Raw genomic sequence first — 57,671 nt, forward strand, 5'->3', positions numbered from 1 at the left:
TTATTCACAATAGAAGAAGTACCACCAAATTTGACGAAGAACCAAAAATAGGAATCAATTCGCTTGGAATCACTTTTAGCGGATATAACTTACTGACCTTTACTCCGATGAAGTATGTGGATCCGGAAAGTGTAACTAGCAATGCCGGTAAGTACCCGTTGGTTAAACTATACAATTTTGGATTGAATCTTAATTTTTAATAAGGAACGACTTATGAACAATATATTAAAAGGATTTTGTATCATATTGGGAGCGTTATGGATGTCTTCTTGCTCTGATTTGACTTTCTGGAATGATTTTTTGGATAACCAGCCGGAGAGTTCGGGGGCTACTACGGAAGTCATGTTCTCTTCCAAAGAAAATGCCGATAAAGTGCTGACCAAAGCCTATACAGGGTTGCTTTACGGGATAACTACCACAGGTGAGGCTAGGCTGGGAGGAAATGTGCTTGAGTCTTTAACGGATTTATGCAATAGCTATCGTAACAATGTCGGGGATGGTCCTACTACGTTGTATTATAACGGTCTGTTAAGTCCCACAGAGATTGCAACAAAAGCAGCTTATATGTATGCCGGTCATTCCGATTGGACTACCATCCGCTATGCATGGCTATTCATTGAAAATGCGGATAAAGTGCCCGATTATTCTTCCACTGAAAGAAACAAGCGTGTGGCAGAGGCTCAAGTGCTGATTGCTCTCTCCTATTTCCGGATGATGAGGTATGTCGGCGGTGTACCTTGGCTGGACCATTCGGTTGATGTGAATGAACCGATGAATTTCCCGCGGCAGACTTTTGAAACGACTGTCAATAATATTGTGAATTTGCTAGATGAAGCCATTCCGGTTTTGGATTGGAAACAGACTCCGTTGAATGATGGGCGGATGTCAAGGGCCGGAGCTATGGGACTGAAAGTACAGGTCTTGCTTTGGGCGGCAAGTCCTACATTCAATTCTGATGAGAAGTGGCATCCGGAAGCGGATGAATATACTTGTTACGGTAATTATAATAAAGCCCGTTGGGAAAGAGCTGAGACAGCTGCCCGGCAGTTTTTTACCGAATTGGAAAGTAAACCCGAATACTCCTTGATTCTTCCGGAAGAGGGGGCCGAGGATATGCATCGTGCAAGACGGTTGGCTTATCGTAAGGCATATTATGACCGGGGAGGGACGGAGGTGCTTATTTCCATCCGGAAAGGATATTTGCCAAGTATCCATGATACTTATTATGCCCAACGTTATTATACAAGCCCGACGTTGAACTATGTAGATATGTTCCCGTGGGAGGATGGAACAGAATTCCCCAAAGATTTTGACTGGGCGAATCCGCCTAAACAACCATTTTTCACTGTAGGAGAAAAAGATAAATTGATACCGACCAGGGATCCTCGTTTGTATGAAAACGTTGCTTGTCCGGGAGAAACCTATTTTAATGGAACTACAGCTCCCGTGTATACCAATCATCAAGATTATAAGACGGGACAAGGATTCCTGATAATGAAGTTTAATCTTCAGGAAGCAAGTGATAGGAACGGACGTCCGGTACAGTGGCCTTATTTGCGTTTGCCTGAAATCATGCTTAGTTATGCTGAAATACTTAACGAACTTTACGGACCTACTCTACAGGCGCAGGCACTGGTGAATGAAGTCCGTAAGCGTGTGGGGCTTGGTGCTATTCCTGACAATCTGGATAACAAGCAATTTTTGGAGGCTGTCATAAAAGAAAGAGCGTTGGAATTCGGATTTGAAGAAGTACGCTGGTTTGACTTGGTCCGCAGGGGGCGTAAGGATGATTTTACCAAGCAACTTTACAACTTAAGAAGTGTAGGGAACGACAAGAATCATCCGACAAGTTTTACATTTGAAAAGGTGAAGTTGGATGTACCCCGTTATTGGGTGGATCATTGGGATACAAAATGGTATCTGGCTCCGATTCCTCAAAATGAGATCAATAAGAAATACGGAATGACTCAAAATCCGGGATGGTAATCTGTCACACGTTAATTAATTTAATGAAACAATGAACAAGAAAAAATATATATTCATCGCATCTCTTATCAGCTGTTGCGTACTTGCAAAGGCGCAGCAGGCTACAATAGCAGGAGAACAAGCTTTGCCGGATACTTTGAGTATCGGTTATGGAATGGATATTGACAAGCCGAGTAGCAGTTATTCGGTTGCAGGAGTCAATTCGACGGCTTTTGAAAAATTTTCCGGAATCAATATTACTAAAGCACTGTATGGGAAAATCGCGGGATTGAACGTTTATCAAGGTACAGGGGCGTCACCCGATAATGTCTCTTCACTTTCTTTTCACGGACACACTCCTTTGGTATTGATTGACGGCATTCCCAGAAGCGTCTCAGACATTACCTCGGAGGAGATAGAATCGTGTTACCTGTTGAAAGACGCAGCGGCAGCCGCCCTTTATGGAATGAAGGGAGCGAACGGTGTTTTGCTTATCACTACCAAAAGGGGGAAGAATGCCAGATTGAATGTGAAAGTGGAATACAATTTTGGAGTATCAAACCAGTTCCGTTCTCCGGAGTTTGCTGATTCTTATACGTATGCCAATGCGCTCAATACAGCTTTGGGAAATGACGGGTTGGTTGCTAAATACAATACACAGGAGTTGGAGGCATTTCGTTCAAACGCATATCCTTATCATTATCCTAACGTGAATTGGTGGGATGAAGTGCTGAATAAAACAGGATTTACTCATAATCTGAAGCTTTCTTTCAACGGAGGAAATGACAAGTTCCGCTACTTTACAACGATTGATTATTATCGTGACCGCTCTATGTTGAAGGAAAACTCTGTAGACGATCGTTATGATACAACTCCTACGGATACCCGCTTGAATTTACGTACCAACATTGATGTAAGTATTACTGAAAGTACATTCTTAAAAGCGAATCTGGTAGGAAGCCTCAAAGAAACGAATGGAACTCGTTATGGCCGGAGTGCTATATTTACTCCGGTCTACAATACTCCGTCCGCTGCATTCCCGGTGCAATACGAAGAAGGAATCTACGGTGGAAGTACTATTTACAATGAGAAGAACCCGGTAGCGCTTCTGAAAGATTACGGTCATGTAAGAAGCATGGCAGGAGGACTGTTGGCCGATATGCGTTTACGTCAGGAACTGGATGCGCTGACCGATGGGCTTTCAGCGGAAGTAATGGTTTCTTTCGACAATGTAGGTGCTATGCAGGAAACGAGCAGTAAAGAATATAAATATATGAATTCTTACGCTCGGATGAGCGATGACGGAACATTGATTACTTCTCCGATTGTGTATGGCAAGGATTCGGAAACATTGGGACATAGTGTACCATTTGAACGTTTACTGATGAGAAGCGATTTCCAAGCTAAAATCGCCTATGAACGCCAGTTTGGCAAACATCAGGTATTCGGTTCGCTTATTTATGATATGCAGTCGACTATCCAGCAGAATAGGAATAATACAGAAAAGAACCAATCGTATATCTTTAATGCCGCTTATACCTATGATGACCGATATTCATTGAATGTCGTATTCAACCGCTCCGGTTCCGCATACTTGCCTGATGGGGATAAATTCAGGAACTATCCGGCAGTATCTGCAGCGTGGTTGCTTTCTAATGAGAAGTTTATGAAAGGTAAGACACCGCTCGATATGTTGAAGATTCATGCATCATACGGTTTGTCGGGATGGGACGGTGGTCTTGATCATGAGTTGTGGCGTTATACGTATGGCAGTAACACCGGTTATATTTTCGGTTACAACGCTACGTCGGCAGGGGGTAATAGTGAAGGGAAACTGCCTGTCACGGGACTGACTGCGGAGAGATCTGAGAAAGTTACTGCCGGAATCGATCTGGCTGCTTTTGGAAATCGACTGAACTTTGCTTTGGAAGGTTTTTACGAAGAGCGTTCGGATATTCTTGTGTCGGCTACCAACAGTATATCCGGTATTGTCGGTATCGGTGTGGGTAATTTATGCGAAGGTGTCAATCGGTATAAAGGGTTTGACGTGTCACTCGGTTGGAATGACCGCATAGGGGATTTCGGTTACGGGATCAGTGCTAATGCTTCTTACCTGAATACAGAAATCATCAATAATAATGAAGCTTATCAGGAGTATGATTACTTATACCAAAGAGGTAACCGTATCGGACAGGCATACGGACTTGAAGCGTTGGGCTTTTTCGGCAGCCAGTTGGAAATCAACCAAAGCCCTGTACAGACTTTCTCAACCGTTGCTCCGGGGGACATTAAATATAAAGACCAAAACGGTGATAACCGCATCGATGAGAAGGATGTGGTGAAAATGTTCGGATCTTCCGTCCCCCGTTTCTATTTTGGATTTAGCTTGAACCTCTCGTACAAGGCATTGGAGATAACAGCCGATTTTCAGGGATTGACCGGAAAAACGGTAAACCTGCTCAGCAGCCCGTTATACAAACCGTTAGTGAACAATGGTAATATATCAAAGACATTTTTGGATAGAGAAACTTGCTGGACGCCTGAGAACAAGGAGAGCGCAACAATGCCGAGACTGACGACACTGAACAATGCGAACAACTACAGATCCAGTTCCTTATGGTATCGGGACGGTTCTTTTATCAAACTGCGTAACTTGTTGGTAAGCTATACGTTCCCGAAATCAATGACTCATTTTGCCGATGTCAAGGTGTTTGTGCAAGGAAACAATCTTTTCTCATTAGATAATATAGATTTTGCCGATCCTGAACAATTAGGTATCAGCTATCCGTCTGTAAGAAGCTATTGGGCAGGTGTTAAACTTAATTTCTAATAAATAAAAACAAGCATTATGAGATTTAAATATGTTATAACAGCCTTTTTATCTTCCATGTTATTGGGATCATGCAATTATCTTGATTTCGATGAAACGAATGGTTTGAAAACAAAGGAGGATATGTATAAGTATTTTAATACGACCAAAGGGATGTTGACACACGTGTATTCTTATATTCCGCAAGATTTTGGCACGATTGGGAGCGCCATGCGCGATTGTGCTAGCGACGATGCTGAATTTGGGGCTATAGGAGCTACTGTACAGAACTTTAACAATGGTAACTGGTCGCCTATCAAGACTACCGATACCGCATGGAATTTGTATAATGGAGTACGGGCTGCAAACGCTTTTATCAAAGATATTGCTGAAGTGGATTTTTCTCGCTATGAATATGATGGCACCTATGAGAACAATATGAAGCAATTGAAATACTTCCCTTATGAGGCTAAAGTATTGCGCGCGTTTTATTTCTTTGAGCTGGCACGCCGTTATGGTGATATTGCCATGCCGTTGGAGGTGTTGTCTACCGAAGAGGCGAATAGTATCGGAAAGACACCGTTCAACGAGGTTATCCGATTTATTGTAGAGACGTGCGACGAGGCGGCTGCCGGTGACAATCTGCCTGTGTCGTACGCCAACGAGCCGGGAGCGGAAGTGGGCCGTGTCACCAAAGGTTTTGCTATGGCGCTAAAGTCGAAGGCATTGCTTTATGCAGCCAGCAAGCTTCACAATCCGTCTATGGACGTGGAGTTGTGGAAGACATCCGCCAAAGCTGCTTTTGATTTGATAAAGACCGGAATCTATTCGTTGGATAATAGAGAAACCGCCAATAATCTGTCATCCAAGGAAGCGGTACTGATGAGAGCCAATGGAGACAACTCTAATTTTGAATTGTATAATTTCCCGATACGATTTACTTTAGGCAAACGTCCGGCTGCCAATATCAGCTATTCCACTTTCCCTTCGCAGAACTTAGTTGACGCGTTTGAAACAGTCAACGGATATCCGGTGACTTTGGGAGCTAATGGATGGGTATGCGAGGATCCGGCATTCGACCCGCTGAAACCGTATGAAAACAGAGACCCTCGTTTTTATCGTGCTGTATTGGCCAACGGTATGGAGTTCAAGGGGAGTACGATTGAAACATTTGTCGGTGGTTCAGATGATGTCCCGGTGTCGCAAGGCGGATCGCCCACAGGATACTTCCTACGTAAGTATATCCAACCCACCACCAGCTTCACTCCCGGACAGGAGGTGAAGACCAAACATCACTGGGTGATATACAGATATGCTGAGACATTACTGACTTATGCAGAATCAATGGTTTGCGCATTTAAAGACCCGAAGTATACTGGTAAAGAGTTTGATAATAAGTCGGCAGAATGGGCTTTGAATGAAGTTAGAGTAAATGCCGGAATGCCGCCTGTGAACATTTCCGACCCGAACGAGTTCATGAGAGCGTTACAAAATGAATGGCGTGTTGAGTTTGCTTTTGAAGATCATCGTTTCTGGGATGTCAGAAGATGGAAAATCGGTTATGATACCCAGCGGCTGCTTTATGGGGTAAGAATTGTGAATGAGTCCGGTAATTTGCGTTTTTATAGAAACCTGTATGAGAATCGGACGTGGAAAGGGTGTATGAATCTTTACCCTATTCCTCAGAATGAATTATTTAAGAATCCGAATCTGAATCCTCAGAATCCGGAATGGTAACCTTATTTGTCTAATCAAAAAATAAAGTATATATGAAAAATTTATATGGAAGCGTATTGTCATATATGATGATTCTCGCATGGTATATAGTAGGATTGACTGCATGTCAAGAGTATGAAATTGACTCTCAGCAATGGGGAGATGGTGTCTTGAAGATGGAAATCGATGCTAGGGATAGCTATACGGCTTTGGGAACTTCGCCGGCTGATATCATATTTAATATCAGTTCCAATACTCCTTGGAATATTGAAAGTAGTGAGCAATGGTGCAAGGTGACACCGGCAATGAGTGCAGCCAGTTCGCTGACCGCAACTGTCACTGTTTCACTTGAATCTAACATGAAATTGGAACCGAGAACAGCAACGCTGACTATTAAAGGAGAAGGTATTGAGGAAGCAAAAGTGATTACCATTACGCAAGAGGCCAAGAATGAACTCGAAGTGGTTTACGACAATCAAATTGCGCCTGCGACCGGAGGGGAAATCACGTTTGGTGTCATTTCCAACAAAGCGTGGCGTGTTTCCACTACTGCACAGTTCCTGATGGATATGGATCCGAAGTCCGGAGAAGGAAGAAATGACAGTAATCCGGAAAATGTAACTGTTACGTTGCCTGCTAATACAGGTGCGAGAAGAACGGGTACCGTCACCATTAAGACAGAACTGAGCGAATTCTCCTTTACTATCACACAAGACGGCAACTATCTTGAGGTGGTAGAAAACAATTTGGTGATTCTGGAAGCGGGAGAAGAAAAGATTATTGCTGTGAATGCGAATGTTGAATGGAAAGCGGCAGTGGATGAAAAATATGCCGACTTTATAACAACGGAAAAACTTAGCGCGAGTGAACTGAAAATCACAGTGAAAAAGAATGGTTCATTTGCTACCCGTACAGGTGAAATTAAAATCGTATCGGAGGACACTGCCCTTGGAATGGAGACAAAAATAACTATAAGCCAGGCGGGAAACACCGGATTTACTCTCACTGGTGTTACTTCGGATGAAAATGGTAATATAAAGCTTGGCGTGGGCGGCACAGTCGTTTCTAAGTTTGGGACAACAACCGGGTGTATTACTTTTGAGTTTGATGAAATCAATCTGACTGGTTCTGCTGGTATTAGACTCAATATGGATGGAGGAGCTGAAGGTATGTATAATTATTTTATAAATCCGAGTAACCCTAAAAGTTGTGGTCCCTGGGTTGGAGCGGCTTTAGGATATGTAGGATATAACTCAAAATATGCACTAACTCATGAAGAAGCGAATGCTATACGCAGAATAGAGATTATTATCAAAGAAAATGAATCATCTAAAATAGATATTCAGATAGTTGTTGACGGGAAAGAGGTGGCACTTTTAAAAGATAGAAATAATTTATGGACAGAAGAATCTAAGGGATTGAAGATCTATGTACAGCCACAAAAATTTACCACGACAGACTATTGCGTTATCAAATCCATCAGTTACGAGCCATTCGAATGATTTGTAAATGCCATTGCTCGCAAAGGAGATGCGGTGAGGCACTCTGATGCGGGCGATGACCGACAAAAAAGATTTTAACCAACAAAAAGGCTTTAATATGTTTAAAAGATATCTTGTAATTTTATTAAGTTCAATATGCGCGGGCATAGGAACTATCGGTTGTACAGACAGTGACAACGACGGTGCAGTGGACAATTATCCGTTGATGGCCTTCTCGGTGAAAGTGGGGGATGACTACTATCATGGAAAGATAGACCAGAATGAGCGGAAAGTAGTGATCGGTACCATAGAGAATACGAATACCATCAGTGAAGTGGACTACAAACTGATGGATGGTGCTACCATCTCTCCCGAACCTAATAGTTTGATTCATGCATGGAAGAAGGAGCAGGAGGTCACTATCACTACGGAAGATAAAGTGGCTACGGTGTACACTATTGAATTCTCCAAGTTTAAGGAAGAATATCGCGACTTGCTTTTCTTCGATGATTTCAATAATGTGGACGGTATCCCCGACCAGACGAAATGGAAGCTGTATCCGAAGGGATCGACGGAAACTTCTGATGAAATGTCTGAAAGCTATGATCAGGCTTACGTAAAGGATGGCAACTTGGTGCTGGTTGCCGAAAAAATAGACGGGGAATATAAGACCGGCGGTATTTTGACCAGAGATCTTTGGAGCTTTACTTTCGGTAAAGTAGAAGCACGCGCCCGCATCCCACGTCATCCTGACGGAAATTTCCCCGCTATCTGGTTGATGCCGCAACAGCACGATCCAGACTATCCGGCAGCTAATCCGTTTAGTGGAGAAATCGATATCATGGAGCATGTCAAGCAGACACAGGGTGTTTATCAGACCGTCCATACGAACTATACCTATAATTTAGGATTCAAGTGTTCCGTGACATGGCAGTGCGATTACGAAAATTTCCGAATCTACGGTGTGGAATGGACGCCAGAAGAACTTATTTTTACCGTTGACGGCATAGAGACATTGAGATATACGAACATGCATTTGCCCGATGAAGCGGAGAAAATGCAATGGCCATTTACCGAAAATTCTTCTTTCTATCTCATCATGAACATGTCGCTGGGTAGCGAAGGTTCATGGGCAGGACCGGCGGATGATATGGGGCTTCCTGCCATCATGGAAGTGGACTGGATAAGGGTAAGCAAGCCTACGGCAAATAAAAATGATTAAAAAGGTATCTTATGGGTAAATATATTGTTTTCATTTTAGCGTTGTTGCCTATGCTGGTGCATGCACAATCTCCTAAAAAGGCAAAGTGGAACTTTAATAATCTTGAAGGGTGGGTATATACGCAACAGGACAAGCATCCTAATATCCAGTATGAAATTAGCAAGGGTAAACTGAAAATGTACACTCGTGCTGGAAGCGACGACCGGAAGAAGATGCGCACAAAGGACAGGATATATACCACAGGACGGTATACCTGGAGAACTTATATTTCTGAAATGGGTAAAGGAGATCAGAGCAGTATCGGTTGTTGGCTTTATTGTGACGACAAGCATGAAATCGATTTTGAAATAGGGCCGGGAAAGGATGAGGTTCGTGCGAGTCTGAATGCAGCTCATGACGAATTAATAGGTTATATGACTACTCAGGGGAATCCGTATCATACTAATACTGTCAAAATAAAACCAGGATGGCATATTTTCGAAATTGATATAACACTTGTTAATGGGAAATATAAAGTTGATTGGATGATAGATGGTGAGGTTTTGAGTAGTGTGCAGCAAACATATGGGAAAGAAATTGCATTTTATATTTTTTGCAGCGTAGAGAATCTTAAATTTTTAGGTGAACATCCTGCTACTAAAGATAATTATGCTTTGTTCGATTACGTAAAATACAAATATCATGATTAGAGCGAAAAAACAGGTGTTTTATAAAAAATAAGGGAACAGTCATTTATCTTTACTGTTGGCAATGAATACATTTCTAATGTAATAGTGATTCGGAATTATAAAACGTTCGCTGTTGCCAGATATGTATTGAATTTCTCCCCCAAGAACTTCAACATCATTCATTGTCGATTTAATAATTCACTTCTCAATGAAGAAGTTTAGCTACTGACAGTATCTATTTCAATTTTGGAGAGGGATACTGTCAGTTTTAAATTACAAAGGAACTTTAAGGTTTTCAATAAATGTATTTTTATATGATAAAAAAAGCAATTTTGAGCGTGGCTCTGATGAACGGTATCATTTTAGGTGGTATGGCTGCTCATACAGGGCACGTTTATGTCGATAATAATAACAATGGAATTTTTGACAAAGGAGAAAAGGGTTTGTCGGGAGTATTGGTTTCCGATGGACTGAACGTGGTGAAAACAGCCAATGATGGTTCCTTTTCGCTGCCGGGTCATGCTAAAGAACTGTTTATTTTTATTACAACTCCTTCAGGATATAAGGCCGACAATAAATACTACTGCCGTATTAATAGCAAATTGAAGTCGTATGACTTTGGTTTGCAGCCTTATGATGGAGGGATCCGTAAAGACGGAAGTCATAAATATGTGCACATTACCGATACCGAGATTTCCGGTGTTGGAAACCATGGTGATTGGGTAGGTAATGTGAGAGACTATGTGGCCAATGAACAAGCAGCCTTTATTATCCATACCGGTGATCTCTGCTATGAAAAAGGAATGAAGTCGCATATCGAGTTGATGAATACTACCAATATGAATTGTCCGATATTTTATTGTATCGGCAATCATGACTTGGTGGAAGGACAATACGGGGAAGAATTGTTCGAGAGTATTTATGGTCCGGCTTATTATTCCTTTGATGTGGGAAGCACGCATTACATTGTTACTCCGATGCTTAGGGGAGACTTTAAGCCGAAATATACAAAAGAAGATGTATATCGTTGGCTGAAAAATGATATCGGGCAGATTCCTCAAGGAAAACCGATCGTTATATTTAGTCATGATTTGATTACTCACAACAACCAGTTCATTTATGGGATTAATGAGCAGGAACAAATTAACTTGAGTGACTATAACCTGAAAGCTTGGGTATATGGTCATTGGCATATTAACTATATGAAGAAATGGGGAAATGCATTTTCTGTTTCAACGTCTACACCTGATAAGGGTGGTATTGACCATTCTACCAATGCTTTCCGGGTGATGCATGTAGACAAGAAAGGAAATTTCGAATCTGAACTTCGTTATACTTATTTGAATAAAAGGATACAGATCTCTTCTCCGGTGGAGGGGCAAATGCCGGTTTTCGAGTCGGGGGGGATCCCGTTAGTGGTGAATGTTTATTCGTCAGAGACTCCGGTAAAGGAAGTCACTTATACTTGTCTGGTAGACGGTAAGATTCTATTTTCTAATAAAAGATTGCAGCAGGCTACTGACTGGTGTTGGAATACAAATATTCCTTTGACTGTTGAACAGCAGAGAAAGAAAGTTACCCTTGAACTGAAAGCTTGTTTTAATAATGGTGAGACAGTCGGAAGTGAAAGAACCTTTACTTGTCAGGACACCCTTACGGAAGTGACATTGGGCGGGAATTGGGAAAATCTGCTAGGTAACCCTTAACATGCCGCAAAGAATCAGATGGCACTGAAGCAGCCGTTGCAACTGGCGTGGACTAAAAATGTCGGGGCTAATATCTATATGACATCCCCTTTAGTATATGATGGAAAAATTTATATCGCATCCGTTGATGAAAATCTGAAAGGTGAAGCCCATGTATATTGCCTTGATGACAAGACAGGCGAACTTTTCTGGAAATATCCGGTGCGTAATTCAATTAAAAATACGATTGCAATAGGTAACGGGCAAGTGTTGGCACAAGATGCGCAAGGCTATCTGTATGCAATTGATGCAGAAAGCGGTAAATTAAGTTGGGAAAAACAGTTATCTGTAAACGTTTTATCTTCATTAATTGAAGGATTGGTGGTTTCCAATGGTATTGTCTATGCCGGAACAGGTAAAGGGCTTTGTGCCATCAGTATAAAGGATGGTAAAGAAATTTGGACAAACACTGGTTGGGGGCAAAATATGGGAGCTACTGCGACATTGTCCGTCGGAGAGAATGTGTTGATTGGTTCTTCCCAATGGGGGGCTTTATATGCTAATGATCTTGCTACGGGAAAGTTGAAATGGAAAGCATCAGCAGACGGTTTGCGCAATCGTGGAGCTTCGGCGGCTATCCATGGTGACTTGCTTTATATTATTTCGAATAAATCGCTCTTCATTATGAAAACTGGCAACGGTAAAGTAATTGCACGAAAAGAACTGCCTTTTGTTGTAGAGGTGACTTCCACTCCTTTGTTGACTGATAACGCAATAATTTTCGGCTCAACGAGGGATGGTCTGATTGCGTTGGATAATCAAACTTTTGATATAAAATGGAAATTCAAGACTAACGGTGCGCTGGTTCTCACTTCTCCTTATTCGGGCAAATATTCGGCAACTGTTGAAACGAGCCCGGTACTTGCTGGAAATACGGTGTATGTAGGGGCATCGGATGGAACGATTTACGGAGTGAATAAGGAAAATGGGCAACTTGTATGGAAACATGAAACGGGGGCACCAGTGTTCAGTTCGGTTGCTATTTCCGGGAATGTGCTTATTGCCGCAGACTTTGGCGGGAACATATATGCTTTCGTAACACAAAAATAAAATACGATTATAATGAAGAAGATTATTCGGAGAAGTATATTAGTGGGATTATCTATATTGATGTGCGGAGTGGGGAAGATATGGGCTGACTGTCCGGCATCTTCTAAGGTGGTAGGTTATTTGCCAATGTGGGCAATGCCCTATATGCCTGATTGGAAGAGCCTGACTCATCTTTGTCTGGCATTCGGGACTGTACAAAGTGACGGTACGATAGATACAGAAGCTGTCTGTACAAACCGTTATATTATTGATGAGGCTCATAAGCATGATGTAAGGGTATTGCTATCAATTGGTGGTGGAAGTTCTAAAAGTTTTTCGTCAGTGATTTTAGACAAGAAGAAACGGGGCATTCTGATAAAGAACTTGAAGAAAAATATAGATGAACTTGGATTGGATGGTATTGATGTGGATTATGAAGAGTGGGAAGGGGGACGTGCAGGAGCCAGTAAGCTGGATTTGGAGAGACGTAAGGCATTGGAATCTTTATATAAAGAATTACGGGGTGCAGTAGGTTCTCATAAACTGATAACTGCAGCAGTGAATGCCAGTTGGGATAATGGCGGTTTTGGCACTTATAATTGTTTCAACAATACGATGCACCAATATCTTGATTTTGTCAGTCTGATGATTTATGATAAGACAGGCCCGTGGTCTGGTACAGTCACAGGCCCACATTCTGATTGGGAGTTTTTTACCAATGCTATACACCATTGGCTGAATAATAGAAAATTGCCTAAGGAGAAGCTGATAGCAGGTGTACCTTTTTATGGGTATAAGTTCTCAAGTAAACATCGTGCGGATGATGCGCAGGCACTTCCTTATAAGAAGATACTGGATTTGTACCCGGAGCAGGATGCCCATTTGAAGGATAGTGTAGGATTGCTTTATTATGATGGCATACCTGCTATTAAACGTAAAGCAGAATATGTGAAAGGACAGCATTTGGGTGGAATTATGTTTTGGGAAATTACGCAGGATACAAAAGAAACGGATAAAAGTTTATTAAATCAAATATATACAGTATTAAGGAAATAGCTTTGTTTTTTAAGTTTGTCTTTATAAGTTTTCAAGAGGTAAGGTTGTTGATAACAGTATTTGTAAGAGGGTATCCCGCCATATGAAGGGATGCCCTTTATTTTTTATCGGAAGGAGTGGTTAAAGCGAGGCCTACTATATGCTATTTATTCTGTTTCTTATAATTTGAAGGCGTTTCTCCTATAATGGATTTGAACACTCTGCTGAAATACCGCAAGGAGGAGAAACCTACTATTTCTGATATTTCAGTCATATTCATTGATGTCGTGTTCATCAGTACTACCGATTTGTCAATGCGTTGCTTATTGACATAGTCGATAATTCCCATTCCGGTTATAGCTTTTACTTTATTAAATAGCAGGGAACGGCTGATGCACATATTAGTGGCCAGAAATACGACATCCAATTCCGGATTACTCATGTTGTCTGAAATCAGGTTGTTCAATTTTAAAAGGAAAGTTTCATCTGCATTACTAAAACTGACTTCTTTATAAGTAAGTAAATTGTCTTCCTTGTATCTTGAACGGATCTGTTCACGGATTTTTAGTTGGTTATGGCATAAGGCTAGTAAGCCGTCCATCTCAAAAGGTTTGGGTAGGAAAGCGTCCGCTCCGGTTTTATATCCTGTGTTCATATTTTGCGAGTTATGATAAGCGGTCAATAAAATAAAAGGAATATGGCTGATGTCCAGATCGGTTTTGACTTGCCGGCAGAGTTCGAAACCGTTCATACGGGGCATCATTACATCACTGATAATGATATCCGGCATTCGTTGTTTAATTTGTTCGAGTCCGTCTTTCCCATCTTTAGCCACATATACCCGTTCAAAATAAGGCTTCAATGTTTCTTTTAAGTAATTTCGCAAATCAGCAGTATCTTCGACCACTATTACTGAAAACTTTTTCAGATATGTATAGTCAATACTGTCTGCTGCGCGTTCTTCATCTTTAATTGCATCTTTTGCGGCAATACTACCCGTGCTCTCATTGGTAACAGTTGATAGTGGGAGTTCGAAATAGAAAACAGCTCCTTTGTCAGTAGCATTTAATGCGCCAATCTTTCCTTTGTGTAGGGTTATCAGGCTTTTGGCATACGATAATCCGATTCCACTTCCGCCTTTCTCGTGTATACCTTGATAGAAATTGGAGAATAAAGATTCTGTGTCTACTAGATTTAGTCCCATGCCTTCGTCTTTGACAGACACTCTCACCCTGTCTCCCTCTTCTGAAAGGTGAGTACTGATGATAGTAACAGTATCCGGTTCACTGAATTTCAATGCGTTCATCAGGAAGTTTGAAAGAACAAACTCACATTTATATTTGTCGAAGGGAACCTTTTTTATCTGTTCGTCCAGTTCATATCGAAGTTTGATGCCTTTTACCTCGAACTCATGCATAAATTTGTCACCGACGGAACAAACCCATTCATTTAAGGAGTGTGGTAAAATATGCAGTACCTCTTTACCTTCTTCGAGTTTTCTCACATCCAGTACCATATCAATGATGTTTTTCATTTGATAGGCTTGTTTATAAATTGGGACAAGCAGCTTATCCACATCTTTTTTATCTGTCTCCTGATCGATAATCCGCTTCAACGGGGCACAAATCAATGTAAGTGGGGTACGAAGCTCGTGGCTGATGTTTGTCAGGAAGTTTATCTTTTCTTCGTACATTTTGTTTTTTAATAGCATGATTTCCCGTTTTTGCTTTTTTCTTTTCTTGCGAAGCAAGTAATATATAATAGAATATATCAATAGTCCGGCTAATATGCATATGCACAGATAGAACCAAGAGGTTTGCCACCATGGCGGATAAACTATAATATGGAGTATTTTTTGTTTATGGCTCCATTCACCGTTCCGGGCATAGTAAGATGCCATTATGGTGTATTCGCCGACTGGCAGGTAATTCAGAAATAATGAGTTTGACTTTGAATATGGTAATTTTCGGTCAATTCCTTCAATATCAAACTGGAATATATTTTTGTAGAATACATCTTTCGCGTTAAGCAGGACTTTTAATTGCAAAGAAATAAAGTCCCAAGGGATTTTGATGGTACTTATTTCACTTGGGTGTCCATTCTTCGTCATCACAGAATGATTGTTTAAAAGCACATCTAGTAGTTCGATTTTATGTCCGGTTTCGGCGTCAAAACGGATATTGGAATCAATATAGGTTATTCCGTTAAAGCCTCCCATTATAATATTTCCGTTTTGTAGTAAGAGATGAGAACAGGATATATATTCATTGGGGGCTATTCCGTCCGTTTCGTCAAGAATGATTATGTTTTTTTCTATAGTAGAATAAACATACAGGCTTTGGCGGGTACCAATCCATATCCTGTTTTGATTGTCTGCCATAACGGAAGTAATCTCATTAAACAAGGATGTATGAATCATTTGTGGCTCCTGGGAGGTAGGATCATAACAAATAAGTCCGTTTTCTGAAGCGAGCCAAAAAACGCCGTTATGATCCATGTAAGCATCGTTCAGGACTTGATTCCCACGGTAGATTGTTTCAAAGTTGTGAGTCTGGAAGTCATATTTGCAGATGTTCTTCTGATCCAAAAAATAGATTTCATCAGCTGTTGAAGAGATGATTAATGGCGAATATCTATGATAGTCTTTTTCGTTTTCCGCAATCTTTTCAAGCTTGTTTTCTACTATGTCATACACATAAATATGTCTAGTGCTAATGACGATTTTACGTTCGGATATTCTTTGCATTCGTGCAGTTATCCCGAAAGTGTATATCTCTTTATTTATGTTTTTATAAATCTGGTCGAAAGAACGTATCCGCCCGTTTGTTTTATCAAACAAGCAGAAGCCGTTATTAAAGGAAAACAGTAGTAATTCTTGTGGAGAAAATTCAACGATAGAGGTAACTTTGTCGTTCTTTGTCGTTGGATAGTGCCTGAAAGAGTTCGTTGCAGGATTATAACAATTAATTCCGCCACCATCTACACCAATCCAGACCAGTCCGTTGTCATCTTCTAAAAAACTATTTACTGTAGAAGCGCTTAAACCGTATGGGTTGTTAAAGGGGACTTTCGAATAGGAGCTTGCAAAGACTTGTTTGATGCCAATTAGACCATGACATACTGTGCCTGCCCAAATATTATTGGCCGGATCACGATAAATACGGCAAACTGCATCTGCAGGAAATGAATTTAAGTCATCTTGCGTATAATTAATACAGGAAAAAGAAAAATCTTTTAAAGAAAGTATGTTGATGCCTCCACCATCAGTAGCTATCCATAGCTGGTTATCCTTTTCTGCAATATCATAAATGACGTCATAAGTCAGAGGAGAGTTTTTTGTGGTATAATGTTTGATAAGTAGGCTGTCTTTATAGCAATAAAGCCCGTCACCGTAAGGGCTGATCCACAGGCGATTCAAAGAGTCTATATAGATACAGGTATAATTGGTATCTTTAAAAGAATCTATCTTTTTCAATTGATTGGTGTGCAGGTCAAAAAGATAAATGCCATGCCATGATGTATTTATTAAAACATGTCTGTTGTCATAACGAATCATTTTCCTGAAACTAATATAGGTTGTAGGCTCTTGTTCCAGATACAATGTTTTCCATTGTCTGGTAGCATATTCAAATTTATAGACACAATTCTCGCCACCAAATATAATACCGTCATCAACCAGTAAGTATGAGACAATAAAAGGGTTTTGGTGTCCATTTATAATTACCTGCTGGAAATAATCATTCCTCCGGTCATAAAGGCAGACTCCTTCTATTGTTGATATCCATAAATTAGACAGTGAATCTTCTGCTATAAAGTTAATATAATTGGATGGAAGAGAGTTGTTGTCATTGGGGTGATGCAGATATTGTTTTAAATGCCCGTTGTCATAACGGTTTAGCCCGGCCTCAGTTCCTATCCACAAATACCCCCGGTAATCGCTTAATATTGACGTGACTTTGGATTGTGAAAGTCCTTCCTTTATACCTAGCTGTTTGTAATAATGAAAATCGGTTTTCTTTGCTCTTGTCGTATATGTCATTCCTGTGAATAATAGGAGTAGTAAGTATATACGTAAGAAAGTATGATTGTTTGGAATATGATTAGATTTGAAGTTTTCACAGTAATCCATATTTGTTTTTATTTAAGTTTTATAGATTAGATGATTAACTTAATATTTCATATTATCATTCTTTATAAAAGCATGGGAATATGAAAATATCCACAATGTTTATATTAGCGTTCGGCATTCATGATGAATACTTGGACAAACAGTATAAACGTATGTACAAAGGTAATATTAAAATTCTGAAAAGATATTCTTTTAGACATTTTATATGAGGCATTATAAGTATGGATGAAATTGTATAAAATAGAAAATGGTATTTGTTTGTCACAATTAGCTTTCTAATCGTAATAAACAAATACCACTCTTGCAGTATATCATTGAATTTTTAGAACCGGAAACTCAATCCTCCTAAGAAATTGAATCCTTCCGTAGGATAACCTAAATAATATTGATATTTCTTGTTCAGCAGGTTATGTACTTGCGCATAAACGGATACTCCTTTGAATACATTATAGCTGGCTCCGATATGCAAATCATTAATTGCGGTCATTTTTGCATACTCTTTCACTTCTTTCCGGTTGATGTAATCATAACCCAGATTTATGTTAAGAGCAGAGATCGGATGAATACGTACATTGAAAGACATTTCACTGACAGGTTTCACAGCCAACAGATATTCCTCTGTTTTGCTGTCCCAATTACGGTAAGTATATTTAGCTGATATTCCGAGGATATCTTTGTAATCGTAACTGATTTCACCGCCAAGGTAGAGATTATCTGTATTATCTTGAGCAAAAGAAAGGTATGAACCTGAATGAATATTACTTGGGTCAAAACCTAAATAAGATAAGTCGTTCTTTAGATTCTGATAACCACCGAACACGTTGAACCAGAGTCCCGGATAAGGGCTTGCTTTGAATCCGATACTACCGTTGATTTGCTCGTAAGTATCATAAGGACGTTGTACGTATCCCAAAGTGGCAGTGGTATTTGCCTCCGGCAGTTCACCGTAAGGACAGATACTTTCTAATCTGCGGAAATCATTCAATTGCTTACCGCCGGTTGCTTTTGCATAAACAATGTAGCTATCAGAAAAAATATACTGTGCAGTGATATCGGGTGAAATACGGAAAGACTTATCAAATCCGAAAGATAAATCTACATTGGCTCCGATATGCAATTTCCAGTCATCATTATCCAGTTCGTAATATGGATTTAAAAGAAGCGTTGTGTAGTTTTTGAAGTATTCATCTCCGGTGGAAACATTCTTTGTATATCCGTTGTAGAGAAGATTGTTCATCTCCAAAGCGATAGTTATTAATTGTTGGTCGCCGATAGCTCCCGTGACATCGCCTTTGGTGCGTATGATTGTTTCCTTGATACCTGTATTGGCTTCAGATTCATTGAACATGTTATGCTGACGTTCATACATCAACAGATTTGTTTCTGCATTGAAACGCAGTGGTGCAGTCTCATCAGTGAAATGAATGCCTGCATGGAAGTCACCGGATGTGAATTTCTGCTTACTGTTTGCGCTTTCCGGTTGGAAGTTGAAGTTGCTTAATCCGAAGTTTCCGGCAATATTTAAGTCCAGTTTATTAAATTGGTGTGTGTAATCTACATTTGCGCGTGTGCGATAATAAAATGCATTCCATTTTTCGGAGTCTGTGAAAGGAAGCGTTAGTTTACCATCCATTCCATCCATTTGGAAACGTACATTCAATTTGTCTTTTTGCGACAGACGGAATAGATAATTGGCAAGAACATCCAAATTGCCATAATTACCATATCCGGCACGTACATATCCCGGGGTAGTGCCGGGTTGAACTTCTTTTCCGGTATAGGGGCGTATCAGGCCTGCCGGAACGGAAGTGGCCGGAAAGAATGTTGTAGCATATTCTACTTCTTTCTTGCTCACTGTCGGTTCTTCTACTTTAGGCAGGACGTTTACTTTCGAGGCGTCCATAATGTCCGGGTTATATTCTTGTTCCACAACGACCGTGCGGGTCATTGTTGTATCCTTCGGTTGGGTGGTTTGGGCTTGAAGGCAGGATGGCATTGAGATTGCCAATGCGAGTCCTCCTATTATATAATGAGATCGTTTCATACTTTTCTATTTTTTAATTCTCAATTCTCAACTTTCAATTTACTAAGTCTGCTTTCAATCATGCTTTCAATATCGTCATTCCCTTGATAATTTTGTTGCAGACTTAGCAGATATTGGCGTGCGTCCAGATCTTTACCCGTAGCATGATAGACGTCGGATAGAAGGATAAAACTGCGCGCTAGCCAATAAGCATGTGGCGTACTCTGTTCTATATAGTTGAGCAACTCTTTCTCTGCAGCGGCATATTCTTTTGCGTCGTAGAGAGATTGTGCAACTTGATATTTAGCTTCGGCACCGTAAGAGTTACGCGTGTCTTTGGCCAGTTCACGATAGTCTTCCATTGCTTTCTTGTCAGCCTTTTGCTTGGTATAGGCTTTAGCACGGTAATAAAGAGCTTCATTTCTTAGCTCCGGACTAAGTTTGGCTTCTGCAAGCAGGTCGGTAGCTGCATGGATGGTTTCTATGTCATCTCGCAATAGGAAGGCGCAACGCAGAATACCCGTTTCAGCAAGTTGGCGGCGCTCTACGTTGGTTGCTTTTTCTTTCAGCATTTTGTAGCTAGCCAATGCTTCAGCCATATTTTGCTGGTTGAATTGCACTTCAGCACGCAAGATCAGTGCTTCTTCTGCAAACGGATTGTTAGGATATTCCAGCAGTTTACCGGAATGGAGAAGAATCATATCATAATTTTTCTGCTCGTTTCCGATCAGGCAGAGATAATAATGTGCGTTCAGGCTGAAGGCTCCTTCCGGGAAAGTTTGCAGGTATTTGTTGAGGCTTGTTTTGGCTTCTTCCATTCTGCCTCGTGCATAAATCTTTTCTGCGGCGGCATACGTAAGCGAGTCTTGTTCGTTAGCATCGAAACGGATGTGTCCTGGCATGGCATTTGCTAAAGCAGCAAATTCGTCGATGCGGTTGAGATCCACATAAATAGATTTCAAATCACGCATGGCAAGGCGGGCTTCTTCACTGCCTGGATATTTTTCGATAACCTGTTTGTAGGCTTCGATTGCTTGGTTGTAATCTCCTTTTTGGTAATATAATAATCCGATTTCGGCGGCAGCTTTCCTGCTGACCGGACTTTCAGGATATTTAGTAAGTAATTCTTTGAAAGAAGTAATGGCTTGATTGTTGTTGTCCATCAAAACATAGGAACGTCCTTTCTCGTAAATAGCGTTTACGGCATAAGGAGAAGCAGGGTACTTTCCTACCAGACGGTTCAGCAAGGTAATCTTACCGGTATAGTCTTTCTGCAGACCGGATACAAGAGCCAGCTGATAGAAAGAATAGTCTCCGGAAGAAGTATTCATCTGCTCGGCTTGTGAATAATACTGTTTGGCTTCTTCAAAGTTACGTACATGCAGGTGGCAGTCACCAATACGATTGTATGCATCGGCAAGTGCGGTTGCATTTTCACCTTTCTCCAGTTGAACGTATTTTTGGAAATAATTGCTTGCTTGCGTATAGTCTTTCCGGTGGAAAGCGATATACCCTAAGTTATAATTGGCAAGCGCATACATTTCGTTATTGGGTTGGGTGGTGAGTTGCAGATAAGCATTAAAATCACGTGCGGCTTCTACCATTCGGTTTAGACGGTAATAGGATTCTCCGCACCAATAGTAAGCGTCTGCCTTGGTCTGACGATTATATTGTCCGATGGCAATGGATTGGTTCAGATATTTCAGAGCTTGTTCGAAGTCGGCGTTAGCGAAAGATTGAGTTCCTAATTGGAACAGTATCTTTTGTTTGGCTTCCAATATTTGCGCGCTTGGTTTGGCAATCCGGTCGATTGATTTCAAAGCTGCGTCGTAGCTACGTGTATTCATGTAAACTTCTACCAGGTAGCTGCTGACTTTTTCAGCATAAGGAGAAGTCGGAAATTCATTCAGGAATTTCTCGAAGGCAGTAACTGATTCACCGAAAGCGGAGAAAGAAGTCTCGTGCAGGCAAAGAGCGTAATTGTAAGCTGCCTGTTCCTTGATTTGCATATTAGCATTGGAGGCGGCTGCTTGTTCAAAAGCCATGCGTGCTTTGTTTTTCTCTGCCAGTTGCAGATAAGAGAGTCCCATGTGGAGATACGCATTTTGGGTAAGAGCATCGTTGTCAGTTGTCACTTTACCTAATGTTTCGGCTGCTTTGGAGTATACTTTTGTTTGGTAGTAGGAGAGTCCCAGCATATAAAGGGCATCCCGGCGGGGAGCCGAGCGATCCTTATTCAGGTAATTGTTGAATGCTTCTACGGCTTGGTGATATTGTCCGAAATGGTAATAGGCATCTCCAAGAATACGGTACATTTCTGCGGCGTGCTCGTTATTCGGGTAGGCTGACAGGTAGTTTTGTGCTACAATTTGTGCCTTATCATAGTTTTTGAGCTGCGTATAAATTTCGGCTATATAATAAGGGACGAGTGCTTTGTACTTCGAGTCGTCCTGCAATGGAAGGAAACCTTTCAATGCTTCACTATAGCGTTTTTGTGTATAGCGGATGTAGGAAAGATAGTAATCACAATCTTTGGCGTATTTGGGGCTGTTGGCGCGCAAAGTTTCAAACCAGATGGCTGCTTCTCTTAGATTATCGGTTTTCAGATAACAGGTAGCCAGTTGGTAGGTGCAGTCGTCCCGTTCTTCATTACCTAACAAATCGAGGTCGGCAGAGTTGAAGAGTGCTAGTGCTTCATCATATTTTCCTTCGTAGAAATAGCAGGAGGCTAACAGCGCATAAATGCGGTTAGCGTATGGAGTATCAGGATAACGGTCGAGATATTTGCGGAGGAGTTCGATGCGGTTTTTGTCTTTCAGTTCGTAAGCCGAACTGACTAGCATATACTCTGCGTCCTGAAGAAGGCTGGCTGCAGGCTTTTGTTTTACAAATGCTTTCAATGCCGGCAGAGCAGCTGCATAATTCTTTTCCTGGAAAAGTTCTTTCCCTTCTTTATAAAGGTTGTCAGTCGAAGTGAACTTATCACCTGTCTGGGCAAATCCTATAATGGGCGTGCAGCAGATGGCGGCACAAATGAGTCTAGTAATTTCTTTTTTCATAATCGGGTGTTTATGCAAAAGTACTACATATCTTTCAATGAGAATCCTTTGAAAGTTATTTTATAATCATTTAATTCTTTATGTAAAGTTTCTCCTTTCTTTTCCAATGCCGGGATACTTATTTTTCTCGGATTTCTTTTTACTTCTCCGATAAGTGCTGTTTTGTTAAACCGGTTGAGGGCGATCAGGTCTATTTCATTTTCTCCGTTTTTGTCCCAATAGTTACCTACGTCGGTAACTTCCTCTTCTTCAGCGATAAGTTCACGGAAATATTTTTCTAACAATAGGCCGCTGTATTGTTCATAGTTCTTTTCTACATATTCTATCAGTAAATGGTTTTTCCCCATTTCTAGTACTGCGTTGTTTGAGAAAATAAAGCGAAACCAGAATCGTAGAAAATTGTCTTGCAGGCAATAACGGGTAGCACGACTATTAGGTTTAGCGAACATCGGTTTCACTTTTTTGATTAATGAATATTCATCCTCAAGGTTGGCTAAATAGGAACCGGTGTTTTTATTGATGATGGAATCAATCTCTCGTTGTGTTGTTTTTCCTTCTGCAATGAGAGATAGGATAGAAAAATAATTGGCATAGTCTTTCCCGAACTCGGAAATTAACATGTCTTTGCCTTCTGTCAGAAATGGTGAGCCTTCGGAAAGCGCATAATTTATCATGGCAGTTTTATTAAATGCTTTCGCTTCCATCAATAGGGTGGTGTATTTGGCTACTCCACCTGTCAGCAAATACAAGCAAAGCAAATCTTCCGATGTGAATTGGGGGGCATGGTCTGCTAGAATCTCTTTGATAACGGTGGTGGTGAATGGATGCAGAGAAATTCGGGCGGTAAGGCGTCCGTATAGTGGCTCCTTGCGGTCTTCGAATATTCTTTTCATCATTGAATAAACGGAACCGCATACAATGAAATTGATTTTGGAAGTCGCGTGATATTGGTCCCAAATACGTTGTATGTCACTGACGATAGACGGATTGATATAGAGAAATTCTTGAAATTCGTCAATGATTAATGTGAAATTTTCCTTTTGGGAATGTTGCATCAGCAGTTCAAAGAGCTGTGCGAACTCTCTGATTTCTCCATAGATACGAATGCCAAGCGTTTCCTGAATGACAGGTTGATATTGTGCGCAAAGCAGGACTTCACTCTTTCTTGCTACAAATATATATACGAATCGGGTGTCTTTGACAGACTCTAAGAGTAGAGCTGTTTTTCCGATTCGTCGGCGTCCGGTCATTACAGTAAAGCAAGCGCTCGTTTGTGATTGCTTTTTAGCTGCATACAGTATCGCCATTTCTTTCTTTCGGTCGTAGAACTTCATATTATTGCTATCTTAATGGCAGTTAATTTAATGGCCATTAAATTAATGGTGGTTACAAAGATAACACAATATGTTGTATTTTGTTCATTTATAGTAATATAATATGATTGTTTAAGATTATGTGATAAATTACTTTGATCTATTTGGTTGAGATGAACTTCTATTTTACAAATACATCAATTGGCTACTGAAAAATGGCCCATCTTAAGAAAAGGAATATTTAAACGAGAATAAAAGGCGTAATTACTGGGAGGATTGAGAAATATAAAAAAACGCAGAGATTTGTAGGTGCGAAATTCTTTCTTTTTGTTATAGGAGATGTTTGTCGATTAAATTGTAATGCTTTTCTTCTTTTTCACTTGTTGTGTAAACTGAAATGTGGTTAGAAACTGGCATTTTGTTGTTTGTTGTCTTTTCGATATTTGTGATGAAATAGAAGAAAAACGGTCTTAATTTTCCCTTATTTTTCTTCCTCACCGAGCAAAAGCTGCTTCGTCGGTGAGAAAGGAAGCGTTCCTCGGTGGGGAAGAACTCCTTGGTTTTAAACCAACGAATCTTTTCTTGATAGAAAAAGATGCATATTCGACTTGAATTTATACGGTATTAGCCTGTGATTTTGCATACAGTTGCATGTTTTTATGCATTTTATTCTCCAGATCATTATTTTTTTATCTGATGTTTTGGAGGAATATCTTAAAAATGGGACATAACTATAGATGAAATACTCTCAATCTATCAGGCTGATGAGATTATCTTAGCGGCATTGAGCTAGAAACAAGCTAAGTCCGCGACGGATAGAATCCAACCCAAAATCTTCCGGATGAATCTCGGAGAGAGGTAGGAAGAAAGAATCTGCTACATCATCCATGGCGGAGAAATGGCTCATGTCTTCTACGGTGCAGAGAAAAAACATATCAAGTGTGTGTACAGGAAAACCTGAATAGACATAAATATTGGGAAGTGAAAACTGGTAAATAGCTTTTTTTACCTTCAATCCGGTTTCTTCCAGCACTTCACGGGCTACGCCTTCTTCACCTGTCTCGTTCATATCGATAAATCCTCCGGGAAGGTCGAGAGTTCCCTTTGCCGGCTCTTTAGCACGCCGGCAGACAAGCAGTTCATTTTTCTCATTCAAGATGAGTGCTACTGTGGCGGCAGAAGGATTGAAATAATAGACAAAGCCGCAATCTGCACATTTTTTAGATTTCTCGTTGTTAATCTCAAAATGAGAGGAACCACATTTAGGGCAATATAAGAATTGGTCAAGAGGATGTTCCATAATCGTATATATTTTCCAGTTTTTTTGTTTATGCATGCAAAGGTATAAAATGCTTTTATTAATTTCATCTATCAGTGCATAGAAATATTCGATTGGGCTTTTTTTGCAAAGGCGGGGTTTCTGCCTTTATCTTTGTATCAGAAACAAAAAACAAAACGTTGTTTCTGATGTTATAAGTCAAATCAATTAATAACAATAAAAGCAATAAAGATTATGGAACCAATTTTAAATTCTCAACTTCCTGAATTCAGTGTTCAGGCTTTTCACAACGGAGCTTTCAAGACTGTAACCAACAATGACCTGAAAGGTAAATGGGCGATTCTTTTCTTCTATCCTGCCGACTTTACTTTCGTATGTCCTACTGAATTGGTGGATATGGCTGAAAAGTACGACCAGTTCAAAGCGATGGGTGTAGAAATCTATTCGGTAAGTACTGACTCTCATTTCGTGCACAAAGCTTGGCATGATGCTTCTGAAAGCATTCGCAAGATTCAATATCCGATGTTGGCAGACCCGACTGGCGCTTTGAGCCGTGCACTGGGTGTATATATCGAAGAAGAAGGTATGGCTTATCGCGGTACATTCGTTGTCAATCCGGAAGGAAAGATTAAAGTGGTGGAACTGAATGATAACAATATTGGCCGTGATGCAAGTGAATTGCTTCGTAAAGTGGAAGCTGCACAGTTTGTAGCCAGCCATGACGGAGAAGTTTGCCCGGCTAAATGGAAGAAGGGTGAGTCTACCCTGAAACCAAGCATTGACCTGGTAGGTAAGATTTGATAGATCTTGATAATGGTGATTATGGGAGGCCGGTAACGGGAGACGCTGCCGGCCTTTCTTTTAAAAAAATGAAAGGAAAAAAGATATGTTAGAATCTGCATTAAAAGAACAACTAAAGGGTATTTTTGCTGGGCTGGAGGCAAACTTTACTTTTGATATATCCGTATCATCCAGCCACGAAAACAAAACAGAATTATTGGAGCTGCTGGGAGATGTAGCGGATTGTTCCGATCATATCACTTGTGTAGTGAATGAGGGAGACGCATTGAAGTTTACTTTACTGAAGAATGGCGACCGCACCGGAATTACATTCCGGGGTATTCCTAATGGACATGAGTTCACGTCATTGCTTTTGGCTGTCCTGAATCTGGATGGCAAAGGAAAGAACTTTCCCGATGAGGTCGTTTGCAACCGTGTGAAAGCACTGAAAGGCCCGATACATCTGACCACTTATGTTTCGTTGACTTGTACGAACTGCCCTGACGTAGTGCAGGCTCTGAATGCAATGACTACTTTGAATCCGGCTATTACGCATGAAATGGTAGACGGTGCGCTTTATCAGGATGAAGTAGATGCACTGAAGATACAAGGAGTACCCTCTGTCTTTGCAGATGGAAAATTGCTTCATGTAGGCCGTGGTGAATTTGGCGAATTGCTTGCCAAGTTGGAAGATCAATATGGTATTGACGAAACCAAAGCGAATGCAGAGGTGAAAGAATATGATGTGATTGTAGCCGGTGGAGGACCTGCAGGAGTATCAGCAGCTATTTATTCTGCCCGTAAAGGACTCCGTGTAGCTATCGTGGCCGAGCGTGTTGGCGGACAGGTAAAAGAAACGGTGGGTATTGAAAATCTAATTTCTGTTCCGGAAACGACAGGAAATGAACTTGCCGATAATCTGAAAACTCACTTGTTGCGTTATCCGGTGGATTTGCTGGAGCATCGTAAAGTAGAAAAAGTAGAAGTGGTTGGAAAACAAAAGCAGATCACTACCTCTGTTGGGGAGAAATTCCTGGCTCCGGCACTGATTATTGCAACTGGTGCAAGCTGGCGTAAACTGAATGTTCCGGGAGAAGCGGAGTATATCGGTCGTGGTGTTGCTTTCTGCCCTCATTGTGATGGGCCGTTTTATAAGGGAAAGCATGTAGCAGTAGTAGGTGGAGGAAATTCCGGCATTGAGGCAGCGATTGACTTGGCTGGTATCTGCTCCAAAGTCACTGTTTTTGAATTTATGGATGAGTTGAAAGCAGACAGTGTACTTCAAGATCGACTTAAATCATTGCCGAACGTGGAAGTGTTTGTAAGTTCACAGACTACGGAAGTGATAGGAAATGGTGATAAACTGACTGCCCTGCGCATCAAAGATCGCAAAACGGAAGAAGAACGTTTGGTTGAGTTGGATGGTGTATTTGTACAAATCGGGCTTTCTGCGAATAGCAGTGTATTCCGCGACATAGTGGAAACCAACCGTCCGGGCGAAATCATGATTGATGCACATTGCCGTACGAATGTGACGGGTATCTATGCAGCCGGAGATGTTTCTACGGTTCCTTATAAGCAAATTATTATCTCTATGGGCGAAGGAGCGAAAGCTGCGCTTTCTGCATTTGACGATAGAGTGAGAGGGATTATCTGATTGATGTATTCAGATATAAAAAGCACATAAACAAAACATTAGCAAGAGGAGAAATGACTCCTCTAAAAAATACCCCCGTTACAGATTTGTAGCGAGGGCTATTTTATATTTAGAGAGCATGACCTTCATCAACTGCTCTATCCTGCGCATTGAGACAAATGTTCATGAATATCTGAGAAAGTGAAATGAACGTTGTTCTCATGGTATGTAATTGGGGGGATTTTAAGAAATGTGTGCTAAGTTCATTTATTTAGTCATGATATGTATATCTGACGAAATCAAACAATCCGGAATTTTCCTGCTGTGCCGGTTGGTCTCCAATAAATTTAAGATTCTCTACACTGCAAAAAATATGGAATGCAATGTCTTTCCCAAATTCCAGTTGAAGTTCATGTTTGGGCTCGTTGTCTATTAACCAGGTGATGTAATAGTTCCCGTTTTTTAATGTCAGATCAATTTCGAACAGATGCCATCCGGTCTTGATTACTACAGGAACGGAAGAAAAAGGATATGCCTGCGATGTCATATAAGCAATCATTTCGTCCGGAGCTGCATTTAACTCCTTGCGAACTGTATCTTTACCATATCCGACTTCAAAATCCAATTCATGTTGGTCGTCATGGTATATCCACGAACCCACGCTACATTGATCTCCTATTCCCATTTGCGGGATATGAGTACGCCAGGTATATCTTCCTGTTGTATAAATCCGTTCTACAGTATGAACCTTTTTCCGATCCACCGAGTTAGCCCGGGTAAAGATCCGTAAGTAACCATTCTCTAATATGCATTGATTATCCGGGTTGTTATCCTGATGTCCGTATTTCCATCCATCCAGATTGTTGAAGTTCCATTCTTTGTTTGGCGGATTTTTAGTACTGATGTCATTGGTCTGTTGCTGTGCAAAGCAAAGGCCGCAAATGCATATTAGTAACAGAGTTAAATAGTAGTTTCTCATAATAATTGAATTTAAGTGTATTCGTTTTCTATCAATTGCTTGCTGCAAAAGTAGTCGAATGCTTTATTCTACTCATCAGATTTTAGTCATTTCAAATCATGAAACGTCCAAATCTGCACTGGAAATCCTAATCGCTCTGTTCCGGGGAGTATAATTTCTATATAAATGATAAACTAAAGTGCTGAATCTACTCTGATTGTTGTTGGGTGGAACCATGTTGTGCTCTGAATTGAGAAGGAGTCATTCCTTTCATTTCTTTAAATAACGTACTGAAATATCGTTGATAAGTGAAACCTACCTGCTCTGATATTTCAGTAATGCTCATGTCAGACTGAGTTAAAAGAATGATTGCTTTGTCGATTCTTCTACGATTGATATAATCGTTTGCTCCCATGCCGGTCAGTTCCTTGATCTTATTATATAAGGATGTCCGGCTCATAGCCATTTGAGCAGTCAGGAATTTTACGTCCAGATCTGGTTGAGACAGATTCTGATCGATCATTTCATTCAATTTAATCATAAATTGTTCATCCGCATTGCTGAAAGTAGCCTCTTGCGGAGACAGAATGAATTGATTGCCCCTGTATCTGGATTTAATATATTCACGATTTCTCATCTGGTTCTGGATCACGCTAAGGAGCATTTCCATTTCAAATGGTTTGGGCAAATAGGCATCGGCTCCTAATTTGTATCCTAACATCTGGCTTTCAGAATCGGCTCTGGCGGTAAGTAGAATAACAGGGATATGGCTAATATTCAGATTCTCTTTAATTTCCTTGCATAGCTGATAGCCATTCATTTGTGGCATCATTACATCACTTACTATAATGTCCGGTTGCTGTTGCTTAATAACTTCCAACGCTACCAATCCATTTTCTGCCTGATAGATCTTCTTGAATTTATCCTTAAGAGCATTTTTTAAGAATTCTCTTAAGTCCTGTTTATCTTCTACAATCAACAGTGAATATCCTTGTAGAGAGAAAGAACCGGATTCTATTTTCTCTTCTTCCTCCGGAGAACTTAAAAGTTCGTTGAGGTAGGAATGTTGAGGACATGATACTTCTTGTTCTTGTAGATTAGCCGGTATTTCATAAAAGAATGTGGCCCCTCTGTCTTCATTATTGAAAGCCCCCATCCTGCCTCCATGCAGGTCAATCAACATTTTAGCATAAGATAAACCGATACCACTTCCTCCCTCATTATGTTTGCCTTGGTAGAAACGGGTAAAGAGCTTCTTTATATCTACATTATCCAATCCAATTCCCTGGTCTTGTACGTGTACTTGTATACTTTCATTTGTACGGATGGTTTTTATAACAATACGAGTCTGATTAGGACTATATTTCAAAGCATTCATAATCAGATTGGAAAGAACAACTTTGCATTTAGTGTCATCATACGCGATAGATTGTATACTGTCGTCAAAGTCGTATGTAATTTCAATTTCTTTGGCTTTAGATGCAGTTTGAAATGTTTCTGCCACTTCCTGTATCCACTTGTGTAAAGGATGCGAAGAGATGTGTAGCACTTCCTGTCCTACCTCCATTTTGCGTGCATCAAGCACAATGTTGATAATATCTTTCATCTGATTCGCCTGTTTGAATGCTCCCTGTAGATATTCCGGTAGCTCGTCTTGCTTCACCTCTTTATTTAGAATTCGTTTCAGGGAAGCATAGATGAGTGTCAAAGGGGTACGTAGCTCATGGCTGATATTGATTAAGAAGCGTATTTTCTCTTCATATATCTTCTTCTCATGTTCCCGCATCTCACGTTTCAGCCGATTTTCTTTTTTTCTTATCAAACTAAAGAAGACCACTCCTGCCACTAAAAATGCAAAGAAAATGCATAGTATAATAAACCAGATAGATTTCCACCAAGGAGGTGAGACTATAATAGTTAAGATCTCTATCGGCTGGCTCCATTCACCGTTGGAGGTGTCGCAGGATACGCTGATGGTATATTCTCCTGATGCTAATGTACCCAATTCGAGTGTCTGGAGATAACTCTCGATCACCATTTTGTCTTTTCCTGTGATGACATACCGGAAAAGGTGTTTTCGGAAGGAGTTCTTTTCGTCAGCAATCACTTTAATGTTGAACGATGAATGATTCCAAGGAATCGAAATACAGTTATTATTAACCTGTTTCAGAGTTGATTTACCATTCAGTTTTACTTCAAGTAGCTTGAGAATAGGAGACGAATTACTTTCGAAAATAATATCCGTATTAATGCGTACCAGTCCCATAGTACCTCCCATATACAGATTGGGAGTACGAAGAGCAGGAATAGGGGTAAATATCAATTCGTTGGAAGGAACTCCATCGGATTCGTCCAGGATAACAAAACGTTTTTCGTTGATAATATACGCAAAGAACATGTTCTGCGCTCCTATCCAGACTTTTCCTTTTTTATCATAGGCAAGGCTGGATACACTGTTGAACAAGTTGGTATGTATTTTTTCTGTTTTTCCAGTCTGTTTATTATAGAAGAGCAGTCCGAAATTACTTCCTATCCAGAAGTTACCTTTATCATCCCGGCAGGCCGATGTGAAATCATCTCCCTCTTTCATATTGACTAATGAAGATAGTTCGTTAGTTTTGAAGTTTAGTTTAAACAGGTTATTGGTTCCCATTAGATACAGATGCGTATCGTCGGAATAAATTGCCTGCATAGCTATTTGGCGTTGAATGTCTATTTGGGGTGCGTAGAGAATAGATGTTTGCCGGGTATGCTTGTTGTAGATATAGACTTTTGCTCCTAATATGTAAATATTATCTTTTGTAGCATATAGATTTACCAAATCACCGGATGAAAATTCTCTTTTCGAAATAGAGTCATTGATAATGGGAAAAGGTTGCATCTGTGCGGTTCTCTTATTAAAGGTAAATACCCCTTTATTAAAACATGATAATAAGAGCTCATTTTCAGAAAAATCTGTGATAGAGGTAACTTTCTCCCCGTATGTAGTAGGGTAATGATGAAATGTATTCGTTTTTTTGGTCAAATGAGTTGATACCTCCTCCGTCTGTTCCAATCCAGAGCAATGTATCCTTATCTTCAAAGATGCTAACCACGGTACGTTCGCTAACTCCATTGGGATTGTTCAGTGGAACATCTTTATAGGTTTTGATGAACACTTTTTTGATGGCGAATAATCCTCCGTGTATACTGCCTATCCATATATTGTCCATCTGATCTTTATAAAGCCGGTAGATAGAGTTATTCGGCAAGGATTGTTCATCATCGGAAATATGTTTAAGATAAGAGAACTTCATAGTCTGGAAGTCAAGTATGTTGATACCTCCTCCGTCAGTAGCTATCCAAAGTTGGTTGTCTTTTTCAAGAAAATCAAAAATGATATCATTGTTGAGCCCGGAATTTTTGGTGGATAAACTGAAAAGCCTTTTCCCCTCTTTCGAGTAGCAGGCTATTCCTTTGCCATAGAATGATACCCAAAGCCGGTTTTGAGAGTCAACAAATATGGTGTTTATCTCACGCTCTTTTACAAATGGACATCGATACATTTTCTTTTTTATCAAGTCGTACATCCAAAGTCCGTCTTTTTTACTACTGGTTATCAGCATATCGGGACTCCACTGAAAGATGCGATTGATACATTTTAACTTGTCTCCATCGATGTCGGGGAAGATCGTCGTAATATTTTTATCCGTCAGATTGTATTGGTATAAAGTTTCTTCTCCTCCAAACAGGAAATTGTCACCTATTTGAAGATAAGACCAAGCGTTAAATGGCTTCCCGTTATATTTCAATGGCTGAAATTGATTTTCTGCTTTATTGTAGATGGCAATTCCTTTATTGGTAGAAACGTATAAATCGCCTAAACGATCCTCTGTAATAAAACGAATGAAATTGTCGGGCAATGAGTTGGGCTGCTCCCGGTCATGAAAATAACTTTTCAGTTCAGATTGGTCATAACTATTTAATCCCCATTTGGTACCTATCCATATGACTCCTTGATGATCTCTGTAAATGCACTGCACTCTTGATTGTGACAATCCCTGTTCCAAAGAAATTTGTCTGAAGTAGTAGTCTTGTTGTTCAGCCTTGGTAGAAAGAACAAAGAATAATATCCAGATTAGAAAAGAATACCTCTTTAGTACGTGTGCTTTTGACATAGTTATGTTCTTTTGATAGAGCAAATATAAAAGAAGTTATGAAACTGTACAATAGATTTCATCTTCTTTTGTCCACAAAGCTCATTAGATAGCTAGAAAGGATATTCAGAATGATCCTTTTGAACAGTAGCGGACTAATTATGGATGTTATTTGATCTCTATTTCCACGCTTTGCACCTATATTTGCATAGTTGACACTAAATACGGAATAGTATTAAACCTTAAAAAAAAGACTATTTACTATGAATACATCCTAAAACTGTAGAATGAAGAGGTGGCGGAGTAATGTTGGGAACATTTTGAATGCCTTGACTTGTATCTAAAATTCCTAAAAATCTAATATTATTATATTCTAACTAAATGAAAAGTATATGGATAATCTAAGAAAAACGCTTGGCTGCTTGCTACTATTTCTTTTTGCAGCAGTTACATCTACTTATGCACAGGTTGCAAAGCAGTATTCGGGTACTGTTATGGATGCCGACAGCAATGAACCTATCATCGGTGTCAACGTAACTCTTAAAGATGCACAAACTGGTACCGTAACGGATATTTCCGGAAAGTTCTCGATTAGTGCTCCTGTTGGCTCTACACTATCATTCTCTTATATCGGATACGTGACTAAAGAGGTTAAACTGGGAACGAATACCAGTTTGAAGATTACAATGCAGGAAGATCAGAACCAATTGAGTGAGGTAGTGGTCATCGGCTATGGTGTAGTGAAAAAATCAGATATAACAGGTGCTGTGGCTTCTGTTTCTTCCAAACAATTTAAGGATCAGCCGGTAAAGCGGGTGGAAGATATTCTGCAAGGACGTACTGCAGGTGTGGCAGTGACGAGCGTAAATGGTTTACCTGGTGGTACAGTTAAAGTTCGTGTTCGTGGTACCACTTCTCTTAATACCAGCAATGACCCCCTGTATGTCATCGATGGTATTATGTCTGGTGGACTGGATGTAAATCCAGCTGACATTCAATCTATTGAAGTTCTGAAAGATGCTTCGGCAACAGCTATTTATGGCTCACGCGGCGCTAATGGTGTGGTGTTGGTAACTACTAAAAAAGGGGTGGAAGGTAAAGTGCAGATTTATGCAGATGTGGCTATAGGCGTATCGAACATCCTTAAAAAATATGACTTACTGAATGCTTATGAATATGCGACTGCATTAAAGGAGTATAATGGTATCTCATTTGCAGATGATGAGATGGAAGCCTATAAGAATGGCTCCAAAGGCATTGACTGGCAGAATTTGATGTTGCAGACCGGTATTAGTCAGGACTATAAATTAGGTATTTCGGGTGGAACGGCTAAAAATAAGTATCTTATTTCAGCCAATGTACTGAATATGACAGCCATGACCATCACGACCAAGTATCAACGTGCACAGTTACGGATAAATTTGGATAATGAACTCACCAAGTGGTTGACACTTTCTACCAAAATTAATGCTTCACGTACTCACAGTCACAATGGGGGTATTGACATTATGAACTTCCTGAACTATTCTCCTACAATGGAAATGAAAGATCCGGTGACGGGCGTTTATAATATGGACCCTTATAATTCAGTAAACGGAAACCCTTATGGCGCCCGTGTTGCAAATTATGGCGATTCATACGTGTATGCTTTGAATACTAATATGGATTTGACTTTCAAGTTAATGAAAGGGTTGACATTGTCTGTACAGGGTGCTGCTAATTACTCTCATGTTCCGAGTTACTCTTTCACCTCGTCGTTAGCAAAACCCGGACAAATTAGTGGTATGGAAAATGCGAGCAGGATGAATCTATTCTGGCAGAATACCAATAATGTGACTTATAACACAAGTTTCGGCGATCATCATTTGACTGCAACAGCTGTATTTGAAGCAAGTGGTGCCGAAGGCAGAAATCTAAAACTGACCGGTAGTGATTTAGCCAATGAATTTGTTGGTTATTGGAATGCAAAAAATGCAAAGACACGCGATGGAGAGAATGGCTATTCCGCAGAAGCTATTGTATCCGGGCTTGGTCGAATTATGTACAATTACAAAGGGAAGTATATGCTGACAGGTACTTTCCGTGCCGATGGTTCATCTAAGTTTCAGAAGAAGAATAAATGGGGATATTTTCCGTCAGCAGCTGTTGCTTGGGATGTTGCTAAAGAAAACTTTATGAGCAAACAAAACATTGTCCAGCAATTGAAACTAAGAGCCAGTTTTGGTGTTGTTGGTAATCAAAGTATCGGTGCTTACACAACATTGGGTATGTTGGCTCCTACAAATTATGACGGTTATGGTAGCGATGCAATCCATACCGGTTATTGGACTGGAAATCTCGCTACACCGGATGTAACTTGGGAAAGCACCTATCAGTATAACATAGGTTTGGACGCCAGTGTTTTAGACGGTCGCTTGAGTTTTACAGCCGAATGGTTCCGAAAGGATACTAAGGACCTGTTGCTTCGCAAACCTGCTCCTCAGTATAACGGAGGTGGCTCTTTCTGGGTCAACCAAGGTGAAGTTAGAAACTCTGGTGTTGAATTCACCATTACAGCTACTCCTTTGACAGACAAAGATATATTTGGTTGGGAAACATCGCTGAATGCATCTTATTTAAAGAATAAGATAATCGATCTGGCAGGTAGTGATTTTATCGTTGGGGAGAATTATACAAGTATTGGCGGTGGTCCCATTCAAATTAAAAAAGTAGGGTATCCGATTGGTTCTTTCTATCTTTATGAATGGGCAAACTTTAATGACCAGGGCGCCAACTTGTATAAACATCAATCTAATGGAAGTTTGACAACCAATCCGGGTGCTGACGATCTGGTTACTAAAGGGCAGGCCGAGCCTAATTGGACTTTCGGATGGAATAATACATTCACTTGGAAAAACTGGACGCTCAATCTCTTTATCAATGCTGCATTAGGACAAGATAGACTGAATGTAAGCCGCTATGCGATGGGATCTATGACAGGTGTATATCGCTTCATCTCTTTATCCGATGCTTATTACAAAAGTTGGGATAAAGTAGCCAATAAAGCAGATGCTGTGTATGCAAGTCATAAAAATTCAGATAATAGAAACTATCCTGATTCCGATTTCTGGCTTGAAGATGCATCATTTGTGAAACTGAAAAATATAAGCCTTACGTATAATATTCCTAAGAAGATAACGAAAGTAGCCGATATTCAACTGTCGGTCAGTGCTCAAAACCTGTTTACATTAACGAAATACACAGGTATGGACCCAGAAGTGTACAGTGAATCCGATTATGGCTTTAATGGTGTGGATATGGGATCTTATCCTGTTCCAAGAACATTCACTTTTGGTATGAAACTTAACTTTTAATCTTTTAACTATACATGGATATGAAAACAATATATAGAATATTCAAATCTGTCGGACTAGCATTGATAGCACTTTGGATGGTGTCTTGCCAGGATTTACTGACAGAAGATCCTAAAGGGCAGTTGGCGGTAACTAATTTCTTCAATTCAAAAGGTGATCTGGACTTGGCTCTGAATGGAATGTATTCCAAAGTTGCAAGTGATATGTATGCAAATATTTGGGCAGGTTTCGAATCAGTGATGGGTGATGATATTTCTACACACCCTGCAGCTAATAAACAGGGGTTGCGTGAGGTAGATACTTATAATGTTTCGGACAATAACACTTGGGTGACTGAATTGTGGGGAGCTCGTTGGAGATTAGTAAAAGCTGCTAATTTCATTATAGATAATGCCGGACGAACTCCGGAGGTGAGCCAGGAAGAGAAAGATGCAGCCATTGGACAAGCTTATTATTGGCGCGCCTATTCTTATTTTTACTTTGTAATGGCTTGGGGAGAGGTACCTATGGTTGTGAAAGATGAAATCAATTACAACATGCCATTGGCAACCGTTCCTGAAATTTACGAGCTGATTGTATCTGATCTGAAAAAGGCAGAAACAATGGTCCCTGCTAATTATACTAAAGAACCCTACGCAAGAAATGGGGTAAACATTGCTGTTAGTCAAGGAGCTGTAAAAGCAACATTGGCTTATGTGTATATGGCAATGGCGGGATGGCCGTTGAACAAAGGAACAGAATATTATCAACTGGCCGCTGCAAAGGCAAAAGAAGTAATCGATGCTGCGAAGAAAGGTACTTACTACTACAAATTATTACCTGATTACAAGCAAGTATATTCGATGGAGTATAATAAGAATAATCCAGAAGTGTTACTTGGTGTTTACTATAATTTGGGAATAGATGCACTTACCAATGCTCCTTTAGCCGATTTCTTGGCAGACTATGCTTATGGTGGCGGTGGATGGGGAGATACGAACGGAGAAATTAAATTCTGGTATGATTTCCCGAAAGGCTCACGCAAAGATGCATCTTATTTTCCGAAAATTATATTGAAGAATGAAACGCAATTACGTGATTGGTGGGAAGACCCCAATCCGGAAGCGCCGCGTGTGGTTGTTGCTCCCTGTTTCATGAAGAAAGTAGAAACGACCACTGGAGAAGAATTCGATTATACGAATCCGAAGATTTCGATGAATCAGAATGGAGAAAAGACGCATCAGATTATTCGTTTGGCAGAAGTATATTGCTGGTATGCCGAAGCCGTAGGTCGTTCAAAAACAGGCAGTATCACGGAAGCTGTCAACTTATTGAATGAGGTACGTAATCGTGCCAATGGATCTGTTGTTGCAGAGCGGGATATCTATAAGACAACCATGTCGTATGATGATCTGGCAGAAGCTGCCTATAAGGAACATGGCTGGGAAATAGCCGGATATTATTGGGGAAATATTGCCACCAGAGCAAGGGATATGTTTCGCATGAATCGCATTAAAGATCATTTTGAATACAGAAAATTAAATCCGGAGATTGAAGTGGCTCCCGGAGTCTTCAGGAAAGAAGCTGTTTCCGTATCTGGTACGTGGAATGACAGTAAAATGTATCTTCCCCGTCCTTTTGTAGATTCGTCTATTAATCCGAATTTGAAGAACTGAATGAAACAATAAAAACAATCATTATGAAACTAAGATATTTATATTTAGCAATAGGTGTATTATGTAATGCCTCTTTAGTATCATGCGGCGATAGCTTCAAAGAGAAAACAGAGATTGTTGCATGCGGAATCTCCACAAATGCTTTGACATTCGGAGTCTCCTCTACTGAAGTTCAGACTGTAGATATTACGTCAGAAGCAGCTTGGGAAGTAGCAGTGGATCAGGCAGGTGGTAATTGGCTTACTGTTTCTCCTTTGGAAGGAACTGGTAATGGTACGTTAACAATTGCTGCTGATAAGAATAACGGCCCAAAACGTAGTGCAACCTTGACCATAGCGGCGAAAGGTGCTGAACTTCGAACCATCACAGTTATTCAGGATGGCTATAAAGGAACCATTTATAATTACGGTGACTTTACTGGATTGCAAAAGACGGGGCTTGTGGCAGGGATCAATCCGATCACTATCGTAGATAATGACGAATGTGAAGATGGAAAAGCGTTAAGAATCTATACCCGGGCAGGTGAAGAGTATGAAGGTACTAATGGGGACCGTTTCAAGGTGCAGACAACAACGCAATTCGGATCAGGTCGTTATGAATGGAGGATATATGTCCCTAAATTCGGAATGAATGACCGGGCCAGTATTGGAGCATTTTTATATTTTGACGATGGGCATGAATTGGATTTTGAAATTTGTTCCGGTACAGCTGCAGACCGTGCAGCACATAGTGCCGGACCAGATGATATGCTGTGCCTTGTGACTAGTCAGGCTAATCCTTTTTTCTCTGAATTCACGCCTATTAAGGGGGATGCTTGGCATACGTTTGTATTGGATTTGAAGTTAGAAAATAAGAAATATCTGGCGGAGTGGTCGGTTGATGGTAAAGTTTTAAAGAGGGCACAATTAGATTATGGTGAAGAGGCTTATTTCCGTGCTATATCTAGTGTCGAGAATCTTTATGGTATGGGCGATCATGCGGCAACTCAAGAAAATTATGCCTTATTTGATTATCTTGAATATGTTCCTTATGATTATTCAATGAAGCCGATTATCGAAGGTCAGCTTCCTCCCGAACCAGAGGGAACAACAGTGAAGTGGGACTTTGAGGAAGCTGGTTTTGTTCCTGTTGGATGGACTAACAATGGAGGAACGATTGCGGATGGAAGTTTGAATCTATCTAACGGGAATAACTTCGTTTATAGTCCGGAAGTGGGAGCTGGAAAATATACATGGGAAATAGATGTTCCTTTGGTAGGGGTAGGTGAAAAATGGTTGGCAGGTGGTAATATCGCTGCAACTAACGCTGAAGAAAGGTCATTCTCTATGTTTGTTTTCTCGGGTACTGAAAATGATCGTGCGGCTTGTACGGTTCCTCCTGTCCCAGGCCAGATGCTGGTACGTTGTTATACAGAGGCTATGGGAGTTTACGGTGTACCTATTGATCCGGGTAAACACACTTTGACTATTGACCTTAGACTTAATGCAGATGGTGCATATTGGGCGGCATGGATTATAGATGGTGAAGTGGCGAAAACATTTACTACCTGGTATACTCCGGCACAGTTTAAATTTGGATTCTCAATGATGACCTTTGCTGATGGAGGTGGCTGGCAAGGAGATAAGCCTACTGCAAAGACATATACAGTCAAATATGACTATATAGAATATAAGAAGTATAATTATGATGAAGAATAACAGTTTACTTTACATTCAATGAGGTATTTAAGCATAATTGGAACAGCTATATGCTGTGTAATGTTGGTAATGACGAGTGTTTCCTGCAAGCAGGAAACACTCTCTTCCACCACCCAGGAGAAGAAAGTAGCTCCTTGGTATGTCTATATAGATGGAAGATCTTTTAAGGATATAGAGCCAGTGAAAGAGATTATTAGTTCCATTAGCGTTTTCGGGAATCCTCCGAAATCATTTATTGATGAATGTCATCAGAATCATATCGAAGTATATCAGGCTGTAGGTGGGAATGAAGAAACGATTGATACGCCACAGAAAAGAAAGGCACTTGTTGAGAAGTATGTAAGCGATTGCAATGCAAATGGATATGATGGAATAGATCTTGATCTCGAACATTTGAGCCCTGATATTCAGGATGTATATACCGAATTCCTGAAACTTGCTTCAAAAGAACTCCATGCTGTTGGAAAGAAATTAAGCCATTGCGTTAGTTTTTATCCGGCTTTGTATCAAGATAACGAAACTAAAATGTTTCACGATCCGGCAGTTTTGAATACTACCTGCGACTTAATTAGAGTGATGTGTTACGATATGTATTTTGCACCTGGGATAGATAAGCCCGAGCTCAAACATAGGGATGATTGTATGGGCATTGGGCCTACGTCTAATTATCTATGGACTAGAGAGGCGATGCTTTTCTGGATGAAACATATTCCAAATGATAAATTAGTGATGGCGCTGCCTGCTTATGCAAATGATTATGCTGTAACTGGTGACATCAAAGGAAGGCAGGTTTACCAATCTGTGCCTGACAGTATAAATGGAATTTTGCCTTCTCCTACCTGGTTATGTTATGAAAAGGTAAACATGTATCTGTATGATGGTACTGATGGTAATCGGCATCTGTTTTATGCAAGTGATGCCAGAAGTACGGAAGCGCTACTTGAACTAGCTGATGAACTGGGAATCTCTCAAATCGGTTTTTGGCACTTTAATAGCGTAGATCCGCAAATGTGGGATACTACCGCAAAGTGGCAAAAGAAATAATGAGATAATAAATCGACCTTGTAAATAATATAGCTTTATTCTCATCCCCCCCATTTAGAGAAAAGCTATTCTTAACAATAAGAGGCCGCAAAGGTATGAATCCGTATCTTTGTGGCTTTTTATTTTTTTCTTACCTTTGGGGGAACTTAACATAACCCCCCAAAATGAAGAACATGAAAAAGATCTTTTTACTCATTTCCGTCATCCTGTTTATTTTTCCGGTACAGGCTCAACATACATTGAGACTGATGTCTTATAATATTAAAAATGCGAACGGCATGGATGATATTTGCAATTTTCAACGGGTAGCCAATGTGATAAATAATGCTTCTCCTGATGTTGTGGCTATACAAGAGGTAGACAGTATGACCCGTCGGAGCGGACAGAAATATGTGCTGGGTGAGATAGCTGAACGTACACAAATGCATGCTTGTTTTGCACCTGCTATAGAGTTTGAAGGAGGTAAATATGGAATCGGACTGTTGACAAAGCAAGTTCCGCTACGTTTACAAACTATCCCTTTACCTGGTAGAGAAGAGGTCCGCACCTTGATTCTGGCAGAATTTGAGGATTATATCTATTGTTGTACCCATCTGTCATTAACGGAAGAAGACCGTATGAAATCTTTGGAAATAGTGAAGTCATTGATTGCTTCCTATAAAAAGCCTCTTTTTCTAGCCGGGGATATGAATGCTGAACCTGAATCCGATTTCATCAAAGAATTGCAAAAGGATTTTCAAATACTCTCCAATCCGGGAAAGTATACTTATCCTGCTCCTGATCCAAAAGAGACCATTGATTATATTGCCGTGTCAAAGCAAAACGCTACCGGATTTGCTGTCATATCTGCGAGAGTAGTTAATGAGCCAATGGCTTCCGACCATCGTCCCATACTTGTGGAATTGCGTACCGCTGAAAAGGCAGACAAGATATTCCGTACTAAACCTTATTTGCAGAATCCTGTGGGTAATGGCATTACTGTGATGTGGGAAACAACCGTTCCTTCTTATTGCTGGGTGGAATATGGCACAGATACTACCCGGCTGGAACGTGCGCGTATGATTGTTGACGGTCAGGTGGTCTGCAATAACAAGCTGCATAAAATACGTATAGATGGCTTACAGCCCGGACAGAAATATTATTATCGTGTGTGTTCGCAAGAGATGTTGCTTTATCAGGCATATAAAAAGGTATTTGGAAATACAGCAAAATCGACCTTCAGTGAATTTACTCTTCCTGTTGCTGATACAGAGTCTTTTACCGCTATTGTTTTTAATGATTTGCATCAACATACCAATACTTTCCGTACTCTATGTAAACAAATACAGGATGTTAAGTATGATTTTGTTGTTTTCAATGGTGACTGTGTGGATGATCCTGTGGATCACGAGCAGGCAACCACATTTATCAGTGAACTGACCGAAGGAGTGTGTGGCGATCGCATACCGACTTTCTTTATGCGTGGCAACCATGAAATCCGCAATGCCTATTCTATCGGTTTGCGTGACCATTTTGATTATGTGGGAGATAAAACTTATGCCTCTTTTAACTGGGGAGATACCCGTATCGTCATGTTGGATTGTGGAGAAGATAAACCGGACGACCATTGGGTATATTATGGCTTGAACGATTTTACTCAATTGCGTAATGAACAGGTTGATTTTCTGAAAAAAGAACTGTCTGCCAAAGAATTCAAGAAAGCAAAGAAACGTGTCCTTATTCATCATATTCCGCTTTACGGTAATTATGAAAAGAATCTCTGTGCAGATCTGTGGACTAAATTATTGGAAAAAGCACCTTTTAATGTCAGTCTGAATGCACATACCCATAAATACGCTTACCATCCGAAAGGGGAACTGGGTAATAATTATCCAGTTATTATTGGTGGAGGATATAAGATGGACAGTGCTACGGTGATGATTCTGGAAAAGAAGAACGATGAATTGAGGATTAAGATGCTGAATGTAAGGGGAGAGGTTTTACTGGATATAACAGTCTAAAGTCTCTAATAACTTTATAATTCATGGAGGTGCGCCAGACTTCTAGACACACCTCCATGAATTAGTTATTTCATAAAGTGCTATTCGGAGAAATATGTATAATAGAAATTCTCTATATATCCGTCATAGTTTTTGCTTTCCTCTTTGATACAACTATTTTCGTCATATTCGAATGTGTAAGTAGCTGTACTGGATGAATGTTGCCAACCACTGCTCGTATGGCAATTAGCCGAAGCTTTTCCAAAGAGACCAGTTTCAACCAGCCAACGACTAGCTCCACTGCTTTCCGCATAGATGCAATGTGCTCCGCTCACATTAGGCACGGCAGAATAGGTCTGAACTTTAAACTGCTCTACTCCATCTGAAAATCTGGTCCATTGCATAATATTTCCATTTTCTATGGTGATGTTAGATGCAATATTGCCATTCTTTTCAGCTTTGGTCATGTAGCCATTCTCATCATAAGTATATTCGTAAGTGTTCGAACCATCTACAAAAGTTGCAACATAACCTTGGTCGTTTAAAGTCATGTTATATGCGTTCTTACCTGTCACTGTGATATTATTTCCGTCATAAGCAAAGAGCCATTCTCTATCCAATTCTCCTTCATATAACCTGTATACACGTTTTACAGTACCATTATCATTATATTCGTAATACCATTTATCCCAGTCGTCCGCAAAAGTGGCTATTCGATAAACTGTTACTTCAGAGGTTGTTGTAAAAGTGATTTCTGCATAGTCTGAATCTTCAAAATAGATTGATCCGGTTTTTTGAGCTTTTACTTTGAATGTATAACTTTTTTCCGGCTCTAAACCTGTCAGTTGAATTGTATTTTGGTCAGTACTTTGTTCACTACCGTTGTTCAAGCTATAAATATAAGCTGTTGCGTTTCCTATGGCTTTCCATGTAATAACAGCAGAACTCTCTTTTACATCAGGAACAGTAACTTCCGGTTTATCCAGAATGTTTGTACTGGGATGATTGTCATCATCACTGCAAGCAGTCGTACCTAGTACTACTGCCAGCATGGCTAATAAGTAAAAATACTTTTTCATGTTGTTCTATTTAAGGTTAATAATTAGTTTCCGGCAACTACTATCATTCCCAAACCAACCAGGAAGAAGATAAACATCAAGGCCAGTAGTTGATTAACAGATTTCGTTGAACCTTTAAATTCTTTCCAGATAAATACTCCCCAAATAGCGGCAATAAGTGGTGCGCTTTGTCCTAGTGCATAAGATACCGCCGGACCAGCTTCTCCTGATGCGATATAGCTGAACGCGGAACCAAGTCCCCATATCGCTCCACCAAGCATTCCGCATATATGAGTTTTCGTGTTTCCTTTAAAGTATTCGGAGTAGCTGACTTTTTCTCCGACAAAAGGATATTTCATTACTAATGTGTTGAAAACAAAATTGCTTAGTAATACGCCTATTGAAAAAACAAAGATGGCAGAATAAGGAGTCATCATTCCTATAGCAGGAGAATTGAAGTTTTCTACGTCCATACCTTTCACTACGAACCTGTAGAACAAAGACATCAGTACACCGGCAATTAATGCAATGATAATTCCCTTTTTGTTGTTTTTCCTGCTTTCTTCTCCCTTTTGCATTTTTCCGGAAGCCACTCCATTGCAAATGATAGCAATAACAATGAGAGCTACACCGCCAAATAAAAGCAAAGGATTACCAGTTGGAATTCCCAGATAATTGACGATTACCCCTAATACCAATGCAATGCCAACTCCTAAAGGAAAAGCTACAGACATACCAGCCAAGGAAATAGACGCTGAAAGAAGAATGTTTGAAGCATTAAATATTACGCCCCCCAAGATAACCCAACCAATGCTGTCTCCTGATGCTTGTCCCAGATCTTCCAGGAATGAACGTCCGGTATCTCCATGACTACCCATAGTGAAGCCTAGCAAGATGGTGAACAATACCATTCCAATCACATAATCCCAATAAAAAAGTTCATAACGCCAATTTTTGGAAACTAGTTTTTGGGTATTACCCCAAGAACCCCAACAAATCATGGTTACGATGCAGAATATAACTGCCAATAAATAACTGTTTACTGTGAACATACTATTAGTATTTAATTGTTAAACATGAATTCTGTTATTTAAATATAGTATCCAATCTTCCCAATAAGTGAAAACATTGGCTTCTTTACATTTTCTTGACCGGAACTCATGTTCCAGGTCCGATTCTTTCAAAAGGATATGTATATTACTACTAAAACCATATTCTTTTGATTCGGGGAGTATCTCTATCCAGCATCTGGGATATCTTTTGTAAGAGTTGACTGCTTTTATAAGATTTTGAGCATCATTTTCGTTGCCGATGGCATTTACACAGACTATGCCGGTAAACAAATTTTCTCCCTGAATGGCTTCTATACCTTCTTTGATATTATCTCCCAAAGTGATTAAAGCCCGCATACGTTGGGAACCTCTGATGCCGGAGAGTTGCTTTTCTATATCAGAAATTGTTTCTGACAGGTCTGTGTTAGCTTTTACGAAACAAAGAACAGCAGGCCATGTTTTATTCTCATCTACCATTTGATGAAACTGACTGACGAGAACCTTTTGCTGTTGTTCGTTAATTTCTCCCTGTACATAGATAATAGGATATTTTCTTGTGCTTCCTTGAGCCTGTTCCGGATAATAGACCGTTGCATTGGCTGTTTGGATAAACGGAGTCTCATTCGGAAGACTACTCTCACTATTTCCTGACCGCTTTCCATTGAAATATTCGTTTATGAATCTGAATGCTTTGGGCAGTGCAGTATTCCAGCAGGTGAAATCATGTCCTCCTGAACGTACTTCCCATTCATGAGGTATTTGTCTTTCCAGTAATAATCGGTGCAGTTCTTCATTACTTTCGCAAAGAGTACCTTCTTTATCTCCAATATCCAGCATGATGCCAAATCCTTTTAAATCGGAATTGCGGAGGGTGGAAAGAATGTGGTAGGGTGAATGTTGTTTATAGTAACTGGTTAGGCGCTGCTTACCATTCTTTCCCACTCCTCCGAAAATCCGTCCCCATTGATTGTCCCATCCTTTTTGTGGCCCTTCTTCTATGTATTGTTTTTCTGTACGGATGGATGGCGATAACGCAACGACAGAGCCGAATAAGTGGCGGTTGCGCAGACTAACGGATAATGCTCCGAATCCTCCCATAGAGAAACCAATGATCGAACGTCCATTAATATCCTTGCGAGTGCGATAGTTGTTATCTATATATGGAATCAGTTCTTTGATAAAGAAAGTTTCATAAAGGGAGCTGCTATCATAAGTGTCACTGTAATAAGACAGGTAACCGTCAGGAATAACCATAATGAAAGGTTGAATCTTTCCTTCTTTTATCATTTTGTCCATTACACGGGCAACGTTGCCGTATTCGAGCCAACTGGTATAATCACCTCCTATTCCATGAAACATGTATAAGACTGGATATTCTGTATCTGAATGTTCATAACCTTCCGGTAAGATAATGGAGTAGGAGACTTCTTGCTTTAGGGACGGACTGTAAATACTCATCCCTTCTTTTTCTATGGGAAGTGCCCAAGCTCCATCTATACCTGATAGAAATAGGATAATATATAACAGTATCTTCTTCATATTATTTCTTTATTAACTGTTCACCAATATAATAACTCATTGAATAAATACCTGTTTGGGCGGACTGTTCACTATCCAGTCCGTTTCTGACACGATATTGCACCGGAGCTTCTGCACCTCGCAATCCATTGAACAGAGTAAAGATGCTATTGTAGTTGCTGCCTTCGTCTGTTATGTCCAAATAATAGATTTTGGCACGATTCTCGGCAGAAAGGTTGATAATATCTGCGTCTTCTGCAAAGAAAAAGTTGATAGCAGGGGCATTGCCTGTTGACTGATTGTATAAGTAATCAGCTTCTGAACCGTATGTTAATCCTAATCTGAAATCTGCATTGCTTTCCGTATGAACCGTCTTTTCCACAGCATCGGTAATAGCTGAAAAATTTGTTTCATTTAGAATCATTTCTTTCACATTAAAACCTGCGATTATCATACGTTTGATTTGCATAAGAGAATCTAATGCCACTGCTACCTTCTTTGTTGTAAGATCAACATTACCTTCTCCTTTGCTGTAATAAAGAACTTTGTAAGTTAGTTCGGAATTGTAGTCATCCGGTAGCCATAGTTCGATATTGGAATTACCTACTTTTATGTTTTTATTAGTAGCATGTAATTCCTTTGTGAATTTTTTCAGAGTTTCCTGCGGATAGTTTTCTCCTTTGAATGAACGTTCGATAAAAGGCAGTGCCTCTTTCATGGATTCACGCCAATAACTGTCAGTGTGGGCACCGTTCCGTACACGATATTCGTGCTTGATATTTTTGTCCCGTAATAGAGAATGTAATTCACCGTTTCCTGCATATAGTCTTTCTTCATCATCACCGCAGTCTATGTAATACCGTACTGTTTGAAATGTGGAACTTGGTTTATCTTTGAAAAAGTGTAGCGGACATTGGCTTTTATAATAGCTTGTCAGCCTGCCTGTTCCTGTCTGGCCGCTTCCTCCGAAGTTGTTTCCCCATTGAAGATTCCAACCGTCTTGTGACAAAGAGATGTATTGTTCATCTGTATTTAGAGAGGGACTTAATCCTATTGATACCGAGAATGTTTCAGGATGTTGCGATGCTATACTTAATGCCCCGAAACCTCCCATGGAGAATCCTGCAATAGCTCTTTCCGTCTTACTGGCTGTTGTTCGGAACCGCTTATCAATCAGAGGCACGAGTTCATTAATGAACATATCCATATAGTTGAACTTTCCGTCATAGCGGTTGCAAAAATAAGAGTTGAAACCTTCTGGCATGATGTAGATCAATGGGCGAATACTACCATTGCTGGTTTGCGCATCAGCTATGCTTTGAATATTCAGACCTGAAGGTCCCCATGAACTTTGGTTCCCTCCCCAGCCATGTAGAAGGAAAACTACTCCATATTTACCCGTACTTTCCGATAGATACTCTTGAGGCAGTAATACGGAATATTTGATTTCTTGTCCTAATATTTTGCTGTAAAAACTTTGATCGGGATTATAGCGTTTGGTAAACAGTTCCGGTGTATCGGTCTGTTCGCCTTCAGACGGACTGTTATCATCAGACGAACATGATGACAATCCGTAGGAAAATAATAATAAGGCTAATAATAGGAGTAGTTTTCTATTCATGGCTTCTCTCTTTTATTTATAAGGATTGATTGGCTCTGCCGGTGTGGATGAATAAACCACCATGTCTTTACATTGAACGGCATATTTTTCATTCGGATTAATCCATTTAATAACCAGTTTGTGAGGGCCTTCCTCTAAATCATAATTATAGAAAATGTCATACTTTCTTTTTATGTAGTCATAAGGCATTTCTATGGTTTCTACTTTCTTGCCGTCAATGTAGGCCTCCAGGATGGCGATGTAATTGTCATTACTATCTTTAACATCTTGTCTGATCATCCCCATTAAAACAACTCCCTTGCCATTGAACTCAAATGTTTTTTCTGTACCGAGATCATATTTGATAACTCTTCTTTCAGAAGGATATAAGCCTTCAAAAGAAACTTCCCATGCTACGGTTTTTGGCTTCTGAATCGTGGTATAGTATTTATCTCCTTTTATTTTTCCTCCGTTTGCTTTTAATACATCACTCAATAGTTTGAGATTAATGTCGTATACAGAACTTAAAGAGATATCTGTGTAAGGGAACTTAATATTTTCACATCTTTCGAGTGCCGGTTTCCAGTATTCGGGGATAGCCTTGTAGCCTTGTATGACTCCAAGAATTCCTGCGGCAGTTGCCGGGTTACAGTCGGAATCTTGTCCGCAACGAGTGGCTATATCCATTGTTTTGAAAAAGTCGCCGTTGCCATATAAAAGTCCCATCACACAGTAAGCCGCATTGATAGTGGCGTCAATGTTAAATGCATTGAATACCCCTTCCGGGCAGCCAATCTCAAAAGCATGACGGTTTTCTATTTCCAGCCAGCATTTACGCCAGTCATCGGGATATTGTTTCCAATATTTAATAACGTCTGTGATGCAACGGTGAAATTTACTTTGTTCGGGTATTGTTTTAAGAGCTTCCGTGACAATTGTATAAATGTCGTTATTTACGTAAGCCAATGCATACATTGCTCCCATGTATACACCTCCATACCATCCGTCGCCGTAGTTCATGATATGTCCTATCTTGTCCGAAAAATCGGAGGCGGTATTTACCATCCCCGGACATATCATTCCAATGAAGTCTGCTTCAATCTGGAAATCAATATCGTCAGCGTGCGGATTATTTTTCCAATGTCCCGATGCCGGTGGCATAATACCGTGTAATATGTTATATCTGGCTGCCTGGTTGGCATGCCATAATTTGTAATCTGCGTTTGCAAAGGCTTTGGCAAATGATTCGGCAGGGGCATTTATCCCTTCTTTTTGCATTACTTCCAGAAAGGTAAGATCCATATATACATCATCATACAATCCCGGATCTTCTGCAAAGATGTCCTTACAATAGTCATCATACCAAATTATTGGAGTTTTCTCATGAATGATCGCTCCTCTGTATTTAAATTCTGTAGGACCGCCATAGGTGCATCCTATGGTTTGTCCGGCCCAGCCTCCTTTAATTTTGTCGAGCAGTACCTCTTTACTTATTTCAACTGTTTTTCCATATTCTATTTGTGCCATTCCCGATATGGAAAAGGTAAATAGTAGAATGATGTTAATCAGGACTTTTTTCATCTTAACTTATTTATTAAAGTAAAATCTATCATGTTCTTTTTTCTCTGAATAATACATTATGTCGTTGATACGAATAATGTAGTCTTTTTTGCGGTTCAGCCATTTCATTTTAACGTGGTGTCTTCCTTCCTTCATGAGGTATTTCCAGGCTGGTTCTACTTTGCGGTCTGTGTTTCTCATGGGTAAAGCTGCTACATGGTCCAGTTCTCCGTCAATCCATATTTCCACTTTAGCAACGTAAGGGTCATTGGGCTCTGCCAATCCGAACACCTCGGAACCGATGTGGCGTGTAGATACACGATTGATATAATCGGGAGTAATACTTCTTGTGCAGCAAATGTTGCCCCAGATAACAAATCCGTTACCATTGAAATCAAATTCAAATGTATCTGTCAGGAAGCAGTCTTTGCGTTCTCTATAAAGCGGATAGGTGTTTTCGAAATTTTGTTCTAAAGGAAGTACATCCGCCTTTTTGATTGGAATTTCTATCTCCCCACCAGATACTTTTCCACCTGTTTTGACTATGAGTTGTTTAGCTTGATCGAAACTCATTTGGTATGCTTTTGCCAACGACATATTCGTTCCTTCAAATGTAAAGTCTTCTACTTCTTTCAAAGGGTTTAACCAGAATGAAGGGATTTTATCATACCCATACATGACGCCGAGTACACCGCCGACTGTAGACGGATTACAGTCAGAATCTTGTCCGCAGCGTGTTGCAATATCGACAGAGTTGGTGAAATCTCCTTTACCGTAGAGCATAGCTAATGCTACGAAAGCGGAATTGAGCTTGGCGTCAATATTAAAGTTTAGAAATACGCCTTTGGGACATCCTACATCACAGTTCCATTTTTCTTGCAGGAAGTACCAGCAATCTTTCCAGTTGTCCGGGTGCAAAGAATGGAAATTGATTACATCCTGAATACATTGATGGAATGTACTCTCTTCAGGTATGACAGAGATTGCGGTTTTTAGAATCGCTTCAGGACTTTTTTCATAGAAAGCGGAGCTATAAAGAGCTGCTACGAAAGCACCGCCATAAAAACCGTCACCACTGTTCATAATGTGGCCTACTCTGGAGGCGATATCCAATGCTTCCGGCAGCATTGCCGGAGCCATCAGACCAATGAAGTCTGCTTCGATCTGGAAATCCAGATCGTCTGCATGTGGGTTATTCAACCAATGACCGGAAGCCGGTGGCATGATACCTTGGCGGATATTATATCTGCCTGCTTGGTTAGCATGGGCCAAATGATAATCAGCGAATGCAAATCTTTTGGCAAGTTCTTCTTGTGAACAATCCAGGCCAAGTTCATCAAATGCCTCAACAAACGTGCAATCGTTATAAATATCATCGAATAATCCGGGTTTCTTTTCCCACCAATATTTAACGTAACCTTCCGCCCAGGGGATTGGCTGGTAATCTTGAATATAAGTTCCCGTGAACTTAAACTCTGTAGGTGCTCCGAAAACAACACCAATGGTTTGTCCGGCCCATCCTCCTTTAATCTTATCTAAAAGTTCTTTATCAGATAACTTTAAAGTTTTTACAGGCTGGGCTTGTACGTTGAGAGCAAAAAGCCCTATAATACATATCGTAATTATTTTCCTCATTTTTCTCCTCCTTTATTTCTCATAAACTCCCAACTCGGTGATAGAGATGAATGATGATACATTCTTTGTGTATTTATGCCAGTGTTCCTGCACTTTTGCATCCATTAGTACGCGTATTCCCTTGGTTTTTACTGCCGGGAATTCCAAAACATATTGTGCAAACGGAGGTTGGAAAAATACAATATCGGTTTCGGGAAGTGCCGGAGTTGATTTGAATTTACCTACGTCATACCAATGTCCGTCATTTCCAAGATATTGAATGTTTAGAGAAGTAAACCATCCTCCGAACTCTTCCAGACAGCCCATATCTAAAACAAGCATATTGATGTTATGCTCTTCTTTCCAACCGTATCCGAAATAGTCTATTTTAGGCAGATTACTTTTGGCCGCTAATGAATAAAATACAGATCCTACGCCATCTTTGACTCCGTCATTAATTACTTCTACATTTGTTGCGTACATCGGTTTTCCAAAGGTAATCCAGCAAGAATCGAGTACTTCTTCGTTTAGTTTGCGGATATTTGCGTAAATAGTGTCAGCCTTGGGGGCTATATTCTTGGTTTTAACCAATAACTCAAAGTCTTTAGTAATTGAGTTCTTGTTATTTGCGCTTAATTGAAGGGTAATTGGATATTTGCCGGCTTCTGTAGGAGTTCCTGCCAGTTTACCGTTTTGGAATGTAACTCCTACCGGAAGTTTACCTTTTACCAGTTCCCATTTGAAATCAGCGTTTGTTCTGCAGGCAAATGAATAATCGGTAGGCTGTCCGATTTCCAAGTCCGGATTCGGACCGATACAGAATTCCATAGGGGGGATGAATTGTGCTTTAGGGTTAACATATACCATATCACCTTTCACTTTTCCTCCTTTAGAGCAAACCAGTTCGATTGCTTTGTTGTAAGTACGTTCAATCATGTCTTCAATGGAAGCATCGGGCATATCAAACCTGGTGATATTGATATACCGGTCGTTGAAGGGTTTTTCCCATCCTTCGATAGGTTTAGTCAAACTTTCGGGAAGAGACTTTGCACCATACATTACTCCTAGAAGTCCGGAGATAGTGGCTGCCTGATTGTCGCAGTCAAATCCCATTGCACAGCTTAAATCCAATGTCCGTTGGAAATCTCCTTCGCCATACAACATAGCCAAAATCCCGCATAATCCGTTCAGATTAGCATTCCAGATTGTTTTTGTCATGGCTGGTTCATCTATGTAATATTTTTTAGCCATGATTTGACGTGCTTTTACCCAATCTTTAGGATATTTGTCATATAAAGCAATCATCTCTTTTACAGCTATCGCATATCTGTCATCAGCAGGCAGTTCTTTCAAGGCTCGTGTAATCAGTTTGCGGATATCCTTGCAGAAAAAAGCGTCAGCGTACATTGCACCATATAGGACAGTGGGAGATACTGCCCACGAATCGCTTGTGATACGGGCCGCCCAATCACTTTTTCCTGCAGCGTATGAGATCATTCCCGGTGCTGTATACGCCCATATCTCGTTAATCAATTGAGGGTCGATCTGATACCAGTGCGGATTCAGATTTTCGTCACCTGTGAACGGAGGGGTGAATCCAAGATGCATTAATCCGAGTGCAGCCCTATTGGCTAGCCATACACGGTCACGGATATGATACATCCATCCTTCACGCATATTGGCATAAGTAGGTTCTACGCCATATTTCTCCATTAATAGTAAGTAGATATACTCAACATCAGTATCGTCATCAGAGAATGCACCGTTATACTTCTGCAATTTATCTATGTTTTTAGTGTAACCGAATGGAAATCTGGATTCCGGGGCAGGTTCATCTACAAACTTGTTCTCAAAAGGAAGTCCATATATGTTTCCTACCATTTGCCCGATCCAAGCTCCGGCTATTTTGTCTTTTAACTCTGTCTTTGAAATCTTCTGTGCAGAGATAAATAAGATGTTAGTAATTAAAACAAGTAAAAAGATGATTGGTTTTTTCATACTTATCAGGGTTGATTTGTTGGAAGGTACACTTTTCTATGTGAACCTTCCAATTGTGGTTAATAATCTTTGTTTTGAGATAATTTTGGATTTGCATTTAAAATATCCGTAGGAATTGGAAATACATTTCTAAAAGTTTCTGAACTTTGGTCAGGGTGTGCCCAATATTTTTTCAGATATTTTCCGAAACGTATCATATCTTCATGGCGCCATCCTTCCCATGCCAGTTCTCTGCCTCGTTCTGCATAAAGTTCATCAATCGTCAATTGGCTTGTGGTATATGCATCAAGACCTGCTCTTGTACGAATCTTCTTGAAGTCTGCCAGTTGGATAGCTTCACTTGTTCTGTTTTGTCGTACCAAAGCCTCTACGTACATTAATACCACATCGGCATAACGGAAGATGGCAAAGTCGTTGTCCATACTAACTGTATATTCTTTTAAAGAACCATCAGTCTGGTAATGCCATTTCCAGCAGCGTGCACCGTCGTATGTACCACGTCCTCCGTTGCTATTGTAATATTTTTCTTCGGGGAAGACAGGAGTATATTCGAAACCAAGATCCTTTCCGCTTAGGTCTACTTGAGGACCGTATAACCAGCTCTGACTTCTGCGAAGATCTTGTTCTGCGTATGTTTGGAAAAAGTCCGGTTGGCAGAGAAAACCCGACCATGGAGCTGCCGGAATATTAAATGTTGCTTGTGATGCAGCTTCCAGTGTCAGCGTATGCAGATAAAATGAGTTACTGTCACCGCTAGTATATACTCTGTCATACAGGATTACAAAGATGTTCTCCTTAGAATCTTCATTTTTTATATCAAAATTAGTAGAATAAGAGTCTTCAATGCTGTAAGCACCTATATCCATAATATCTTTACAGGCTTTCTCTGCTTTGTCATACATTGGAGTACCGAACCATGCTTCTGCATTCAGATACATTTTCGCAAGAATGCAATAAGCGGCAGCTTGTGTGGCCCGTCCATAATTAGTATCTGAAGGCTCCCTGTCTAGGAACTCGATATTGTCATTAATTTCTTTTTCCAGATAGTTGAAAATATATTCACGACTTTTTTGTTCCGGGTATCCGGTTTCCGTGTAGTCAGTTGTGAAAGGTACGTTTCCCCAACAAGAAATGGCTTGATAATAGTAGAAAGCACGCAATATTTTCATTTCAGCTATGATCTTCTCTTTTCCTTCAAACTGGATAGGTGATAATTCCGTTTCGTAAATAATTTCATTACATGCAGCAATACCATTAAATATCCAGTTCCATCCCCTTGTCAATAATTTATTTGCAGGTGGAATTTTATTCGTCTGGATTTCTTCATAACGTCCATTGCTGTACCAGGAACCACCACAAGCGGGAACGGCACATTCATCAGAAGCTTGTAAAAGCAATGTCCATAAACTTTGTTCGGAATTGTATCCTTGTAATTTCGTATATGCTCTACCTGCATTGGCTACCAGTTCTTTCTCATTTTTAAAGAAGTCATTCATAGCTACTCCTGTATAAACAGTTTCGCTAAGATCGGTACATCCGTATAATAATATACAGATAACGAAACTTAATATTATATTTGTCTTTTTCATGGTAATCTTATTTTTTAGAATACTATATTAACTCCAAAAGTAAATTCTGTTGTACGTGGATAATAGCTCAAACTTTCCATACCGGGTTCCAGTCCGGAAAGAGCAACTTCTGGGTCGACACCAGAATAACCGGTGATGCAGAATACATTCTGTGCAGTAAGAGACAATCTTAGTCTTTTTATCATTTTGGACGTGAAATCCCAAGTATATCCAAAGGTTATATTATCCAGTTTTAAATAAGAAGCATCCTCTATGTATTTGGAGGAATATTTATAGGTCGTACTTGTAAAATTCGTTTGTGATAACCAGTTTGATGAGATATTTCTAAGTCCGATGCTGCTTAAATTTTCATATTCCATCGCATAGTTGTTTAGAATTTCTCCGCCGATAGATGCACGCAGTGAGAAACTCAAGTCGAATTTCTTGTACCTGAAAGTATTACTCCAACTGATAGTGGCGTCTGGATAAGCGCAGCCGATTTTTTCCCATTGTTCTTCCGGTACGGAACCGTCCGCATTTTGTCCTAGCAATACATCTTTTCCATCTGTATCGGTCCCTAACCATATAGGACCGTAGAAAGTACCCAATGACTGTCCTTCTATCAGACGTTGAGTGTAGCAGGCTGCACTTGTAGACCATCCCACTTTGTACGTTCCGTTCGTAAACTCGTCATTAGTGAATTTCACCAATTTGTTTTTATTGTGCGAAACGGTCAGTGAAGTATTCCATGTAAAGTCCCTAGTGTTGAACGGTGTGCCGGATACCGTCAGCTCAACTCCTTCGTTAGTTACTTTTCCAACATTCGTAAACAGGGTATTATACACATAAGGAGGAGTCGGTACGATATAGTCATACAACAAGTTAGAAGTAGTCCGTTTGTAATAATCGAAAGTGAATGAAAGGCGGTTGTCAAACATTGTCATATCAACACCAACGTTGAACTCTGCTTTTTTCTCCCATTTTAAATCTGGATTTGCATTACTTGCAGGTTGATAAGTATTGATCCATTGACCATTGTAATAGAATTTACCGGCTGTAGTCATCATCATTAAAGATTTGTAGTTTGAGAAATCCTGGTTGCCGGTAACTCCGTATCCGGCTCTCAATTTTAAATCATCAATCCATTTGACATCCGAGAGGAATTTCTCTTTATTTATACGCCAACCTACACTGACAGCCGGGAACCATCCCCACTTATTATTGTCACCGAAACGGCTGGAGCCATCACGACGGAGTGAAGCGGATAAAAGATACTTATCATCATAGTTATACATGAAACGTCCGAAGAATCCAATATATGTGTTATCTTCTTTATTGGATGACATGCTGGCTTTGCCTTCGGTAAGATTCGTTCCTGTTCCGATGTTATGAGTCTGGTTGTCATCGAAGTCAAAGCCGGAATTAGTCATGGAGGCAGATGTGCTGTAAGTATATTGGTATGTATATCCGAGTAACGCCTGAATGGAATGTTTTCCGAAAATATTCGAGTAATTTAAAGTAGACTCATATTGTGTATCGTTTTCCTGATAGTTTTCAATATAAGCTTGCCCGTTTGTTCCTATTAAACTTGGATAATAATGTGTGTAATATTCACGTGTTTCATATTGTTCTTTGTCGTATGAAACAAAGTTCTCCCATTTTAATCCTTTTATAGGCAATATGTTTAGAGTAGCACGAATATTTGCACCATAATTATCATTTTTACTTTCCATGTTCCTTTCGTTAATGATCGCTACCGGATTGTAATATTCCATTGCTTTGATACGGCTATATCCTCCGGCATCCGGATCGCTGTCGTCGTAAACCGGTTCTGTTGGATTGTGGGTAAATGCCTGCATAAAGGCACTTGTAGAAGATGGGCTGTATTTGCGATGAATGATATTCAGGTTATAATCCAAATCGATCCATTTGTCCAATAACGATTGACGAATATTGGTACGTGCCATTAGTTTTTCGGAGCTATTATGTTTTTGCAAGCCATCGCTTTTTTCATAATTGAAAGAAGTGTGGTGTGAGAACTTCTCGGAACCTCCGGATATGGACAAATTGTGTTTATGGCTAAACGGTGTTTGTGTAATCTCTTTGAACCAATCCGTATCACTGTCAAAAATATAACTTTCCAATTCTGGACGATACTCCTTGATAACAGATTTGTATTCGCTTGCCGATAAAGGTTTTGCTCTGCGTGAAACGACTCCCACGGTGAGCTGCCCATCATAGGAAACTTCCGTTTTGCCACTTCTTGCACGTTTAGTTGTGACGATGATTACTCCATTCGTACCTCTTGTTCCATAAATAGCAGCTGCCGAACCATCTTTTAATACGTCTATAGATTCCACTTCCTGGAAGTTGATATTTCTGATATCTGCACCTGCCACCCCATCAATAATAATTAATGGACCTTGGCCTGCGGAAAGCGTGTTTGTTCCGCGAAGTAATACTTCATATTTGGCTGTCGGATCAGCACCGTTCGGGTTGATAATTTGTAATCCTGCCACTTTTCCTTGCAACATTCCCATAGCATTGGTGAATGTTCCGGGATTGAGGTCATCTTTCTTCATGCTGGTAACCGATCCTGTAAGCTCTTTCTTTGTGGTAGAGCCGTAGCCGATTACTACAACATCATTAAGTACTTTCGAGTCTTCGCGCAGGTGTATTACAAGCTGTGTCTGATTTCCGACTTGTTGTTCAACAGTTGCATAACCTACATAAGATATAACCAATACATCAGAAGGATTCGCTTTTACATTGAAGGATCCATCAACTCCTGTAATAGAACCATTTGTTGTACCTTTAACAAGGACACTGGCACCGATAATGGGTTCATTTGCTTCATCGAGGACTGTACCTCTTATTGCCTTCTGGGCAATAGCATCATTGCTCATCAAAGAAAATACTATTAACAACATACTTGTCAATAGACCGTGGATTGAACATTGTTTTATCATAATAACAGAATTAAGGATGATTA

At 40.1% G+C, this 57,671-nt stretch carries 31 protein-coding genes and 2 pseudogenes (1 of these 33 running past the window's edge); 16 read left to right on the forward strand and 17 right to left on the reverse strand.

Features of this window, described 5'->3' with window-relative positions; genetic code table 11:
- The 9 genes and pseudogenes from DXA54_RS28380 to DXA54_RS05050 form a co-directional block, all read left to right on the forward strand.
- On the forward strand, positions 1–200 hold a 200-nt coding region (locus DXA54_RS28380; RefSeq protein WP_207903491.1), incomplete at its 5' end, for a hypothetical protein.
- A gap of 13 nt (positions 201–213) precedes the next feature.
- Positions 214–1,986: a RagB/SusD family nutrient uptake outer membrane protein gene (locus tag DXA54_RS05015; RefSeq protein ID WP_120079052.1), complete on the forward strand. Its 1,773-nt coding sequence runs from the start codon at positions 214–216 to the stop codon at positions 1,984–1,986.
- Positions 1,987–2,017: 31 nt separating this feature from the next.
- Complete coding sequence (locus DXA54_RS05020; RefSeq protein ID WP_120079053.1) at positions 2,018–4,795, forward strand: SusC/RagA family TonB-linked outer membrane protein; 2,778 nt, start codon at positions 2,018–2,020, stop codon at positions 4,793–4,795.
- A gap of 18 nt (positions 4,796–4,813) precedes the next feature.
- Positions 4,814–6,511, forward strand: coding sequence for a RagB/SusD family nutrient uptake outer membrane protein (locus tag DXA54_RS05025; protein WP_120079054.1), 1,698 nt, complete (start codon positions 4,814–4,816; stop codon positions 6,509–6,511).
- A 32-nt stretch (positions 6,512–6,543) separates the two neighbouring features.
- Positions 6,544–7,992 carry a BACON domain-containing protein gene (locus tag DXA54_RS05030; protein WP_120079055.1) on the forward strand — a complete coding sequence of 483 codons (1,449 nt, stop codon included), beginning with the start codon at positions 6,544–6,546 and terminating at the stop codon, positions 7,990–7,992.
- Positions 7,993–8,089: 97 nt separating this feature from the next.
- Positions 8,090–9,193, forward strand: a complete 1,104-nt coding sequence (locus tag DXA54_RS05035; RefSeq protein ID WP_120079102.1) for a DUF4971 domain-containing protein — start codon at positions 8,090–8,092, stop codon at positions 9,191–9,193.
- 11 nt (positions 9,194–9,204) lie between these two features.
- Positions 9,205–9,882, forward strand: coding sequence for a hypothetical protein (locus DXA54_RS05040; RefSeq protein WP_120079056.1), 678 nt, complete (start codon positions 9,205–9,207; stop codon positions 9,880–9,882).
- A gap of 296 nt (positions 9,883–10,178) precedes the next feature.
- Positions 10,179–12,656, forward strand: a pseudogene (locus DXA54_RS05045) (PQQ-binding-like beta-propeller repeat protein).
- 12 nt (positions 12,657–12,668) lie between these two features.
- The gene (locus tag DXA54_RS05050; RefSeq protein WP_120079057.1) at positions 12,669–13,691 is read left to right on the forward strand and encodes a glycosyl hydrolase family 18 protein; all 1,023 of its coding nucleotides are present in this window, start codon (positions 12,669–12,671) and stop codon (positions 13,689–13,691) included.
- 142 nt (positions 13,692–13,833) lie between these two features.
- Here the strand turns inward: DXA54_RS05050 and DXA54_RS05055 are convergent, their stop codons facing one another.
- The 5 genes from DXA54_RS05055 to DXA54_RS05075 all read right to left on the reverse strand — a co-directional run bounded on the left by DXA54_RS05055 (position 13,834) and on the right by DXA54_RS05075 (position 25,494).
- Positions 13,834–17,709, reverse strand: a complete 3,876-nt coding sequence (locus DXA54_RS05055) for a two-component regulator propeller domain-containing protein (RefSeq protein ID WP_120079103.1) — start codon at positions 17,707–17,709, stop codon at positions 13,834–13,836.
- Between the two features lie 412 nt (positions 17,710–18,121).
- Positions 18,122–19,843 carry a TonB-dependent receptor gene (locus DXA54_RS05060; protein ID WP_120079058.1) on the reverse strand — a complete coding sequence of 574 codons (1,722 nt, stop codon included), beginning with the start codon at positions 19,841–19,843 and terminating at the stop codon, positions 18,122–18,124.
- Between the two features lie 20 nt (positions 19,844–19,863).
- Entirely contained in the window at positions 19,864–22,881 is a 3,018-nt protein-coding gene (locus tag DXA54_RS05065; protein WP_008646463.1) for a tetratricopeptide repeat protein, read from the reverse strand.
- A gap of 23 nt (positions 22,882–22,904) precedes the next feature.
- Positions 22,905–24,215 carry an ATP-binding protein gene (locus DXA54_RS05070; RefSeq protein WP_120079059.1) on the reverse strand — a complete coding sequence of 437 codons (1,311 nt, stop codon included), beginning with the start codon at positions 24,213–24,215 and terminating at the stop codon, positions 22,905–22,907.
- Positions 24,216–24,969: 754 nt separating this feature from the next.
- Positions 24,970–25,494: an NUDIX hydrolase gene (locus DXA54_RS05075; protein WP_008770568.1), complete on the reverse strand. Its 525-nt coding sequence runs from the start codon at positions 25,492–25,494 to the stop codon at positions 24,970–24,972.
- A gap of 213 nt (positions 25,495–25,707) precedes the next feature.
- Here DXA54_RS05075 and ahpC point away from each other — a divergent pair, with 213 nt between their 5' ends.
- Positions 25,708–26,274 (forward strand): alkyl hydroperoxide reductase subunit C, encoded by a 567-nt coding sequence (gene ahpC, locus DXA54_RS05080; protein WP_004307892.1) that lies wholly within the window; start codon positions 25,708–25,710, stop codon positions 26,272–26,274.
- 85 nt (positions 26,275–26,359) lie between these two features.
- Positions 26,360–27,910: an alkyl hydroperoxide reductase subunit F gene (gene ahpF, locus DXA54_RS05085; RefSeq protein ID WP_120079060.1), complete on the forward strand. Its 1,551-nt coding sequence runs from the start codon at positions 26,360–26,362 to the stop codon at positions 27,908–27,910.
- Positions 27,911–28,160: 250 nt separating this feature from the next.
- On the opposite strand, the gene DXA54_RS05090 is transcribed toward ahpF, so the two are convergent.
- Together DXA54_RS05090 and DXA54_RS05095 are read right to left on the reverse strand one after the other, a co-directional pair.
- On the reverse strand, positions 28,161–28,868 hold the full coding sequence (locus DXA54_RS05090; protein ID WP_004302474.1) for a hypothetical protein: 708 nt from the start codon (positions 28,866–28,868) through the stop codon (positions 28,161–28,163).
- A 187-nt stretch (positions 28,869–29,055) separates the two neighbouring features.
- Positions 29,056–33,004 (reverse strand): annotated as a pseudogene (locus DXA54_RS05095) (two-component regulator propeller domain-containing protein).
- Positions 33,005–33,375: 371 nt separating this feature from the next.
- On the opposite strand from DXA54_RS05095, the gene DXA54_RS05100 reads away from it, so the two are divergent.
- The 5 genes from DXA54_RS05100 (at position 33,376) to DXA54_RS05120 (ending at position 42,732) form a co-directional block, all read left to right on the forward strand.
- A complete protein-coding gene (locus DXA54_RS05100; RefSeq protein ID WP_120079061.1) occupies positions 33,376–36,336 on the forward strand; it encodes a SusC/RagA family TonB-linked outer membrane protein in 2,961 nt (986 codons plus the stop codon).
- 20 nt (positions 36,337–36,356) lie between these two features.
- Positions 36,357–37,991: a RagB/SusD family nutrient uptake outer membrane protein gene (locus DXA54_RS05105; protein ID WP_120079104.1), complete on the forward strand. Its 1,635-nt coding sequence runs from the start codon at positions 36,357–36,359 to the stop codon at positions 37,989–37,991.
- A 23-nt stretch (positions 37,992–38,014) separates the two neighbouring features.
- Entirely contained in the window at positions 38,015–39,688 is a 1,674-nt protein-coding gene (locus tag DXA54_RS05110; RefSeq protein ID WP_004323859.1) for a BACON domain-containing protein, read from the forward strand.
- A 60-nt stretch (positions 39,689–39,748) separates the two neighbouring features.
- A complete protein-coding gene (locus DXA54_RS05115) occupies positions 39,749–40,732 on the forward strand; it encodes a glycosyl hydrolase family 18 protein (protein ID WP_120079105.1) in 984 nt (327 codons plus the stop codon).
- A 173-nt stretch (positions 40,733–40,905) separates the two neighbouring features.
- A complete protein-coding gene (locus DXA54_RS05120) occupies positions 40,906–42,732 on the forward strand; it encodes an endonuclease/exonuclease/phosphatase family protein (RefSeq protein WP_165863223.1) in 1,827 nt (608 codons plus the stop codon).
- 80 nt (positions 42,733–42,812) lie between these two features.
- Here DXA54_RS05120 and DXA54_RS05125 read toward each other — a convergent pair whose 3' ends face one another.
- The 10 genes in view from DXA54_RS05125 to rbsK are tightly spaced (at most 59 nt apart) and all read right to left on the reverse strand, a layout consistent with a single transcriptional unit that may run on beyond the window.
- Positions 42,813–43,790: a fibronectin type III domain-containing protein gene (locus DXA54_RS05125; protein ID WP_120079063.1), complete on the reverse strand. Its 978-nt coding sequence runs from the start codon at positions 43,788–43,790 to the stop codon at positions 42,813–42,815.
- Between the two features lie 23 nt (positions 43,791–43,813).
- On the reverse strand, positions 43,814–44,821 hold the full coding sequence (locus DXA54_RS05130; RefSeq protein WP_120079064.1) for a GRP family sugar transporter: 1,008 nt from the start codon (positions 44,819–44,821) through the stop codon (positions 43,814–43,816).
- An 18-nt stretch (positions 44,822–44,839) separates the two neighbouring features.
- Entirely contained in the window at positions 44,840–46,360 is a 1,521-nt protein-coding gene (locus DXA54_RS05135) for an alpha/beta hydrolase (RefSeq protein ID WP_120079065.1), read from the reverse strand.
- A 1-nt stretch (position 46,361) separates the two neighbouring features.
- Positions 46,362–47,960: an alpha/beta hydrolase gene (locus DXA54_RS05140; protein ID WP_120079066.1), complete on the reverse strand. Its 1,599-nt coding sequence runs from the start codon at positions 47,958–47,960 to the stop codon at positions 46,362–46,364.
- A 12-nt stretch (positions 47,961–47,972) separates the two neighbouring features.
- Positions 47,973–49,520, reverse strand: coding sequence for an ADP-ribosylglycohydrolase family protein (locus tag DXA54_RS05145; protein WP_074635331.1), 1,548 nt, complete (start codon positions 49,518–49,520; stop codon positions 47,973–47,975).
- Positions 49,521–49,526: 6 nt separating this feature from the next.
- Complete coding sequence (locus DXA54_RS05150) at positions 49,527–51,134, reverse strand: ADP-ribosylglycohydrolase family protein (RefSeq protein WP_004323852.1); 1,608 nt, start codon at positions 51,132–51,134, stop codon at positions 49,527–49,529.
- Positions 51,135–51,146: 12 nt separating this feature from the next.
- Positions 51,147–53,111, reverse strand: coding sequence for an ADP-ribosylglycohydrolase family protein (locus DXA54_RS05155; RefSeq protein ID WP_120079067.1), 1,965 nt, complete (start codon positions 53,109–53,111; stop codon positions 51,147–51,149).
- A 59-nt stretch (positions 53,112–53,170) separates the two neighbouring features.
- A complete protein-coding gene (locus DXA54_RS05160) occupies positions 53,171–54,700 on the reverse strand; it encodes a RagB/SusD family nutrient uptake outer membrane protein (protein WP_004323850.1) in 1,530 nt (509 codons plus the stop codon).
- A 14-nt stretch (positions 54,701–54,714) separates the two neighbouring features.
- Positions 54,715–57,648, reverse strand: a complete 2,934-nt coding sequence (locus DXA54_RS05165; protein WP_120079068.1) for a SusC/RagA family TonB-linked outer membrane protein — start codon at positions 57,646–57,648, stop codon at positions 54,715–54,717.
- Positions 57,649–57,668: 20 nt separating this feature from the next.
- Positions 57,669–57,671: the final stretch of a ribokinase gene (gene rbsK / locus DXA54_RS05170; protein WP_120079069.1), read on the reverse strand. 912 nt of this gene lie beyond the right edge of the window; the window shows 3 of its 915 coding nt (coding positions 913–915); its start codon lies beyond the right edge, outside the window; it ends in the stop codon at positions 57,669–57,671.

This window comes from Bacteroides sp. OF03-11BH (assembly GCF_003604005.1).
Classification (GTDB): Bacteria; Bacteroidota; Bacteroidia; order Bacteroidales; family Bacteroidaceae; genus Bacteroides; species Bacteroides ovatus.

Bases quoted from the DNA above. Each gene is read 5' to 3' on its own strand.
- DXA54_RS05020 (WP_120079053.1), top strand. From the start codon at position 2,018: ATGAACAAGAAAAAATATATATTCATCGCATCTCTTATCAGCTGTTGC.
- DXA54_RS05165 (WP_120079068.1), bottom strand. From the start codon at position 57,648: ATGATAAAACAATGTTCAATCCACGGTCTATTGACAAGTATGTTGTTA.
- DXA54_RS05140 (WP_120079066.1), bottom strand. From the start codon at position 47,960: ATGAATAGAAAACTACTCCTATTATTAGCCTTATTATTATTTTCCTAC.
- DXA54_RS05050 (WP_120079057.1), top strand. From the start codon at position 12,669: ATGAAGAAGATTATTCGGAGAAGTATATTAGTGGGATTATCTATATTG.
- ahpC (WP_004307892.1), top strand. From the start codon at position 25,708: ATGGAACCAATTTTAAATTCTCAACTTCCTGAATTCAGTGTTCAGGCT.
- DXA54_RS05025 (WP_120079054.1), top strand. From the start codon at position 4,814: ATGAGATTTAAATATGTTATAACAGCCTTTTTATCTTCCATGTTATTG.
- DXA54_RS05055 (WP_120079103.1), bottom strand. From the start codon at position 17,709: ATGACATATACGACAAGAGCAAAGAAAACCGATTTTCATTATTACAAA.
- DXA54_RS05100 (WP_120079061.1), top strand. From the start codon at position 33,376: ATGGATAATCTAAGAAAAACGCTTGGCTGCTTGCTACTATTTCTTTTT.
- DXA54_RS05155 (WP_120079067.1), bottom strand. From the start codon at position 53,111: ATGAAAAAACCAATCATCTTTTTACTTGTTTTAATTACTAACATCTTA.
- DXA54_RS05125 (WP_120079063.1), bottom strand. From the start codon at position 43,790: ATGAAAAAGTATTTTTACTTATTAGCCATGCTGGCAGTAGTACTAGGT.
- ahpF (WP_120079060.1), top strand. From the start codon at position 26,360: ATGTTAGAATCTGCATTAAAAGAACAACTAAAGGGTATTTTTGCTGGG.
- DXA54_RS05105 (WP_120079104.1), top strand. From the start codon at position 36,357: ATGAAAACAATATATAGAATATTCAAATCTGTCGGACTAGCATTGATA.
- DXA54_RS05110 (WP_004323859.1), top strand. From the start codon at position 38,015: ATGAAACTAAGATATTTATATTTAGCAATAGGTGTATTATGTAATGCC.
- DXA54_RS05040 (WP_120079056.1), top strand. From the start codon at position 9,205: ATGGGTAAATATATTGTTTTCATTTTAGCGTTGTTGCCTATGCTGGTG.
- DXA54_RS05090 (WP_004302474.1), bottom strand. From the start codon at position 28,868: ATGAGAAACTACTATTTAACTCTGTTACTAATATGCATTTGCGGCCTT.
- DXA54_RS05030 (WP_120079055.1), top strand. From the start codon at position 6,544: ATGAAAAATTTATATGGAAGCGTATTGTCATATATGATGATTCTCGCA.
- DXA54_RS05070 (WP_120079059.1), bottom strand. From the start codon at position 24,215: ATGAAGTTCTACGACCGAAAGAAAGAAATGGCGATACTGTATGCAGCT.
- DXA54_RS05065 (WP_008646463.1), bottom strand. From the start codon at position 22,881: ATGAAAAAAGAAATTACTAGACTCATTTGTGCCGCCATCTGCTGCACG.
- DXA54_RS05160 (WP_004323850.1), bottom strand. From the start codon at position 54,700: ATGAAAAAGACAAATATAATATTAAGTTTCGTTATCTGTATATTATTA.
- DXA54_RS05120 (WP_165863223.1), top strand. From the start codon at position 40,906: ATGAAAAAGATCTTTTTACTCATTTCCGTCATCCTGTTTATTTTTCCG.
- DXA54_RS05035 (WP_120079102.1), top strand. From the start codon at position 8,090: ATGTTTAAAAGATATCTTGTAATTTTATTAAGTTCAATATGCGCGGGC.
- DXA54_RS05150 (WP_004323852.1), bottom strand. From the start codon at position 51,134: ATGAGGAAAATAATTACGATATGTATTATAGGGCTTTTTGCTCTCAAC.
- DXA54_RS05060 (WP_120079058.1), bottom strand. From the start codon at position 19,843: ATGAAACGATCTCATTATATAATAGGAGGACTCGCATTGGCAATCTCA.
- DXA54_RS05130 (WP_120079064.1), bottom strand. From the start codon at position 44,821: ATGTTCACAGTAAACAGTTATTTATTGGCAGTTATATTCTGCATCGTA.
- DXA54_RS05145 (WP_074635331.1), bottom strand. From the start codon at position 49,520: ATGAAAAAAGTCCTGATTAACATCATTCTACTATTTACCTTTTCCATA.
- DXA54_RS05135 (WP_120079065.1), bottom strand. From the start codon at position 46,360: ATGAAGAAGATACTGTTATATATTATCCTATTTCTATCAGGTATAGAT.
- DXA54_RS05015 (WP_120079052.1), top strand. From the start codon at position 214: ATGAACAATATATTAAAAGGATTTTGTATCATATTGGGAGCGTTATGG.
- DXA54_RS05115 (WP_120079105.1), top strand. From the start codon at position 39,749: ATGTTGGTAATGACGAGTGTTTCCTGCAAGCAGGAAACACTCTCTTCC.
- DXA54_RS05075 (WP_008770568.1), bottom strand. From the start codon at position 25,494: ATGGAACATCCTCTTGACCAATTCTTATATTGCCCTAAATGTGGTTCC.